This is a genomic window from Burkholderia sp. b14 (genome assembly GCF_900156195.1).
GTDB lineage: Bacteria > Pseudomonadota > Gammaproteobacteria > Burkholderiales > Burkholderiaceae > Mycetohabitans.
Genome location: NZ_FTPJ01000001.1, coordinates 1 through 57,671, shown reverse-complemented (window position 1 = coordinate 57,671; position 57,671 = coordinate 1). Strand labels below are relative to the sequence as shown.

At 55.4% G+C, this 57,671-nt stretch carries 47 protein-coding genes and 13 pseudogenes (1 of these 60 running past the window's edge); 37 read left to right on the top strand and 23 right to left on the bottom strand.

Going from position 1 to position 57,671, the window contains the following annotated elements:
* Together B0B13_RS00315 and B0B13_RS00310 are read left to right on the top strand one after the other, a co-directional pair.
* Window positions 1-684, top strand: partial view of an ATP-binding protein gene (locus tag B0B13_RS00315; RefSeq protein WP_076793728.1) — the 3' portion only. 1,392 nt of this gene lie to the left of the window's left edge; the window shows 684 of its 2,076 coding nt (coding positions 1,393-2,076); its start codon lies off the left edge, out of view; its stop codon occupies window positions 682-684.
* A 391-nt stretch (window positions 685-1,075) separates the two neighbouring features.
* Window positions 1,076-1,363 (top strand): annotated as a pseudogene (locus B0B13_RS00310) (IS21 family transposase); the annotation flags it as partial.
* A gap of 31 nt (window positions 1,364-1,394) precedes the next feature.
* Here the strand turns inward: B0B13_RS00310 and B0B13_RS19640 are convergent.
* A pseudogene (locus B0B13_RS19640) lies at window positions 1,395-1,735 on the bottom strand (plasmid pRiA4b ORF-3 family protein).
* Window positions 1,736-1,852: 117 nt separating this feature from the next.
* On the opposite strand from B0B13_RS19640, the pseudogene B0B13_RS19875 reads away from it, so the two are divergent.
* The 5 genes and pseudogenes from B0B13_RS19875 to B0B13_RS17380 form a co-directional block, all read left to right on the top strand.
* Window positions 1,853-2,125, top strand: a pseudogene (locus B0B13_RS19875) (transposase); the annotation flags it as partial.
* Between the two features lie 29 nt (window positions 2,126-2,154).
* Window positions 2,155-2,361, top strand: a complete 207-nt coding sequence (locus tag B0B13_RS19870; protein WP_370643239.1) for a hypothetical protein — start codon at window positions 2,155-2,157, stop codon at window positions 2,359-2,361.
* A gap of 30 nt (window positions 2,362-2,391) precedes the next feature.
* Entirely contained in the window at window positions 2,392-3,408 is a 1,017-nt protein-coding gene (locus B0B13_RS00290) for an IS110 family RNA-guided transposase (protein ID WP_076793931.1), read from the top strand.
* A 245-nt stretch (window positions 3,409-3,653) separates the two neighbouring features.
* Window positions 3,654-3,956, top strand: a pseudogene (locus B0B13_RS00285) (integrase core domain-containing protein); the annotation flags it as partial.
* A 536-nt stretch (window positions 3,957-4,492) separates the two neighbouring features.
* A complete protein-coding gene (locus B0B13_RS17380) occupies window positions 4,493-4,903 on the top strand; it encodes a hypothetical protein (protein ID WP_139337244.1) in 411 nt (136 codons plus the stop codon).
* Window positions 4,904-5,134: 231 nt separating this feature from the next.
* Here B0B13_RS17380 and B0B13_RS00280 read toward each other — a convergent pair.
* The 4 genes and pseudogenes from B0B13_RS00280 to B0B13_RS00265 form a co-directional block, all read right to left on the bottom strand.
* A pseudogene (locus tag B0B13_RS00280) lies at window positions 5,135-5,383 on the bottom strand (integrase core domain-containing protein); the annotation flags it as partial.
* 349 nt (window positions 5,384-5,732) lie between these two features.
* On the bottom strand, window positions 5,733-6,893 hold the full coding sequence (locus B0B13_RS00275) for a S53 family peptidase (protein ID WP_076793727.1): 1,161 nt from the start codon (window positions 6,891-6,893) through the stop codon (window positions 5,733-5,735).
* Window positions 6,894-7,186: 293 nt separating this feature from the next.
* The gene (locus tag B0B13_RS00270) at window positions 7,187-7,837 is read right to left on the bottom strand and encodes a hypothetical protein (RefSeq protein ID WP_076793725.1); all 651 of its coding nucleotides are present in this window, start codon (window positions 7,835-7,837) and stop codon (window positions 7,187-7,189) included.
* A gap of 3 nt (window positions 7,838-7,840) precedes the next feature.
* Window positions 7,841-8,323, bottom strand: coding sequence for a glycoside hydrolase family 108 protein (locus B0B13_RS00265; protein ID WP_076793724.1), 483 nt, complete (start codon window positions 8,321-8,323; stop codon window positions 7,841-7,843).
* Window positions 8,324-9,020: 697 nt separating this feature from the next.
* On the opposite strand from B0B13_RS00265, the pseudogene B0B13_RS00260 reads away from it, so the two are divergent.
* Window positions 9,021-9,699, top strand: a pseudogene (locus tag B0B13_RS00260) (IS5 family transposase); the annotation flags it as partial.
* Window positions 9,700-9,911: 212 nt separating this feature from the next.
* On the opposite strand, the gene B0B13_RS00255 reads toward B0B13_RS00260, so the two are convergent.
* Window positions 9,912-11,138, bottom strand: a complete 1,227-nt coding sequence (locus B0B13_RS00255) for a tyrosine-type recombinase/integrase (RefSeq protein WP_076793722.1) — start codon at window positions 11,136-11,138, stop codon at window positions 9,912-9,914.
* A 151-nt stretch (window positions 11,139-11,289) separates the two neighbouring features.
* Between B0B13_RS00255 and B0B13_RS00250 the strand changes: the two genes are divergently transcribed.
* Window positions 11,290-12,279 carry a DNA-binding protein gene (locus B0B13_RS00250; RefSeq protein ID WP_083703560.1) on the top strand — a complete coding sequence of 330 codons (990 nt, stop codon included), beginning with the start codon at window positions 11,290-11,292 and terminating at the stop codon, window positions 12,277-12,279.
* Between the two features lie 150 nt (window positions 12,280-12,429).
* Here B0B13_RS00250 and B0B13_RS19865 read toward each other — a convergent pair whose 3' ends face one another.
* Window positions 12,430-12,615, bottom strand: a complete 186-nt coding sequence (locus B0B13_RS19865) for an HVO_A0114 family putative DNA-binding protein (RefSeq protein ID WP_479684741.1) — start codon at window positions 12,613-12,615, stop codon at window positions 12,430-12,432.
* A gap of 429 nt (window positions 12,616-13,044) precedes the next feature.
* On the opposite strand from B0B13_RS19865, the gene B0B13_RS00240 reads away from it, so the two are divergent.
* The 3 genes from B0B13_RS00240 to B0B13_RS00225 all read left to right on the top strand — a co-directional run bounded on the left by B0B13_RS00240 (window position 13,045) and on the right by B0B13_RS00225 (window position 14,247).
* Window positions 13,045-13,287: an antitoxin gene (locus B0B13_RS00240; protein ID WP_076793720.1), complete on the top strand. Its 243-nt coding sequence runs from the start codon at window positions 13,045-13,047 to the stop codon at window positions 13,285-13,287.
* A complete protein-coding gene (locus B0B13_RS00235) occupies window positions 13,284-13,676 on the top strand; it encodes a type II toxin-antitoxin system VapC family toxin (protein WP_076793718.1) in 393 nt (130 codons plus the stop codon). The genes B0B13_RS00240 and B0B13_RS00235 overlap by 4 nt, the downstream gene beginning before the upstream one ends.
* Before the next feature lie 388 nt (window positions 13,677-14,064).
* Complete coding sequence (locus B0B13_RS00225) at window positions 14,065-14,247, top strand: hypothetical protein (protein ID WP_170872313.1); 183 nt, start codon at window positions 14,065-14,067, stop codon at window positions 14,245-14,247.
* 74 nt (window positions 14,248-14,321) lie between these two features.
* On the opposite strand, the gene istB (B0B13_RS00220) is transcribed toward B0B13_RS00225, so the two are convergent.
* The gene (istB, locus tag B0B13_RS00220; RefSeq protein WP_373566413.1) at window positions 14,322-15,011 is read right to left on the bottom strand and encodes an IS21-like element helper ATPase IstB; all 690 of its coding nucleotides are present in this window, start codon (window positions 15,009-15,011) and stop codon (window positions 14,322-14,324) included.
* Between the two features lie 65 nt (window positions 15,012-15,076).
* A complete protein-coding gene (istA, locus tag B0B13_RS00215; protein ID WP_076793714.1) occupies window positions 15,077-16,615 on the bottom strand; it encodes an IS21 family transposase in 1,539 nt (512 codons plus the stop codon).
* A 122-nt stretch (window positions 16,616-16,737) separates the two neighbouring features.
* Here istA (B0B13_RS00215) and istA (B0B13_RS00210) point away from each other — a divergent pair.
* The 3 genes and pseudogenes from istA (B0B13_RS00210) to B0B13_RS00200 all read left to right on the top strand — a co-directional run bounded on the left by istA (B0B13_RS00210) (window position 16,738) and on the right by B0B13_RS00200 (window position 19,058).
* A pseudogene (gene istA / locus B0B13_RS00210) lies at window positions 16,738-18,019 on the top strand (IS21 family transposase).
* Window positions 18,020-18,029: 10 nt separating this feature from the next.
* Window positions 18,030-18,830, top strand: a complete 801-nt coding sequence (istB, locus tag B0B13_RS00205; protein ID WP_076793713.1) for an IS21-like element helper ATPase IstB — start codon at window positions 18,030-18,032, stop codon at window positions 18,828-18,830.
* Window positions 18,831-19,058, top strand: coding sequence for a hypothetical protein (locus B0B13_RS00200; RefSeq protein WP_076793712.1), 228 nt, complete (start codon window positions 18,831-18,833; stop codon window positions 19,056-19,058).
* A 26-nt stretch (window positions 19,059-19,084) separates the two neighbouring features.
* Here B0B13_RS00200 and B0B13_RS00195 read toward each other — a convergent pair whose 3' ends face one another.
* From B0B13_RS00195 to B0B13_RS00165, 6 genes are all read right to left on the bottom strand, one after another.
* Window positions 19,085-20,407, bottom strand: a complete 1,323-nt coding sequence (locus tag B0B13_RS00195; protein WP_076793710.1) for an IS5 family transposase — start codon at window positions 20,405-20,407, stop codon at window positions 19,085-19,087.
* Between the two features lie 409 nt (window positions 20,408-20,816).
* Window positions 20,817-21,622, bottom strand: a protein-coding gene (locus tag B0B13_RS00190; RefSeq protein ID WP_139337242.1) for an IS5 family transposase whose coding sequence is annotated in 2 segments (ribosomal slippage) — window positions 20,817-21,292 and window positions 21,292-21,622 — 807 coding nt in all. Because the reading frame shifts where the segments join, the coding sequence is not laid out codon by codon here.
* 140 nt (window positions 21,623-21,762) lie between these two features.
* On the bottom strand, window positions 21,763-24,615 hold the full coding sequence (locus B0B13_RS00180) for an RHS repeat domain-containing protein (protein WP_076793709.1): 2,853 nt from the start codon (window positions 24,613-24,615) through the stop codon (window positions 21,763-21,765).
* Entirely contained in the window at window positions 24,608-29,212 is a 4,605-nt protein-coding gene (locus B0B13_RS00175) for a SpvB/TcaC N-terminal domain-containing protein (protein WP_076793707.1), read from the bottom strand. Before B0B13_RS00175 ends, B0B13_RS00180 begins: the two co-directional genes overlap by 8 nt.
* Window positions 29,205-29,450 (bottom strand): hypothetical protein, encoded by a 246-nt coding sequence (locus B0B13_RS00170; RefSeq protein WP_076793706.1) that lies wholly within the window; start codon window positions 29,448-29,450, stop codon window positions 29,205-29,207. The genes B0B13_RS00175 and B0B13_RS00170 overlap by 8 nt, the downstream gene beginning before the upstream one ends.
* Window positions 29,451-29,610: 160 nt before the next feature.
* A complete protein-coding gene (locus B0B13_RS00165; RefSeq protein WP_076793704.1) occupies window positions 29,611-36,438 on the bottom strand; it encodes a Tc toxin subunit A-related protein in 6,828 nt (2,275 codons plus the stop codon).
* Between the two features lie 1,303 nt (window positions 36,439-37,741).
* Between B0B13_RS00165 and B0B13_RS00160 the strand changes: the two genes are divergently transcribed.
* Window positions 37,742-38,188, top strand: coding sequence for a hypothetical protein (locus B0B13_RS00160; RefSeq protein WP_212667328.1), 447 nt, complete (start codon window positions 37,742-37,744; stop codon window positions 38,186-38,188).
* A 170-nt stretch (window positions 38,189-38,358) separates the two neighbouring features.
* Here the strand turns inward: B0B13_RS00160 and B0B13_RS18580 are convergent, their stop codons facing one another.
* A complete protein-coding gene (locus tag B0B13_RS18580) occupies window positions 38,359-38,580 on the bottom strand; it encodes a hypothetical protein (RefSeq protein ID WP_139337241.1) in 222 nt (73 codons plus the stop codon).
* Between the two features lie 141 nt (window positions 38,581-38,721).
* Here B0B13_RS18580 and istA (B0B13_RS00155) point away from each other — a divergent pair, with 141 nt between their 5' ends.
* The 6 genes from istA (B0B13_RS00155) (at window position 38,722) to B0B13_RS18125 (ending at window position 43,191) form a co-directional block, all read left to right on the top strand.
* Window positions 38,722-39,747 (top strand): IS21 family transposase, encoded by a 1,026-nt coding sequence (istA, locus tag B0B13_RS00155; RefSeq protein ID WP_353615402.1) that lies wholly within the window; start codon window positions 38,722-38,724, stop codon window positions 39,745-39,747.
* The gene (gene istB / locus B0B13_RS00150; protein WP_076793701.1) at window positions 39,744-40,517 is read left to right on the top strand and encodes an IS21-like element helper ATPase IstB; all 774 of its coding nucleotides are present in this window, start codon (window positions 39,744-39,746) and stop codon (window positions 40,515-40,517) included. Before istA (B0B13_RS00155) ends, istB (B0B13_RS00150) begins: the two co-directional genes overlap by 4 nt.
* 171 nt (window positions 40,518-40,688) lie before the next feature.
* Window positions 40,689-42,299: an ISL3 family transposase gene (locus tag B0B13_RS00145; RefSeq protein ID WP_083703557.1), complete on the top strand. Its 1,611-nt coding sequence runs from the start codon at window positions 40,689-40,691 to the stop codon at window positions 42,297-42,299.
* A 75-nt stretch (window positions 42,300-42,374) separates the two neighbouring features.
* Entirely contained in the window at window positions 42,375-42,626 is a 252-nt protein-coding gene (locus B0B13_RS00140; protein WP_076793700.1) for an AbrB/MazE/SpoVT family DNA-binding domain-containing protein, read from the top strand.
* Window positions 42,620-42,970 carry a type II toxin-antitoxin system ChpB family toxin gene (locus B0B13_RS00135; RefSeq protein ID WP_076793698.1) on the top strand — a complete coding sequence of 117 codons (351 nt, stop codon included), beginning with the start codon at window positions 42,620-42,622 and terminating at the stop codon, window positions 42,968-42,970. Before B0B13_RS00140 ends, B0B13_RS00135 begins: the two co-directional genes overlap by 7 nt.
* 71 nt (window positions 42,971-43,041) lie before the next feature.
* A complete protein-coding gene (locus B0B13_RS18125; protein ID WP_170872316.1) occupies window positions 43,042-43,191 on the top strand; it encodes a hypothetical protein in 150 nt (49 codons plus the stop codon).
* A 149-nt stretch (window positions 43,192-43,340) separates the two neighbouring features.
* On the opposite strand, the gene B0B13_RS16845 is transcribed toward B0B13_RS18125, so the two are convergent.
* From B0B13_RS16845 to B0B13_RS00115, 3 genes are all read right to left on the bottom strand, one after another.
* On the bottom strand, window positions 43,341-43,706 hold the full coding sequence (locus B0B13_RS16845) for a hypothetical protein (RefSeq protein WP_286137185.1): 366 nt from the start codon (window positions 43,704-43,706) through the stop codon (window positions 43,341-43,343).
* Between the two features lie 197 nt (window positions 43,707-43,903).
* Complete coding sequence (locus B0B13_RS00120; protein WP_076788131.1) at window positions 43,904-44,248, bottom strand: HVO_A0114 family putative DNA-binding protein; 345 nt, start codon at window positions 44,246-44,248, stop codon at window positions 43,904-43,906.
* Window positions 44,245-44,466 (bottom strand): toxin-antitoxin system TumE family protein, encoded by a 222-nt coding sequence (locus B0B13_RS00115; protein WP_076793695.1) that lies wholly within the window; start codon window positions 44,464-44,466, stop codon window positions 44,245-44,247. The genes B0B13_RS00120 and B0B13_RS00115 overlap by 4 nt, the downstream gene beginning before the upstream one ends.
* A 379-nt stretch (window positions 44,467-44,845) precedes the next feature.
* On the opposite strand from B0B13_RS00115, the gene B0B13_RS00110 reads away from it, so the two are divergent.
* The 4 genes from B0B13_RS00110 (at window position 44,846) to B0B13_RS00095 (ending at window position 46,081) form a co-directional block, all read left to right on the top strand.
* Entirely contained in the window at window positions 44,846-45,190 is a 345-nt protein-coding gene (locus B0B13_RS00110) for a nucleotidyltransferase domain-containing protein (protein WP_076793928.1), read from the top strand.
* 28 nt (window positions 45,191-45,218) lie between these two features.
* Window positions 45,219-45,389 carry a HEPN domain-containing protein gene (locus B0B13_RS18770; protein ID WP_237574056.1) on the top strand — a complete coding sequence of 57 codons (171 nt, stop codon included), beginning with the start codon at window positions 45,219-45,221 and terminating at the stop codon, window positions 45,387-45,389.
* A gap of 74 nt (window positions 45,390-45,463) precedes the next feature.
* Window positions 45,464-45,583, top strand: coding sequence for a type II toxin-antitoxin system RelE family toxin (locus B0B13_RS17365; protein WP_076793927.1), 120 nt, complete (start codon window positions 45,464-45,466; stop codon window positions 45,581-45,583).
* A 45-nt stretch (window positions 45,584-45,628) separates the two neighbouring features.
* On the top strand, window positions 45,629-46,081 hold the full coding sequence (locus B0B13_RS00095) for a hypothetical protein (protein ID WP_083703556.1): 453 nt from the start codon (window positions 45,629-45,631) through the stop codon (window positions 46,079-46,081).
* Between the two features lie 509 nt (window positions 46,082-46,590).
* On the opposite strand, the gene B0B13_RS00085 is transcribed toward B0B13_RS00095, so the two are convergent.
* Window positions 46,591-46,884 (bottom strand): H-NS histone family protein, encoded by a 294-nt coding sequence (locus tag B0B13_RS00085; RefSeq protein ID WP_076793925.1) that lies wholly within the window; start codon window positions 46,882-46,884, stop codon window positions 46,591-46,593.
* Between the two features lie 598 nt (window positions 46,885-47,482).
* On the opposite strand from B0B13_RS00085, the pseudogene B0B13_RS16835 reads away from it, so the two are divergent.
* The 5 genes and pseudogenes from B0B13_RS16835 to B0B13_RS00050 all read left to right on the top strand — a co-directional run.
* A pseudogene (locus B0B13_RS16835) lies at window positions 47,483-48,429 on the top strand (IS481 family transposase); the annotation flags it as partial.
* Between the two features lie 290 nt (window positions 48,430-48,719).
* Window positions 48,720-49,364, top strand: a complete 645-nt coding sequence (locus tag B0B13_RS00065; protein WP_212667327.1) for a DUF3800 domain-containing protein — start codon at window positions 48,720-48,722, stop codon at window positions 49,362-49,364.
* Window positions 49,365-49,651: 287 nt separating this feature from the next.
* A pseudogene (locus B0B13_RS18765) lies at window positions 49,652-50,078 on the top strand (transposase family protein); the annotation flags it as partial.
* A gap of 305 nt (window positions 50,079-50,383) precedes the next feature.
* Window positions 50,384-50,659, top strand: coding sequence for a type II toxin-antitoxin system RelE/ParE family toxin (locus B0B13_RS00055; RefSeq protein ID WP_076793684.1), 276 nt, complete (start codon window positions 50,384-50,386; stop codon window positions 50,657-50,659).
* Between the two features lie 2 nt (window positions 50,660-50,661).
* Window positions 50,662-50,964, top strand: a complete 303-nt coding sequence (locus tag B0B13_RS00050) for an addiction module antidote protein (RefSeq protein WP_170872314.1) — start codon at window positions 50,662-50,664, stop codon at window positions 50,962-50,964.
* A 145-nt stretch (window positions 50,965-51,109) separates the two neighbouring features.
* On the opposite strand, the gene B0B13_RS00045 is transcribed toward B0B13_RS00050, so the two are convergent.
* Window positions 51,110-52,522: a 2-hydroxycarboxylate transporter family protein gene (locus B0B13_RS00045; protein WP_286137182.1), complete on the bottom strand. Its 1,413-nt coding sequence runs from the start codon at window positions 52,520-52,522 to the stop codon at window positions 51,110-51,112.
* 259 nt (window positions 52,523-52,781) lie between these two features.
* Between B0B13_RS00045 and B0B13_RS19635 the strand changes: the two are divergent.
* Window positions 52,782-52,883, top strand: a pseudogene (locus B0B13_RS19635) (integrase core domain-containing protein); the annotation flags it as partial.
* A 13-nt stretch (window positions 52,884-52,896) separates the two neighbouring features.
* Here B0B13_RS19635 and B0B13_RS00035 read toward each other — a convergent pair.
* Window positions 52,897-53,199 (bottom strand): annotated as a pseudogene (locus tag B0B13_RS00035) (integrase core domain-containing protein); the annotation flags it as partial.
* 245 nt (window positions 53,200-53,444) lie between these two features.
* A complete protein-coding gene (locus tag B0B13_RS00030) occupies window positions 53,445-53,900 on the bottom strand; it encodes a transposase (RefSeq protein ID WP_212667326.1) in 456 nt (151 codons plus the stop codon).
* A 100-nt stretch (window positions 53,901-54,000) separates the two neighbouring features.
* On the opposite strand from B0B13_RS00030, the gene B0B13_RS00025 reads away from it, so the two are divergent.
* From B0B13_RS00025 to B0B13_RS00005, 5 genes and pseudogenes are all read left to right on the top strand, one after another.
* Window positions 54,001-54,384, top strand: coding sequence for a transposase (locus B0B13_RS00025; RefSeq protein ID WP_237574165.1), 384 nt, complete (start codon window positions 54,001-54,003; stop codon window positions 54,382-54,384).
* Window positions 54,381-54,716, top strand: a complete 336-nt coding sequence (gene tnpB / locus B0B13_RS00020; RefSeq protein WP_076793675.1) for an IS66 family insertion sequence element accessory protein TnpB — start codon at window positions 54,381-54,383, stop codon at window positions 54,714-54,716. The genes B0B13_RS00025 and tnpB overlap by 4 nt, the downstream gene beginning before the upstream one ends.
* Before the next feature lie 63 nt (window positions 54,717-54,779).
* Window positions 54,780-55,370 (top strand): annotated as a pseudogene (locus tag B0B13_RS00015) (transposase domain-containing protein); the annotation flags it as partial.
* Window positions 55,371-55,913: 543 nt separating this feature from the next.
* Window positions 55,914-57,176, top strand: coding sequence for a group II intron reverse transcriptase/maturase (gene ltrA, locus B0B13_RS00010; RefSeq protein WP_076793674.1), 1,263 nt, complete (start codon window positions 55,914-55,916; stop codon window positions 57,174-57,176).
* Window positions 57,177-57,224: 48 nt separating this feature from the next.
* Window positions 57,225-57,671 (top strand): annotated as a pseudogene (locus B0B13_RS00005) (IS66 family transposase); the annotation flags it as partial.

Genomic DNA, 57,671 nt, shown 5'->3' with positions numbered 1-57,671 from the left:
CTGCTTGCGCAAGGCTTCGCTCGCAAGCTTGGCAATGCGACCGGCGTCAGCGCGCTCTTTTATGGTGACTCAGGTACCGGAAAATCGATGGCTGCTGAGGTAATTGCCAACGCATTAGGCGTTGACTTAATCCGAGTCGATTTGTCGACTGTAGTTGACAAATATATTGGTGAAACCGAAAAGCGCTTAGCGCGGATTTTTGATTTGGCGGCTCATGACGCAGGCGTGTTGTTTTTTGACGAGGCCGATGCGCTGTTTGGCAAACGCACAGAAACCAAGGACGCACATGACCGGTACGCCAATATTGAGGTGTCGTACTTGTTGCAGCGGCTCGAAAGCTATCCGAGTTTAGTCATTTTAGCGACTAATCATCGCGCACGCCTAGACGACGCGTTCACGCGGCGCTTAACGTTCATAGTGCGCTTTACGTTTCCGCAGTTGCTCGAGCGCGAGAAAATGTGGCGCGCGATTTGGCCCGATGCCGTACGCGTGGCCGACAATATCGATGCGCAGCAGCTGGCGGCGCGCGCCGAAATTACTGGCGGCAATATCCGCAATATCGCTTTACTGGCCGCGTGGCTCGCGGCGGACGCCGGCGCGTCGCAAATCGAATGGTCGCATATCGATCGTGCGTTGCAGCGCGAGCTCGCGAAGATTGGGCGGACGTGGACCCCTACAAAATGATGAGACGACGAGGACCGCGCCTTTCGGCTGTGCAAGACTGTCTTTTTATATCCCATACGAACAACCTAGATAACATTAACTAGCTTCGCTGGGCAATTTTATGGGCCTTGACCAAAACGTTTAAAGTACGAACTGCGTATTTCGGTGAACGTGATCAGCAATTTCGGTTGAACGTGATCAGTGGTTCCGATCGATGGTGATCGGTCGTTTCGCTCGAAGGTGATCGCTGATCACCGGTTCCCAAAACGAGCGATCACTTTGCCGAAACGGGTGATCACGTTCCCGCAATGAGTGATCAGCGAACCGAAACAGCTGATCACGCGAGTGAAACGAGATGACCGTTGCGGCTCGGCGGTGGTGTTGCGCATGTGATCAACGACGGGCGTTAGCCTTGTCTCTTTTTAGGGGACAGGTTGATGCCGGCACATTGAAGTGGGCGTGCGGCTTGTCGCACCGCCAGATCAGCCGGGCGATCAGCATCAGCGTCGGCGCCATCTCGGCATACGCCGCACACGCCAGCGCGGCGGGCCTGGACTGGGCTGCCGTCGAAGCGCTCGCCGACGACGAGCTCGAGATCAGGTTGGACTTGCTTGCGCAGACGGCGGTCTCGACCCGAAGGGTTGAACCGGACTACGCGGCGATGCATCGTGACCTGCGCCGTAAGGGCGTGACGTTGCAACGTAAGCGTCGTCTCAAGGCCGCATTGACGTTCAGAATTTGACTTCGAAGAGCCGTTGATTTGCGAGGTCGAGATCGAACGCATCGGGATCGAAGCTCCCGCCGCACCACTTGAGGAAGTGGTCATGTTCCTCATGCGAGGGATCGATGATTGCATCGAGGAAGTCGATGTATCCGGGGCTCCGCCGACGTCCTCCGGCGGGCATGCGTTGCGTCCGTCTAAGCACAAAGGCGAGCGAAGTTGCACATTGGCGGGCAACGCCTTTTCGACCTTGATGCGATGCTGCCAGTTGTCGCCGTAGTCGTAAATGTAGGTGAATGACTTTAGCGCGCCCAACGCTTTGACCAGCGTGACCCTGGCTTCGTCCAGCATCGGCGGATCGCTCGGGTAGTCGGGGTCCAGTTCGCCTGAGGCTACCCCAAAAAACTGGGCCATTCAAAAGTAGAAAAATCCGGCATGATGCAACCTTGACAAGTAGAAGGTCATGTCGTGAAGAAGAGCCGATACACTGAAGAACAGATTACATTTGCGTTGAAACAGGCAGAGCTGGGCACGCCGGCAGCGGAGGTGTGCCGCAAGATGGGCATCAGCGATGCGACGTTCTATAACTGGCGCCAGAAGTATGGGGGCCTGGGCCCGTCGGAGCTGCGTCGCCTGAAGCAACTCGAAGAAGAAAACGCCAAGCTCAAGCGGCTGGTGGCGGACCTGTCGTTGGACAAAGCCATGTTGCAGGATGTGCTATCAAAAAAGCTTTGAAGCCTTCTCGGCTGCGTGAACTCACTACGGATCTGATGCAACGCTTCGGCGCAAGCCAGCGCCAAGCCTGCAAAGTACTGAAGCTGTCGCGTTCAGTGTACAGCTATCAGTCAATCGCACGAGACTCGAGTGCGATTATGCTGCGCATCAAGGAAATCACGCAAACACGCGTGCACTATGGCTATCGTCGGGTGCATGTGATGCTGCGTCGGGAAGGCTGGCGCGACAATCACATGCTGTAATTGTCTCTGTGACTTACTTTGGAGGCGGACATGGAAACGTATGTGGGTCTCGATGTGTCCCAAAAGGTTACGGCAATCTGCGTTGTTGATCGCGATGGGAAGAGCGTATGGCACGGATGCGTCATCTCGAACCCTGAGGAGATCGCCCGAGCTATTCGCCTACATGCGCCGGAGGCGGTGCGAGTCGGCATGGAGACGGGGCCACTCGCCGTATGGCTATACCATAGCTTACGAGCCGATGATATCCCGGTTGATTGCATTCATGCTCGCCATGTCCACGCGGCTCTGGCGACCCAACTGAACAAGACGGATACTAACGACGCACGCGGCATCGCTCAGCTCACGCGCAGCGGATGGTACCGCGGTCTCGAGGTCAAGAGCATGGCTAGCCACGAAGTGCGACTTCTGCTGACCGCGCGGGGAAAACTTGTGAGCATGCGAACGGGTCTATATAACCAGGTTCGGGGCGTACTTAAGACGTTTGGCGTCATCCTGCCTGCAGGTAAAGGTGTGACATTTGAACGGCTTGTTGAGCAAAACATGCCCCCCTCATCTCTCGTACAAGGCGTACTTGATATCCTAATAGATAGCTTGCGCCATATTGGAACTCAAATTAATGCACTGGATCAGGCCATCCGTCGCGTGGCTCAAGCAAGTCCGGTCTGCCGACGCTTGATGACCGTGCCCGGCGTGGGCTCGCTGACTGCAGTGGCGTTTGCATCGGCCGTTGATAATCCTGAGCGCTTCTCAAGCGTGCGTGACATTGGGCCCTACCTGGGGCTGACGCCGACGAAATATCAATCCGGCAATGTCGATCGTAACGCAGGCATTTCGAAGGCAGGATGTCGGCTTACGCGCCATCTACTGTTCGAAGCGGCGTCCTCTCTCATCTCCCGATACCGGCAAAACTGCGATCTGAGACGATGGGCACTAACGCTTATTCCTCGCATTGGCGCTCGCAAGGCGATGGTCGCCACCGCGCGCAAATTAGCGACCGTACTGCTTTCTATGTGGAAGGGGCAAACAGACTTCAAGGCGATCAGATAGTGGATTTGATTTAACTATTTGCACTGCCAGAGCCGAATACTTCATTCAGGCTGATTACGTCGCCGCAGCGATTCCTTCACTCTCTTTGCGGTCCCACCGCGGCAATCACATCGGAACGCTGTAGCGACTTGCAAACGGCACGTTGTGGCGCACTGCGACCACGTAGACGACAACGAGACGGCCTCTAGGAAGCATTGCAACAGAGAGTAAGCTTATTGACAGGAATTAGACGACAGGAATTAGACGACAAGTGGGTGTATGAAAGGGGCGTTGAGATCGATTTCTCTCGCCCTGGCAAGCCAACCGATAACGCGAAGAACGAGTCGTTCAACGGGCGCTTGCGTGACGAATGCCTAAACGCGCATTGGTTCTTATCGCTCGAAGACGCCAAGCGCAAAATCGAGACTTGGCGCCAGTACTATAATGAGGTGCGTCCCCACTCTGCACTGCAGTGGATGACGCCTGCCGAATTCGCCCGTCAGTGCAGGACCCGGGCCGATTCGGCCTACCCCGAAGAGCCGGAAATTTCCACTTTAGAACGGCCCTGATTTGGGGGGAGCCTCAAAAAGCCATTCTCTCAAGTTTCAACTGGGCCGAAAATCGCCGGTCAGGTCATAACCGATGTCGACAGTTTCGGTATATTTTTTACGAAACCGTGCGCTGTGAAAATTTTTCGTATCCTCAACCTCTTAATTTTCCAGATAGGCTTCACTTAACAAAATGCAATCTAGAAACTTGACATTAAAATTTATTGGTGTAGATTGAAAGCAAGGACTTGTTTTTTGAGGGGGTCCGCTAGCATAGCTAAGCTTGTGTTGATGAAAATTGATCATATGTTAAAAATTCCTGGTCTATCGGTTCGGCGACACATCCGGTTGCCGGAAAAGTAGTAGTGAGACCCGGTAGCATCGGCACCATTGCGTAATGATAATAATAAGATAGCCGAATCTTTGACGGCTTGGTTGCATCGACAACATTTTTTCACAAGTTCATGATATTTTTTAAGGCTTCGTAATGGGCCTAACACGGACAAACTTAAGCCACATTATTTTTGATAAACCGTTAGCTTAGTTAGGAGCCGAATATGTTGATTGCTAGCCGAAAAATTGGTCAGTGGGGTGATCCTTTAACGCTGCCAAAATCTAGAAGTGAATGTGTAAAATGGGCGACTGCAGACTTACCATTTGGAAAAAAACTTAAAACGTGTGTTGGATGGAAAGTGCAATGGAGTCACCTAGAAGTCGAAGGTTTTTTAGACTTTTATGGCCCTGACGATTTGACAGAAGATGCCAAGCAGGCGGCCGCTGAATGCGCAGCCGCCGCTATTGCTACAGCTGTTGGTACCACTATTGCTACAGAGGGTGCTGGAGCAGCTGCGGCGGTGGCTGCCGCAGAGGAGGCCTTCATCGGGTGCATGAAGCAAAAAGTACAAGACGAAGCGGGGAAATTTTCAGTGAAATATAGAGCGGATACTCATTGGACTGATTGGTCGTAGTTGCTCATAAAATAACCCGTTGGTCTGGCCAAAAATTAAAATAGAAATAGAGCATCTATTTCTGCTCGATGAACCGATTATAGGCGCCAGCATCAATGAGTGATGCGCCCCAAAAGTTGGATGCCAATCTAACTTTTGGGGTATTTCCGTGGCGAAGTACAAAAGCAATTCGCTCTGTCAGTTATTAAGAAAGATAAAAACGGTTTGTACTGGAGTAGAAAGGTGTAGTGGTCAACTGATTCCGGACACTGCATTAAGTTTTTCTTCCGCAACCGCTGGAGCCAGTGCGTCATTGAACTGATGCGGCCGTATCCAGTTGTATCGGTGCATCAGGTAGTGACTGATATCCCGGTGTGCTTCCTGTACCGACATGTAACCCATTGGTGGCAGCCATTCTGTCTTAAAGCTGCGGAACAACCTCTCCATCGGCGAATTGTCCCAACAATTTCCGCGACGGCTCATGCTCTGCTTTATCCGATATCCGGGGAAAACGTACGTCGCTGCTTCTTCATTAGACACCTCTTCATGGCGAGCATTCTCGCCTAGATCAGTGTCCGGTTTCATTAGACCATTACAGATTGTAGTGAGCCGGTAGCGCCCAATACACAGCCCTTGGTCTCGCAACTCGTACATCACTGGGCGGCTGTTATAACTGCCACCGCTGGCCACGAACGCTGTGTTCACGTAAATTGTTGCTGCACACGGGCGACACTAGGCTCGGCATCGCCGATGCGCGTAATAGCCAGAGCGGCTCACCGCAGCATTCAACAGGAGTGACTGACTGATACAGTCGCCAAGCCCCCCGCCGGGCTTGGCGATCGACCGATGTTTAGCTTTGCAGAGCAGCCGCCAGCCCGGGCCCATTAATGGAGCCGAGGCCAGTCGCTTCCTCCCAACCAGGCTGTGCCGGCGCGCCATTACTTCCAAGCAAGATATCGCGGAACGCTGTCTCATGCGCCGTATAGAGCTTGTGCTGGAGAACGCTTTGGCTGATCGGTCCAGGCAAGGTTGAGAGGATTGCTGCGACATAGCCGGCAGTCAGTGGGGCTGACGCCGAAGTCCCTCCGACAATCTGCCATCGTCCATTGGCGACGATTGCATAGCCCGACGCGGGGTCGGCGTTGGCTGAACTGTCAGGGCTGCCACGCTGCTCGCTGTGGACAATGCCCACTTGGTAGTCTGGCAGCGGTTCACGCGGATCAAATCCACCACCCCCACCCTCACTGGCGGCATTGCCATCACCCCACGCTGATTCCTGCGCGATCGAGCCATCCGCTTGGAGCACCAAGCGGGTTCCGCCCACACCCCAAACGTTGGGATCGCAGCAGGGATCATCAGGTGTGCGCTCGTTGGTCCTATCATTAAGACTATTGTCGCCTGACGCGGCGAAGACATGGACATTTTGCACCGCTGCCTGCTTGCAGGCCTCCTTGCGAGCGGCAACAGCCTCCATCGTCTGGAGATTAGCGGGCGACCCCCAGGAAATCGAGATTACCTCGCACCCGGCCGCGACAAGCGCGTTGATCGCCTTGGGCATGTTGGTTATGTCATTGGGCTCGAACTGCATCATGAGGGTCGCGGCCGTCCCGGTCGCGTAAGCCCAGGCCGCGCCAGCAATTTCGATGTCCAGCATGTTTTCGACTGTCGCCTTCCACCAGTCGTCGTCCGGCACTTGTGCGTCGTCCAGCACTTGTGGTCCTATCGTATTCACAACTGGCTTAGGCAACCCATAGCCGGTAAAGGCTTTTTTCATGTCTGAAGACGAATAGTGTCCACCAAACGAAACAATCCCTAACTTCACCGGGCGTACTGGCTGGACTTTGGCAAACTGGTACGCTTGGCAAACCTGCGCCGGCGTCAGCCCCCCTGGTCGGATGTTGGCCAAATCGTCAAAGAACGGCTTCTTTCGCATTTCGAGATAGCTTCGCATATGACCTTTCTGTTCGAGATAGCTTTGCATATGGCTTTGCTGTTTGAGATAGCTGTGCATGTCACTTTCTCCCGATCTCTAATAGGTGAAGCCCAATGATTCCCCGATAAGCGGCTTTTCCGCCCTTAGTGATTGAAGCATTGGAGTTGGTGCGTCCCGACACGCGAGCACTGGGCCACGGAGGGCGTTCACGCCCATCAATTAAAATATGCCAGACACCCATGATTTTCTCCTTCAAAGAAAAACTTACAAAATAAATCAAGGAAATCTAAAAAATTCCTAAAAAATCAAAATTTGGCTGTTGTTATGACTTTTCTGAAAATGGACCTGCTGAGCATAAACATTAAGATCTCTTAAGATTTACTTTCGGCTAACGGCGGCGATTCTCCCTCAGCACGCGTCACCATAGGATTGAGCGCTTGAGTCGTAGCATAGGTATCGGGATCGGTCGCAAAGCTGGTGATGACTGCGGCTTGCTTTTTCGCCGTGGATGACGAGCCGAGAAAGAACTCCTTGGCGCCCAAGACCATTGATATGAGCACGCCCTCAATATTGCCAAGCACGCCAAAGGCGAGCGGTTCAACCGTTATACGGGTAAATAACAGCCAGAAGTGTGCGCCAATCACTAAAAACAGGGCGCCTGTATATAAATAAGCGAGGTTACTCGGGGTGTGGTCTTCTGCAGTCAAGGCCATCTGCCGAGCATTGGCGCGATCGGCGGCGTTCACCTTCGCCGTTTCGATGTTGGCGGTGATGTGCGCCTTCTCCAGCTCAGCGGCGATACGCTGCAATTCGACTTGGCTCTCAACGATCGACTCCTGAAACCGGTAGGCGAGTTCAGGGTTCGCTTGGATTGCAGCCAACGCCTGCTCGGGCGTGCTGGTACCGGTGACCGTTTGAGCAATCGTGACCACTTTCTGCGCCACCTGTTCGGCCCGGCTACCCCCAATCCACTGGGCGATTTGCGGCGCAAACTGCGCAAGAGCGAGAACAATCGGTAACATGATTTAAGCTCCGGCTACCCTCAAATTAGTGGCGATTCGCCGCGTCCAGCCGCGCCCAAAGCTGGGCCACGTTTGCAGCGCGGTTAAATAAGCTAGGCGGGCGGCTACAAAACGCAGGATAAATAGCTCCGGGTCGACCGCTTGCACCGCGGCAATCGTCTTAGGTCCAAGTTTGCCGTCGGCGAGCGCGTCGCTGGCTTGCTGCATCCAAACGACCACAGGGCCACCGTTGTAGTTGGCATCTAAGAGCTGAAACGCAACACGCGCATCATAACTATCGCAGTGCAGCGGATCCCAGTAAAGCGTCTTGGCAATGTGCTTGGCTGTCTCACGCGGCAAATCCTGCATGGGACCGGTATAGCCCCATGCGAGCGCCACCCGCTGGGTGATACCCCACATGGTTTCACCACCAGGATCTTGAGGGTGATCGGAATACCCCCCTTCATTGCCAATAAGCCGGTCAAAAGCATCATCAAAAGTGCTCATGCTGGGCCACCAAAGGAACGTTCATTCATCTGACACACGAAGCGGTTCACATGACGCAATACGAAAAGCGCGCCTGTCAATGCTTGAGACCTGTTTGCAGTCCTTGAAAACATACCTAGTTGCTCCCGCGTATCACACTACGCAACGCACAACCTGTTCAGCGCTGTGATGTTCAATATTAATTACTGAAGCAATACCAAACACCCATAGATAGATCAGCGATACGTAACCGCGTCGCACCGGCATGGAGCTTGGAGGTATCGGATGCACCTTTCAGAAAACGAAGCCTTAACTTCAATCTATAACACTCGGCTTCGATGTCAAGTGCTAGTGTGGATTGCTAAATGGATACAATATAAAAAAATTAGCATGTTGAAAAAATGAAAAATTTTCACTGCACAATGCTTTATGAAAATTATACCGATTGCAATGAATTTTCCTAAAGCGAGTAGCCGTGCTTTGCTATAGTTAAGGATTTGGCCCTGTGCGGCGTCAGCAGCAACTTAGAAGTGGCTCTTCCACATTTTGTGTGAACCTGCAGGTGACAATAGTGGTCAAGCGCGTATCGCATCACTTGGACTACCGGCGTGGATTTTTCCTTCCTTCGACACCTTCAGTGAAGCTCAGAGTCGAATCAAGATGGAGAAACGCAGACGCTATCCGAGCGACGTGACAGACGAAGAATAGCGCTTCGCTGCTGCGTTGGTCAGCTCGTGCGAGCGCTGCGTGGCGCATGCTGCCAACGAACTTTCCGCCATGGGAGGCGGTGTATCAGCAAATTCAATGCTGGCTGCGAGCGGGCTGCTTCGAAGCGATGGTTCAGGATTTGCGTTCGATACTGCATGTTGCGCAGAGTCGGCAAGCTCAGACCAGTGCGGTGGTTTTTGGACGGGCGTACGTTGCAGTCGAGCTGCGAGCGTGGCCCACGCGCAGGCTACGACGGCGACAAGCGCAAACGGGCAAGCAAGGTGCATATGGCCGCCGATACGCTCGGGCATTGGCTGGCGGTTCATGTCACGCCGGTCAATGAACAAGCGCGCGCGCAGGTTCAAGTGTTGGCACAAGAGGTGCAACTTGTCACTGGGCAGAGCGTGAAACTTGCCTTTACCGACCAAGGTTATATAGGAGAAGAGCCTGCACAAGCCGCGCAAGATGAAGGCATCGAATTGCAGGTTATCAAATGGTCAGAGGCAAAGAAGGGCTTTATCCTGCTGCCGCGCCGATGGGTCGTCGAGCGCAGTTTCGAATGGCTCAATCGCTTTCGAAGGCTCGCTCGCGACGACGAGCGTTTGCCCGAAACGCTCGTCGGCTTGCATTTCGTCGTCTTTGCCATGCTCATGCTCGTCCATGCCGCGCCTATCTTTCGAAGTGCATAACACGGCACCAGGGTATGAAGCGCCAAGCGCAGGCTCAGCTGTCGTAGGGGCCCACGTCATCGCGTCACTCGGTTGAGCCGGGCAATGGGCCGCAGGGCAGGCGCGCTGCATGATGCCAAGGCTCCTGCCATTTAAAGAGTGGGGGGCGACCGTGAACACATTGAGGCACGGCTGCACACTAGATTCGCACGGCAAGCGGAGCGGGCCGGCCATCAGCGCTGTGGTGTCTGAGCAGGGGGCTCGACCGGCTCCGTGTCGCTCCAGTTCATCCGATGGCCGCGCACCGTCTGGCGGTGCCGCATGTCCTCTTCCTCGTGCAGATACAAGCTCGTCGTGGTCAGCGACACGTGCCCGAGGTTATCGCGCACCGTGCGCAGATCGAGGCCGGCGTCGGCCTGATGCGAGCCGGCCGTATGCCGCAGCCAATGCGCCGACGCGCGCACCAGTTCGTCAGCCCGATCGGCAAAGGCTGGCCCGCGCGCGCGTAGCCACGACGCGGCGTCGCGAAAGATCCGCTTGATCGCGTCATGCAGGGCGGAGCGCGACAGGCCACGGCGCGCGCCTCGGAAGGGCACGACCAGCGGCGTGTCCTCGGCCCGGCGGGGCAGCGAGGGCAGGCCGCACGCTTGCCGGTAGCGGGCCAGCTCGACGATCAACTCTGGCGACGCCGGCACGCGCCGCGCGCGTTGCCCTTTACCCACGATGTCAAGCCACCACTGGTCCTGTCCGTCCGGGCCCAGACGCCGCGAGAAGTCGCCCATGGTGCCGTGGGCGACCTCGGAGAGGCGCAGGCCTTGCAGATAAAAGAGCGTGGTCAGCCAACGGCCGCGGGCGGCGTACGCGCGCTGCGCGGCCGTTTCTTGGGGCAGCTGCGCGACAAAGTGTTTGACCTCGTCCCACAGCGACACGGATAAGTAGCGCGTGATGCGCGGCGCCGAGCGCTTGGCGCGCTGACGCAGCAGCGCCATCGGGTTGCCGCGCAGATAGCCGGCGTCCACCAGCCACGTGAACAGGCCGTTGAGGATCACCCGCGCTTGCCGCTGGCTCGCTGCGGACAGCGGGCCATTAAAGGGCCGCCAGCGGGCATCGCTGCGAGCATATTTGCCCCCAGTGGCCGACACCCAGCGGCTCGCGGGCTGCGGGTCGGCCAGGAACGCGTTGAATTGTTGTAGGTCCTCGTGCGTGAGCGACGACAGCGGCTTGCCGAGCTGCACGACGGCCCACAGCATGAGCCGCTCGGCCTCCTTACGGTAGGCCTCGAACGTCGTTTGCGTGTCGGCGTAATTGGACAGCCAGGCGCGCACGGCGTCCAGGTCGTGACGCGCGGCAAGCTGCGCCGTCTCCGGGGCGCCGCGATTAGTGCCGTCGCGCCCGTCCAGATGCTCGGGCAACACGAGCGCCTCGACCGGTGTTACGGCGGTGAACAGGGTGACGGACACGGATGGGGCGCTCCCAGGGTGAGAGTTAAACGAAAAACGACTTTTGCCATACTACACGACATTATAGAAGTAATGTCGTGTAGTATGGCAAAGTTGTTAGTTATTTACCGTATTACGTAGTATTATTTAAGCAAACTTTTTGGAAACTGCGATGAGTGATGCCCTGCCCCTTGACGCGGCGCTGGCCACCGAGATCGCGCGCTTGAAAGCCGCGCATCCGAATACACGCGAGTTGTATCGCGAAGTGTGCGCGCTGTTGTTCTTTCGCTTTGGCATCACTCCCACCGCGAACCGCCTGTACCAGCTGGTGCGCAAGGGCAGCATGGGCACGCCCACCGAGGTCCTCGCCGAGTTCTGGCGCGAGCTGCGTGAAAAAAGTCGTGTCAAGCTCGACCACCCGGATTTGCCCACCGAGCTGCGCGACACCGCCGGCGCGCTCATCGCGACGCTGTGGGAGCGAGCCGCGGCCACCGCGCACGCGGCGCTGGAAGACATACGTACCGAGGTGCGTGTCGAGCGCGACGCGGCCGCCGCCGAAGTAGCCGCCGCCCGCGAGGCTGCGGCGCACGCCGAGCGCACGCTCGCGACGCACCACGCGGCGCTGCTCGCTGCGCAGGCACGCCTCCAAGAACTGGAGCCCGCGCTGGCGGCGGCTGAAGCAGCGCGCCAGACACTGCACACGGAAGTCGAGCGTTTGCAACGCGACGCCCAGGAGCGAGACGCCGCACTCGCCCAAGCGCGCGCCGATTTTGCCCGCGAACTCGATAAGCTGCGGGCCGACACGGCGCGCGCCGAAGCGCGGCTGCAAGCGACGGAAAAGCGCGCGCTCTTGGAGACCGAGCATGAGCGCCGCATCAGCGCGCGTCTAATCAAGGAACGGGATGCGGCGGTGCGACGCGCCGACGAAAGTGACGCGCAGCGCCGCGCTGAGCGGCAAGCGCTGCAGGCGCAATTGGGGGACGCACGCCAGCACATTGGCATGCTGGAAGGCAACTTAGCCGCGCTGCAGCGCGCGAACGCCGACGCTGAAAAAGCGCGGCGCGTACGGCAGCGCAGACCCACCCAGTCCGCATCAGGCCAGACCTCTGGCCCGATTAGGCGGCCGCGGCCGCCCACGCGTGCGCTGAAAAAGACTTCGTGACACAGTCACCGACATTCGGCGAAGCTTGAATGAGGGATTGGTCCTGTAGCGTAGGAGCTGGACTACCCAATTAAGACCAGGCCTCGATGCGAATCGCTATTTCAGGGGAAAGTGCTGCGTGTTCATTGAGCGCGTTATTTACGTTCGCCACTACAAGGCCACCTCAGCGGCAAGTGCGTCCCACGACGCTGTCAAGCGGCCGTTTTCCCGCACGACCAGACCAGCAACTTCTAGGGCTGCCACATCAGCATGCACGCGCTTGTAGTCACGCGATAAAGCGCAGGCCAAAGCTTTGACGCTATCGGCGCCTTCTCGGCAAACCCTTCGTTGCTCCACAACATCAACCGGGAAGGAGTCAGGCTAAAAGTGACCAAAATTGACGCCCATCGCGTTGATGGCGAAGGCGAAGCAGGCATATGCATCCGTCCGCGTACTGCTTGATAGACCCAGAATCCATCCCGCCCAGCCTCATAACTGACCACCACACGCACAGCTTTGGGCAGCAATCATTTCTGCTTGTACCGCTCAATCATCTCCAATAGGGCTTGCACTTGCATGGCCGCTTGCGTTCTCCCCTTACCGTGTGCAGCATGCCACGTATCGTCGTAGTTCGCTGACGGGTTTGGCGTGAGTGATGAGCACACTCGGCGCGGGATCCACGCTAGTCATTCCAAGCGAGCTGCTGGGCCTGACAACGGGTTCCCATTCTCGCCTTTTTGCGCTATAGTGATATATACTATTGTTATATAGCATGCGGAGCATATCATGGATACAGCTAAAGTGTTTTGGACCGGCCGCTCGCAGGCCATCCGCTTGCCCAAGAGCTTCCGATTTGACGCTAACGAGGTTCGAATCCGTCGCCACGGCACCCAGGTCATCCTAGAACCCGTACCGAACAGTTGGGACTGGCTCGCGCCGCTTATCGGTCCGCTCGATGCCGAGTTTGAAAGGGCTGCTACCGAACAGCCCATCGAGCAAACACGCGCGGGTTTAGATGTGTTCCAATGAAATACTTGCTCGATGCGAATGCAATCATCGCAATCCTGAAAGGCAAGCCAAACTTACTGGCGCGCCTACAAGCGCATTCCCCCAAGGACTTTGGCTTACCATCAATCGCCGCTCATGAACTATTCTACGGCGCTTATAAAAGCCAGCATATCGACGCCAATCTCGCACGTATTGAAGCGTTGCAATTAGAGACGCTGGCGTTCGATCGAGAGGATGCGCAGCATGCCGGCGAAATTCGCGCACAGCTTGCAGCCGCAGGCACTCCCATTGGCCCCTACGATGTGTTAATTGCCGGTCAGGCCCGCGCACGCAACCTCGTATTGATTACACATAACATGCGAGAATTCATGCGTATACCGAGTCTTCTGATGGAAGATTGGGAAAGCTGATGCATGCGCATACCTGATAGTACTCTCTGCTGATAGTAAAACGTACTGCGCGCAGGACCTGCGACCTTCAGCAGCCCAACGAGCGGATAGTGTTGCCTTAGCTCAAGCACGATGCGCGTTTTCACTGAGGCGCTGCCTGCTTCTTCGCTTGTGGGTATTCCGGCCCAACGTGACCGACGATTCCGAACGAACGTGACCGGGCATTCCGATTGATCGTGACCGGGCATTGCAGGCGAACGTGACCGATTTCGGGGCTTTCCGGAATCCGCGGTCACGATACCGGAACGATGTTGTACTGCGCCGTAACGGTTGTTACGCATACCTGCAACCCGATGGGTACGCTGCCAGATTTTTGTCTGGGACAAGCATGCCCGCACCGAGGATCGCTATGCGTAAGATCAAGGAAGTACTGCGTCTGAAGCTTGAGGCGAGGTTGTCTCATGAGCAAATCGCCGCGGCACTGGATCTGTCCAAAGGCGTCGTAACCAAATACGTCGGCTTGGCCGCCATGCGTATTTCAGCGATCATGGACGGTCGAATCAGGCTGATGGTGGACGGCGTTTCAGCGTGATCATGGACAGTTTGGGTGAGCGCGAGTGAAGGCGTTCATGGTATCGCACTCGTCTACGATGATGTTGAAGGCGTTCATGGTTGTTCGTTTTCGGGGCCGCGCAACGATGGGCCCTTGAGTGCAATGCGGTGAGAGCCGTGTACGATGCGATCCAAGATGGCGTCGGCAACGGTAGGATCGTCGAGCCAGGCATGCCATTGGTTGACGGCCATCTGGCTGGTAATCAGGGTAGCGCGGGCGCCGACGCGATCGTCCAGCAACTCGAGCAGATCTGTGCGTTCGGCCGGCCCCATGGGCGCGCCAGCAAAGTCATCCAGCACCAGCAAGTCGTAGCGCGCCAATTGCGCCAACCGACGTACGAAGCTACCCTCGCCGTGAGCAACACGCAGTTCCGTCATCAGTCGCGTGGTTCGGGTATAGAACACCGTGAAGCCGCCGCGCGCGGCCTGCTGCGCCAGGGCGCAAGCCAACCAGGTTTTGCCGGTTCCAGTGGCGCCGGTCATGAGGACGGTGCGGGCATGGCGGATCCAGTCACCGCCTACCAGCGTCGTGATCATGTGCCGGTCCAGGTGACGCGAGTCGCGCCAGAGGATGTCTTCGATGCACGCGTTGCTCACCTTGAGCTTGGCGGCCTTCAGGATGCGAGCCAACCGCTTGCTATCGCGCCAGTCGATCTCGCGCTGCACGAGCACAGAGAAGCGATCGTCGAAGCGCAGTTCGGCTGCGGCGCTGCTGGTGGCCTGATCGCCCAACGCAGCGATCATGCCGTCCAGGCGCAGCGTCTTCAATTGATCCAAAGTGTGAGCTGATATCACGTCGTTCCTCGTGGTTAGTGGTAGTACTCTGGTCCCCGCACGTTCTCGTGCAGGGGCACAGACGTTTGTATCGGCTTGCCCGGCAGCGGTTGCCGGTCCATGCCGTTGTCCAGAATGGATTTGACGGTGCGGTAGGTGGGTGAGTTAATGGCCATGGCGCGTGTACAGGCGGCTTCCAGCCGCTGCGCGCCGAAGCGCCGGCCCAAGTGCTGCAAGCCAAGGCATGCGCGGTAACCTTGTTCGGGGTGGGGACGATTCTCCATCTGCCAATGCACCACGGCGGCACACGACGAGCCGATACTTTTGCCCCAGGCCATGAGCTTGGTCGGAGTCCACTCCCGGTGAGCGCGGTGCGAAGCGGGCATGTGATCGGGATCGGTGGTGAACCCGCCCCTGGCGGCGCTCAACAAGTGGATGGCCACGCGCGTGGCGCCGTCAAACACTTCCACCGCCGTGGCGCCGATGCGCAGCTGCACGGTGGAGCGCACCAGCCGATGTGGAACGCTGTAATAGTGGCCGTCGAGCTCAACGTGGTAGTCCACGTTCACGCGCGCCCGCTTGAAACGCACGATGGCCATGCGGTTGGATGCCAGGGGCTGCAGAGCCGGTTGGTCTAAACGCTCGAAGGCCTCACGCCTGTTGCCAGGCAGCTTCTTGAAGGGACGGCAGTTCAGCTCGTGCAGCAGCTCAGCGATCGCCGTGTTCAGTTCGGCCAAGCTAAAGAAGCGGCGATTGCGCAGGCGCGCCAGGATCCAGCGCTCAACCACGAGTACCGCGTTCTCGACCTTCGGTTTGTCCCTCGGGTGAGCAGGCCGAGCTGGTAGTACAGCCACATGGTAATGGTCGCAGAACTCCTCCACCAGCCGCCCCATGCCGGGCTCGTAGCGGTCGGGCTGAGCGATCAGGGCGCGCGGCTGGTCTGGCACGATCAGCCTGGGCGTGCCGCCGAAGAACTCCAGCGCGGCAATGAGCGAACGGATCCAGTCCGCCGCCGTTTGTCGCTCAGTGGCACAAGCATAGGTGTAGTTCGATGCCCCCAATAGCGCAACGAAGACCTGTGCAGCGCGGATCTGGCCAGTGACCGCGTCGATGATGGGCACGCTCCGGCCAGCGTAGTCGGCAAACAGCTTGTCGCCGGCGATGTGGGTCTGACGCATTGAGCGCTTCAGGCACGCCGCCCACTTGCGGTACTTGACGCAGAAACTTGTGTACTTGTACGCCTGCGCGTTGGCCCGGGCGTATTCCTCCCAGAGTAGTTGCAAGGTGACGCCCGGGCGCTTGAGCTCTTGATGGAGGTAGGCGAAGTCAGGCTCCAAGTGCCGCGCCGAGCGGGGCACCGCCGGCTGGTACAGCCTCGCTTCGAGGCTCGCGTCATCCAGCCCCTGTACTTCGGCCCAATCGATGCCGGCAACGCGTGCCAGCACGACGATCTTGCCCACCGTCGATTTGGGCACGCCCAGGGCTCGGCCAATCTGGCCGTAAGTCAAGCCTGCCTCCAAGTGCAGGCGAAGAACGTTTCGTATCTGGCGCATCGTGATCCTGGGTGTCGGCATGAGCTGATCCGCAAAAAAACGATCAGCGTATGCCTTGGTCAGATCACTCGCGCTCCCCCTTGCTCGTCCACGATCAGCGTGAAACGCCGCCTACGATGCTTTGAAACGGCGTCCACGTTGCCCTGAAACACCGTCTACCTTCGTCTGAAATGACCGTCTACGATGGCCTGAAATACGCAGCCACAGCCGGGCTGGACTGGGTCGCTGTTCAGTCGCTCGACGACGTGACGTTGGAGCGGCGCCTGTTGGCCTGTCCCCAGAGGCTGCGCCACCATGTGCAGCCCGACTTCGGACGCATCCATCACGAGCTGCGACGTAAGGGTGTGACGTTGATGCTGCTGTGGGAAGAGTACCGGGCAGAATACGCCGAGCGCCAGACCTACGGCTATTCGCAATTTTGTGAGAACTACCGGCACTTCGCCAAACGGCTCAAGCGCTCCATGCGGCAAATTCACCGCGCAGGCGAGAAGCTGTTCATCGACTTCGCCGGCCCCACGCTCGCCCTGACCGATGGCTCTCGCGCCCATATCTACGTCGCCTCGATGGGCGCGTCCAGCTACACATTCGCCTGCGCCACCGAACGCGAGACCATGCTTGACTGGCTCGACTCAACGGCACGCGCCCTGGCGTTTTATGGTGGCGTGCCCATGCTGATCGTCCCCGACAATCCACGCGCCCTGATTGCCGAGACCAACCGCTACGAGCCGCGCGCCAACGACACCGTGCTGGACTTCGCACGTCACTACGGCACGTCGTTTCTGCCTGCACGTGCGTACCACCCGCAGGATAAGGCGAAGGTAGAGTCGGCTGTGCAGGTCGTCGAGCGCTGGATCATCGCGCGGCTGCGACACCAACGCTTTGCCAGCGTGCACGAGGTGAACCGGGCGATTGCGCCGCTGCTGCAGCGGCTGAACATGCGCCCCTTCCAGAAGCTGCCTGGCAGCCGCGCCACGGCCTTTACCCAACTGGACGCGCCGGCGCTCTCGCCCTTGCCGGCACAGCGCTATGAGCTGGCCACCTTCAAGAGCGTCAAGGCGCACATCGACTATCACGTCGAGATCGACCAACATCGTTACAGCGTACCGCATGCGTTGGTCGGGCAGTCGCTGGAGGCCCGCGTGACGCGCACCACCGTCGAGCTGCTGCATCACCCGGCTACTGGCCGAGCACAAGCATCCGGAGCATGGCTACCGCGCGTGTTTAGGCTTGCTCTCGCTGGCCAAGCGGTATGGCAGCACAAGGCTAGAAGCCGCCTGCATGCTGGCGCTGCAACTGAGCGCCTTCAAATACCGGCATGTGCGCGACATTCTAACAAGCAACCGCGATCGAAGCGCACCGGCTCCCGCGTGTGATTGGGTTAGCCCCGATCACATGCACGTGCGCGGCCCCGGCTACTACCAGTAAGGATAGCGACATGATGATGCATCACACCGTGGCACACCTGCGTAGTCTGAAGCTAGATGGCCTTGCTGGCGCGCTGGAGGAACAACTCACCCAGCCGGGGCTGGCGAACCTGAGCTTCGAAGAGAGGCTGACGATGCTGGTGGACCGCGAGGTCCATCACCGCAACGAGCGCAAGCTGACGCGCCTGTTGAAGAACGCGCGGCTCAAATATGGACAGGCGACGCTGGAAGATCTCGACAGCCGGGCTAGTCGGGGCATCGAGCGCTCGCAGATCATGAGCTTAGCCTTGGGCGAATGGGTCAGCGCCGGCCATTGCATCCTGATCACCGGGCCCACGGGTGTGGGCAAGTCCTGGTTGGCTTGCGCTCTGGCGCAGTACGCGTGTCGGCGCGGCCACTGCGCGTTGTACCAGCGCGTACCGCGCCTGCCGGAAGAACTACGTATCCGCCATGGCAGCGGAGCATTCGGCAAATGGCTGATTCAACTGGCCAAGACCGACGTCCTCATCCTGGACGATTGGGGCATGGGTGCCATCGACAGCATGACTCGTTCCGACTTGCTGGAAGTCATCGACGATCGTGCCGGCCGCAAAGCCACCATCATTACCAGTCAATTGCCGATCGAGCATTGGCATGCGTGGATCGGCGACGCCACGATGGCCGACGCCATGCTCGACCGATTCATGCAGCACCATCACCGCATCACGCTGACCGGCGATTCGCTGCGATCGAAAAAGGCACAAGCCATTCAAGGTAGCGAAGCGATCAACGTGGCGATAGACGCCAACGCTGCAACGGAAGTAGAACGATAAATGAGCAAAACAACAGCACAATGTCAGGAGCAGTATCGCAAGAGACGTCAGACGGCGGGACCCGACGGTAACGGAGAACGCCAATTGAGCACGTGGATCAACACGGGGACTTGCCTCGGCCTTGCCCGGCTTGCACGCCGTTACGCAGTAACGAAGCGGGAATTGATCGAAGGCCTCGTCAAGATCGAGGGCAACCGCGTGATCGCGACCCTCAATAGCCTGTCCTGAACAATTCGCTTTGCTCTGCGGCGAATTCATGCTGCTGACACCATGTGAGCCTCGCGATTGAGCAGAGCAAGCCAGATCAGGGCGCAAAAAAGCCGCAGCTTGCGCAGGATCATGCGCAGGTTGTGGCCGGCGCCGCACAGCACCGCATGAATCGCATCGCCCAGCGTACCCTTGAGCCAATTTCGATCGAGCTTGCCGTCTGACTTCATGTGTCCGATGGCCGGCTCGATTGCACTGCGACGCCGAATCATTGCTCGCAGGCGGCGCGTGATGCCGCGTCGCAAGCCAGGATGATAGAGCTTCACGCCATCGACCGCGACGCCCTTGTAGCCGCGGTCCACGACAGCCATCTGCGGCTGAACGTCGCTTAGGATCGCCGCCTGTTCCAACGCTTCGGCTAGCGTGTGTCCATCGTAGGGATTGCCGGGCATCGAACGAGCTCCGATTACCAGACCCTCCTTGTGCGTCGTCGTGATCGACACCTTCACGCCGAATTCGTACGGCTTGCGTGGTTTGCCTTTCGCCAAGCACTCGACTTCCGGCGCATGCAGCGCATACAGCTTGTTTTTGTCCTTGTGCTTTTGCGTGAGAATTCGCTTCGTGCGGCCAATCAGCGCTTCCAACGCCGCGCGACTTTGCTCAGCGACGCCGTCCAGCTGCCTCTGGACATCACGCATCACGCGTCCTACTCGAGAACGCAAAGTGCGCAGCGCTTTGTTCATCCGCTTGTACTGCTTCGCATGCGCATAGCGGCCTACCTGGCTTGCCAGACGCGGCGCCTCGCGATTGTAATTTTGCCGCAGCTTCAGCCTGTGCCGGGCGGCCGCTTTTACCAGATGTTCCCGGCAACGCTCGAGCAGACGCGAGTCGGTAGGATGCGCAATCGCCTTTTCCATCACCGTCGTATCGACGATCAAGCGCTTCAGGCTCGAAGTCTTGATGACGTTCGCGCGTTTGGCCGCTTCGATCGTCTCGGCCAACAGTTCTTCAACGCCGGCTTCGCCTAGCCGCTTGCGCCAGCGCGTCAGGCTCGACGGATCAATCGGCGGCTTCGTCTGCAAGTACGTCTGGCCGGTGAACACCTGCCAATATGGGTTCTCCAGCCATCGCCAGACCACGTCCTCATCCGACAAGTCGAACGCATGCTGCAAGTACAGCAGCCCCGCGATCAAACGCGGCGACGTTGCCGGCCGGCCGCGCTGCGACACGAAGCTCGCGCTCATCGCCGTGCTCAATCGGTCCCAATCAATCAGATCGGCCAGACGAACCAATGGATGCTTTAAGTTGATCTGCTCGCGCAGCGGCTGGCGGAACAAATCTCCCTCTGGCGCCGGCGTCTTCGGACCCATTCAACCCTCGTCGAAATTTGCAGGAAATTCACGCCAATATGCCTGCCTCTTGCAATTCCCACAATACCTTTTCAGCTTCCCAGCCTTGTTGCATAAGCCTGGACGGATTGTTCAGGTCCGACTCAATAGACACGCCAGAATGGCACGAGTACTTCGCTGCCTGAGCCGTTAACCCGTAATGCACCGAAAATCGTGATCAATGGACGAAAAAATCGACTCATCGTGACCGCGCCAACTACAATCTAAACCGCGTAACACCCACACGTGCGCAACGGTCACGTTGCGCCGGAATCGGCGGTCACGTTCACCGGAATACGCAGCGTGGACTAAGGCGTCGAGTTTTTTTAGGTAAGCGTTCTCTATGCGAAGGTGGTTCAACTCGCACTGGGCGGCAGGCGACTAAGAGTCGCTAACACAAGTCGTCCACGAAACGTGAACAGATAACGGCAGCGGCCAAGCGGAGCAAGGCGATATGAATGTCCAGACGCCGCTCAAAGCGGATGCGCAGCTTACCAAAACCGGCAAACCAGGCGTGCGTGCGCTCAACTACCCAGCGATGCCGTCCGAGCCGCTCGCGCTTTTCTACGCCTCGACGGGCGATGCGTGCAGTGATTGCGCGTTGCTTCAGATAGCGTCGGCAGCGGGCAAAGTCGTAGCCCTTGTCCGCATGCAGTTTGCTCGGACGTTTGCGCGGCGAACCGCTCAAGCCCGGCACGGCTGGGAGGGTATCGAGGGTGCGCTCGAACACCATCGAATCATGTCGGTTGGCACCCGTGACTGTGATCGCCAAGGGAACGCCCCGGGCATCTACGACCAGATGCCGTTTGCTCCCGAGTTTGCCCCGGTTCGTCGGGTTGGGGCCGGTTTCCTGGCCCCCCGGGGGCTGGCAACGCTGGCCGCATCCAGGCTCGCTCGCTCCCAATCAATCTGGTCATGTTCACGCAACCGGCAAAGCATCGCCAGATGCAGCCTGCTCCACACGCCTGCGGCCTGCCAGTCGCGCAATCGGCGCCAGCATGTCATGCCGCTGCCAAAGCCGAGCTCCTGCGGCAAGTCTTCCCATGGAACGCCTGTATGCAGGACATACAGAATACCGTTCAATGCCGCCCGGTCGTCAACAGTGCGCCGACGCCCGCCTTTCGGTGAGGGCGTGAATGCTGGAATCAACGGCTCCAGCACCGCCCACAATTCATTGCTGATTTTGCGTCTTGCCATGACCTTAGAATACGCGCCTTACGGCCTGACGTCCAGGTTGCGTTAGCGACTCTAAGATAACAGGCCAGCCGCTTATATTCATCCATTGATTGCAGCCCCCTCCTGTGCTCCCTGAAGGGGGCGGCGTTCATACCATCTATCTAATTGGCTTTCCTGAATTCTAATTTATTATTACTTGTATATTTTTTAAGTGCATACCTTATTTCAGAATAGGTAATATTTTCAGCATACCCAGTCATCTCTCCATTGCATGATTTATCCATCGCCCTCACTTTTTCAAGTTTCCAAGGCTGATTTTTATAAAATTCATCTTCAACATCCTCACCAGAAAAATTGCTTTTTGTAAATATAACCTTTTCTGCCGCGCCACCTTCGATAAACCAATCCAATCCAAGTTTGCTAGTCGCCCTAAAAAACGCTTTCATTACCATCCCCTCCAATAATTTTTTATCATTGGCTTCAATGCCTACCATAAGTTCGTCATAATTTTCAGCATTTGAAAATTTTTTTGCAAGCCCATATAAATGTCTAACATGTTTATAGTTTAGAACAAATTCACCATTTTCTTTCTTCATGGGAATATCTTCACTATTTTTGATCGCAAAATAAAATAAATCTGTTGATTTTTTTGCGATGTCAATTTTTTCGTAATTTTTCTGCAGGTGTTCAAGCCAAGAGTATGCTTTTTCAATTTGCGCGCACTCGAAGAAATCTTTTGTTTCTTTATTATATCCTGGATAATTTTCCGCTTTTTTTGCTATATCATCTCGATTGAGTTTAAATTTGTTTATATCGCCCCGTATGGCGCTCAATGAAGCATAGTAACCCTTCAGTCCCATATTTTCATTCATCCATAAATTTGAATTATATTCATCAATTGTTACGTATTTATTTTTATCGTCTTCTGTATTAAAGTGTCTCATTCTGTACTGGCCAAATCCATATAGAGCTATTATGGAGGGGGAAAGCCCATCGTTGTCATTTAATTTAATTGGATTATTCATGACCATCCGAAACAAATTCAAGCCGTCGATTGCTCCTGCCGGATCGGGATTAAGCCACCGTCCGATCCATGGTGCGTAATACCGGAAGCCATAATAGTACAGCCCAGTCGCATCGCGCTCTTTTCCTGAATAGCGAATGATTTTGTATTTTGCTTTAAGCTCGCTTTTCGCCGCCCACACCGCCGTGCCGCCATACGGATAATATTCTTCATACGTCAGCAATTGCGCTTTTTGGTCAAGCTCCATCACACTAGAGCCTAAATGATTATCGAGGCTATAGCGAATTTGATTGTTTTCTATTTTATCTGGTTGGCCTTTATTCCAATGCAGCACGCGTACCTGAGCACGACCTGCCTGAGCGATGACGATATGCAATTCCTCGGCAACATCCTTTTTGACGTTAAAGTGTCGGCGCAATTGCAGCCCCGGCAAATAAATCACTTCGTCAGTATGTCGGGATTGGTCTTCTTGCTTAGCTAACGTAGACGTGGTTTTCCTAATCCGCTGTCCATTGCCGTCATATTGGTACCACTCTTCATCGTTTGGCTTTCCACCCGTGCGCTCAAGCATGACCACGTGACGCAATTGATTGCGTCCATTCCACTGCAGATCTTTCAGTACCTTAGTGCCTAACGCATCCGGATTGCCATTGCTATCATATTTCAGATTGCTGATAGTATTGCCCGCTTGTAGACCTGAACCCGTGACCGCTGAGAGTCGGTTACTACCCTGCGCAATCTTCATCGTTTGCTTAAAATGACTGCCCCGCTCACCGCTGATACCAATTAAATTACCACCTCGATCATACGTATAAGTTCGAGTGTAATTAGTTCGTGTGCCCAGCGGAGGGGGATGGATTAGCGGCGGCAATTGGCTGGACTGCTGCGCGTCAGTTTGCTCTCGTCCCGTCGCACGCACCAGCTGGTACAATGCATCATATGCGTATGTGGCTTTGGCCTCAATTTTTTGGTTGCAAAAAAATTCTGGGGCATTGGCCTGGTCATCGATGCTTAAAATATTGCCGACTGGATCATATTCGTACACCAACTGCTGCCGAGTCTTACCGTTTTTGTCTTGCGCCACACTCTTGTTGAGGTGATGCGTTTTCGGATCATACGTGTAGGTTGTCGTCACGCCATTGCCCGCCTCCTCGCGCTCGATTTGACCTTGCGCGCTATACTGAATCGACGCGAGCAGCGTTTTAAAGCTTATTGCCTGTTTTTGTTTCAACTTAACTGATGCGAGTCGGCCTGCCACATCATAAGTTGTCTGCTGCACATTGCCCATCGCGTCAGTCTGTGTCAGTGGCTGGCCCAGTGCGTTATAGGTCCAAATTGTTGTGTAGGCGTCTATCTCCAGGTCAGGGGGGATTGCCGCCCCCCAGTCAGCCTCACCTTGTGTCGCCTTGAGCAAGCGGCGAAGCTGCGCTTGCGGCTGGCCGGTCACGGTCATGCCGGGTGTCGTCAATAGCCCGGCCGTGTCATACTGATGACTCACCACACCGCATAGATTGGCCCACTGCGCGACGGCTTTTTTCTCTGGGTCGTGATTATCAGCATCACCATAAGTTAATTGAGTCAGCACAATTGAGTCATGACCGGTGAGCTGTTCGCTGGCTTGCGTGAGCCGCCCGAGGCCGTCGTATTTGGTGCGAGTCACCGTGCCACGCGCATCTTGTTGCGCGATTGGCTGCCCTTCACTGTTTAACACGCTCCAGTGCTCGCCCGCATCAACGCTACGGGTCCACAACGTGTGGCCCAGCAAATCGTGGCCGTAGTTAAAATTGGCAACCGACGGATCGGATTGCGCGAACAAGCGCGGGTCTGTCTGGCGTTGCACCAAACCCGCTGGCGAATAAGTCGTTGCGGTGATGCGTTCATCCAGAGGGCTGTCCAGCTTCTCACGATTGTATTGCACGGTGCGCACCATCAAACCGCGGTTGTCCGTGACTGTAATCGTCGGCGTTCCACTATGAAGTGTCTCAGGCATCGCGTAGCTCCTCTTCTGGCGCTGGCAAAACGCCGGTATCGTTTTCATCCTCGGCAATCGTGAACCACGGAAAATAATGGTTTCGCCGCTCATAGCCTTTCGCTGTCACGACCCACACCTCGCGCCCCAGCGCGTCATAGCAATGCGTATCGGCATAACCACCGGCGCGCAGCGCGCGGTCCGCCACATAGTGCCAATCGTTTATAAAATACGGCTGGTACACACGCATCGGCTGACCTTTGTTGTTGTATTCGATCCGGCCCGTCACGCTCCAGCGGGGGTTGGCTGGCGCACAAACGGGAGTTCTGGGATTTGTCCCAACGGCCAGTTCACCGTCGGCTGTCCGCTGCCAAGCATCGCCTGCTGGCACGCGCGTCGCAGTTTGCAGCGCGCGCCCAAAGCCGTCCGTGTAAGCGACAGCGATATGGATTTGCTGCTTGACCTTCGGCTGCGACTTAATGGGCGAGTACGTATCCGCTGTTAATGTCGCGCCATGAGTGGCCCAACGTGGCAAAGCCTTTAATGCACGGCGCAGGTCCTCGGGCAGTCCGTCGACAGCGTCATCCGACTCCGCCCATTGCCAGCCTCGGGCACGCACCGCGCCGGATACGGTGATAAAGCGCAGCGCTATGAGCATTTGCCAAAGGTTCGTCTCTTTAATCTTCTGCCCGTTGATCGACAACTCACACGCGTTGCCCATCCAGCTTAATGCATCGTACAGGCTGATCGCGGCCAGTAATTGCGCTGGCTCACCTGCACCTTTGGACTGCTGTGCTTCTTTTTTTAACGCAGTAGCGATGGCCTCAGACACCGTCCAGCCCGCCGACACGGGTGCTTTCGAGACCGATTCAAATCCGACCTTAGTGGGCTGCGAGCCATCCGGCTCGCCAAGTTCTTCACCATAGAAGGTGCTGCCGATCACCCGGCCCAGCGCATCAAACTGCGCTTCATGAACATTGTTATTGATATCAATAATGCTTTTCGGAACCAGAAAACGATAGTCGTATTCAGCTTGTACCTCGTTTTGCAGCGCATCTTTCGTCTGAATCAGGCAGCAGTTATACCAATCGTAGGTGTACGTGGTAACGCCAGTGAGCTTCGTGCTTTGCTGCGTAACCGGACGATAGAATTGAGCGGGTGGCGTATAGGTCGTCAAGCTGTGTTGGCTGACCCATAATGGTGCTGTCCGCGCTTCATCTTGGCCGGGCACGGACAGCACGTATTGGCCCTTGCAATACCCGCCTTGCCCTTGCAACAGCGTTTCGATTGTTTCGCCGAACTGGCTGTTCGCATAGGCTCTGACGCAGTCCTGGTCCAGGACTGCGGTTTCATAATATGCAACCAGTTTGACGATGTCAGGCAGCCCCGGCGTGTAGTGCACCACATTTTGGCCAATTAGCACGCGCGGCTGATCAGCGCCCAGCAAGGTACCGAGGTTCTCGCGATACAGCCCGCCCGGCGGCACCTGCGCTGAAGAAAACGCCAGCGCATTTTGACGTGCTTGATGTGGCAACCCTATCCGCCACGTATCCGGCTTGTCCTGATGCAGATAGGCACTACGGTGCTCTTGCAGACGCAACACCTGTTGCTGCGGATCAAAAATGCTGTTTAAGCTGATCGATGGCAGCGCTGTGTCAGCATAAGGATTGTTGTTCGAGTCAATAGACTGTAATCGGCGTGGATACTGAATCGTGACGCTGCAGGTCGGATACCCGTACGCATCGTACTGCAGTTGCACGCTTTGGCTGACCACCGGATCCGTCGCGATGCGCTCGTACGTATAAGTCGTGTGCTCCAGCGCCAACGGCAACGCAACCGGCGCAGCCGAAGATTGCCCGCTCGTCGGTGCTGACTGCTGTTCTCTGACTTGATAACGCGATATGCTGACGCTGTAAGGTGTGATCGCGTGGCCAGCTTGACCCAGACCGTAGACTTCTTGACGCAACAGGTGGCCCTTCAGCGCCCGGTACAACCACCATGTTGACTCAGCAGACGGGGCCGGACCCACATCTTGGCAACCGTCAAAGCGGGTCAGCCACGGTGTGCGCATCGGAAAAGCCGCGGTGTCCTCATAAGGCACTCCATACAGCCTCTTTTCATCGTCTTGCTGCCCGGTGTAATACCAGCTTCGAGTCTGCAATGGTGGCGGCTGCACGTCATCGTTGCCGTGCGCGGCTGACGCGGGCGCGCTATCAACACTCTCCACATAGCCGAACCCGCGAAATTCCCGCTCTTGACCATCATAGACCCCTTTACGATAGCGATGGCATTGCGTCAATTGATTGCCGGTGATCGCATCCGTATGGATGATGCGCGAGACAACCTGCACCGGAAACGGCAAGCCGGGCACCGCATTTTCTTGCTCCCGCTTTTCATCGAGCCATTCCTGCGCCGAGCTGCGATATTCAAAGGTGGTTTGGGCACCTCGGTTATTGTCCACCGCATTGAGCAAATAAGGCTTGGCTGGCGCGAAGTCGTAGCGCCAGTGCTGCGGTGCGAGATCGGGTCCTGAGTATAATTGGCTCAGAATCACGCTAATGGTGCCTTGGCCCGTCACATCGGCGAAGCTGAGCTGACTCAGATCATCGTAGTGCACGCCATTCGGCCATTTAAGCTCGATTGGCTCAGCAAACCGATTGCCGGACTCGTTAAAGAATAGGCGCAGACAGTTCGGTTGTGCATACACAAGATCGGCCGCGCCTGAGCCATCTACATCCACCAGGAAGACCCGGCGCGGATCAAACATCTGTTCTGCATCAAACAGTTGGGAGCTGCGTAAAGTCAACGGCGCACCGAACCGACCATTGCCTAGATTGGGCCAACATGTGAGCTGATCATGGCGCACGCTAACCAGATGCCCCTGGCCTGAGCCGAGCACGTCGCTGAACGCAACGAGTTCGGTCGCATCGCGCCCGCGAATCGGTAGCGAAACAGCGTGATCCTGTGGCGTCGTACAGGCGGTGCTAAATCCAGTGCGTTGGTTGATATACAGACGCACGCTTTTGGGCCCGATCATCGCCAAATCCGGCAGACCTGCACCATGCAAATCGGCCAGTGTCGCCTGCGGATGCAGGTATTCAATTGGCCATTGCGTGAGTGGTATAAAAGCTGACCAGTTGCGATCTGCACCCAACGTGTAATAGCCAAACGGCCCGCCCGGGGATGTCACTAGCCATTCGAGCCGGCCATCGCCATTGATATCGATCAGCGTCGCATGCTGCCCTTGTAGCGCAGGCACCTGCGGCAAAGACTGCCAAGCATCATAAGTGACGGCATCGGGCTGCTTTGGCTTTTGAGCATCCCGCACCGGCGGACGATAGCGCCAGTCGGTGCCAACCCGATACAGGATGCCGGGCAGTCCTTCACCGTACAGGTCCACGAGCTGATAGGGGGACTGATCCGGTCCCTCTGGCACCGGCCATGCCTGCCACGCAGGCGCAGCAGGCAGAGGAGCAAAGGCCGTGTAGCCCAATTCCAGCGGCGGCAGTTCTTGTAAAGCAGATGTTTGCGGCTCATAGGCCAAGCGCTGCGCGGCCTGCAAACAACTCATGATGGGCGTTTCATCATATTCGAGCAACAATCGGCTCACCAGCGTGTTCGGCTCGTCCAGTTCCGACTCAAAATGATGAAACATCAATATCTGGCGGCATAAATAATGCGTTCGCACTTCAAACCCATAGCGGTAGTGCGAAAAAGGATCTGGCCGAAGTGGCCAGGGTTGACTTTTATCGTCAAACAACGGTGGAATACGTGCGTCTATGCCACGCTGGCCATAATCGAATGCTAGCGTAAAGAGCCAGTTGATACTGTCTTTTGGCTGGTCTTCTTCGTTGCGATATAAATCGGCCCACGTGTATAAGCCATCATAGGCAGTCTGGTTGCCATAATGCACCTGCGTTAAGTACCGGTTCGATTCGGTATCGCGTCCGTCATTATCCACGATCCCGGCCGATTGAGCGCTTTGATACACGTAACAAATATGTTCACCGGTGGGCGACAGCGACTCTTCAATTAGCCACTCGGCAATCCGCTCATCGGGTTCAGTGGCGTCAGCGATGCGCGCTTGAGCATTTTTACCCAAGCAGTGCAACTGGCCATCGGCGCCGTGGATCAGCCAGAAATCGTCAGCACCTTGACATTGCCATCGTTCGATTCGGTTAAAGGCCCCTTCGATACGCGGATAATAACGTGTGACGTTAAAGGTCGCATTAAGTACTTTGCCTCGGAATGTAGAACGCGGCGTGGTCTGAACAACGCCAGAGGCATCCCGCTCCGGCTCCAGCACTTCGCCGTCCGGCCCAATGAACATGTCGGTGTCATCGTATTGGGGCACGCCTCGGCTGGTGCGGCGGCGGATCGCGCTCAACCCCGCGTCCCAGCCAACACCAAACGGTCCATTGCCATTGCCGCTGCTGTACGCGAGGGTCAATGCAGGTGCGTAGCCACGGCCAGCAGAAATCGGCAAGGGCAGCGTCAACGAAGCGGTGCCGCTGGGGTCACCTAGATTCAGGGACTCACCCAAGCCTTGAATGGCTCCGCCTCCTTTGGGCAGGGACGGCGGGGTGAGCGTCAGCTCGCCAGAAGAAAGTCTATGCATTATTCGCCCCCTTAACTCTTTGATGTACTTTTAAGTTTTTTTTCACGTTGTTGGCAAAGCGCGAGGGCCCGGGCGGCAGCGAAGCGCTGTCCCGCAGGGGCAAACTGAACTGCAGTGAGCCAGTGTACATATCCGTTTTCGCCACCTCTCGCAAGCCGGTGATCGCGCCACCGCCTTTAGGCAGTGCAACGCTTTGAACTTGCAATGGCAATGCCGAAGCCGATTGTGCTGAATTCATTTGTACCTCGTTCTTAGGGACTCTTATCCAACGCAATGCCAAGCATGACCCCGAACACCGTGTAGGCCCGCGGCACGCAAACGCGCACGATTCAGAGATGGCTGGCCTGACACGCTCGCGGCTGCACCGCTCCCCACCGAGCCAGCCAATCGATTTAGCCTTAATAATTTGGTGATGACTTATTCGTTGTTGGTTTTTCTTTTTCTAAGTCTGCTAGTTTTTTAGAAAAATCCGCTCCGCCTTCCAATGCCGTGTAATGCACATGGACGATGATATCGTCCAGCCGAGTGAGCAGTTGCTGCTGTTCATCGGATGTATGGTTCGGAAAGGCCAGCTCCCACCTAGAAACCGCGCCAGTGCCCTCAAATGGTAAATACCGTTCATCACCGAAATTGAGCTCAAAGACGCCACTATCATTAAGGCCCGACGAGAGCGCGATCTGCTGGTTGGCACGCAGATTAACCACAATATTTTGCCCGCCACCTTCCCATTTTCGCAATTTTTTTACCGATTCAGCATCCGGTTTAAGCAGCGTCCAGCTACCCGTTTGCGTCAACACGGCTTTTACGTTCTGATAAGGCCCCAGCACAGTGGGCAATGTAATAGAAATCCATTTGATTTGTCTCAAATAATGACTCGGATAATCTTTATCAAACAGGTCTTGGGCCAGCTCGAACGTCAACTTACCAGTCCCTTGACCGGGTGTTCCGTTTCCATTAATTTCATTTATCTTTTTTCTCCACTTGCTATCATTATCGTCAGCCAATAATTTCTTAAGTGACACAGTCTTCGTAATTTCCAAGCGCCGCTCGTTATGCAGCAGATACGCAGATTCCATTTGATGCAAATTCAGTTTCAGCGTCTCGCCAGCGAGCAGGCCACGGTAACTGCTATTCCATGCGTCGGTGCGAATAAAATGCGTGTCAAAATTCCCGCGCTCATACTGCCAGCATTTTTCAACGCTTAAGCACAGCGACAGCACCGTATCGTATGCCTGGTAGTACAAGGTCGATAGCTGGTCGGCCAGCCATTGATACAGTGATGCCTGGGTAAAGCGTGTACTCAAGAAATCGTACATTTTTTGCATATGCGCATGCTCTTTTTGCGCATACTGCAGCGCTTTTTTTGACGCGTCGATTTGTTTGTTCTGGGTATCAATTTGTGCACAGATTGCAGTGACTTCCGCCTTGGCTTGGTCTGTCTGGAATTTCCACTCTTCCTGGCGACGACGATACTGTTCGCTCGCGTCCAGCCGTATAACTTCAGCTTCTTTAACGATTGCGGCAATCTGCATGGCGCCAGCAGCGGCTTCAACTAATGCCCCCCAACGCTGCCCGCCTACGGAAAAGCCAAAAACATTGGGCATCATATTAAGCCCACCGCCCACCGTCTGCAACGGTCCTGCAGCCGAATGCAGGCTGGCAACCTCAACGTGCAGATCTATCGCCCGTTGCTCACCCTGGGAGATATTTTCTTGTGCAAGCTTCGAATAATGTGCAGCGCGTTCGCTGGCAACCTCTTTACTTTTTTCGAGCGCTGCTTTGCCTGCTTGAGCGATTTCAATGGCCTGTTCTTGCACCTTCAGTGTCGTGAGCGCGTAATCGGACAACTGCAGCAGTTGGGTTTGCTGTTGCTCCTCTTGCGCGGCGCGTTCCTTGCGTTCTAGCGCTGATAGTAGTGTGTTGCCAAAGTAAATGAGCATCTCCACCGCAGCGACCGCCTGTGGCAACAGGACACGAAAACGGTACGGGGGAATCACTTGCGCTACGTTCAACGCACCTGCCTCCCCCGACGCGCTGCGCGCCCGTTGTACCAGTAACTCCCTTGGATTCATCGGCGCCGGATACAGCGGCAACGACAATGGCTTGCCATCGATTGTCAAGCTATGACGCAAATTATAAAAGCGACCGTCCAATTTTTCCCAATAATCAAGTAGTTGACTATTGAGCGGCAGCTTGAATGGCGTATCCAGCGCACGCAGTGTCGGATTCGGCTTGCCGGACGCAAGCATCATCTTGTCTAATATTTCCTTTGTAATACCCTGTGCATCGGTCCCACTCTCAAATTTCCGCAAGGCTTTATTTTGATCGCATTGTATTCCTTCTAACGTCACAGGCGTCCAACTATTGGCCAAGTGAATGTCTGGGCGGGGGCCCATCAGATTACGCGCTTGGTAATAGTACAACTTGGCTTCATTCAAGCTATCGGTGCTGACCTGTCGATATAGGTAATCGCCATAATCGATCAAATTCTGCACATATTTAAGAAAAACTGCTTTGCGGTAATGCACCGGCTCCGCATACGCGACCGCATCCGGGTCCGTAGGCCCCTCAAGCAGTTTCCCCGCATGGCCATCCTCTACGAGGGGGCGCACGCGCCAGTAATCGGGCGTGCCATTTACATTTTTTCCCGCAGGGTCAAAGATGCGCTTCAGCCAGCGTTGTGCTTCCGCGTATTGTTGTTCGGCATTGAGCCGATACGCGACAAGGAACGGTAAATGGAAAAAAAGCTCCCACAGATATAAGCCGTTCGCACCATGAAAATCTAGCGGCTGCGACCTGGTCTCACCTTTTATTGGCGGTTCGACTTTTAATTCTTGCGTGGAGCGATCCAGCACGGTATCAATCGATATGCTAGCGCGCTCGATTAATTGCTTGCCAAATGATGAAGTAAGCCGTGCCGGCGGAAAAACTTGCTCAGTACCATTTGAACTATTTTCTAGTCCAAAATCCATATATTGAACATGTTTTTCTTCGTCGCAAACAATAGATGGTTTTTTTAAATCTATTCCTAGATTTTTATCTTTAATTTTTTCAAAAATATTTATATTGAGATCCATATATATATAATGAATCCCTTCTGGTTGACCACGTAAGCCAGAACCATCCAGTTTTAATTCAAAGGTAAATTTTCCGACTCTTCTTGCAATACATGTAAATTCATCTTCCTGTCCCAACTCGCAATTTTTCAAACCAAGCTCTTCATTTTTGACAGAGATTTTTCCTCGCGCATTCGCAAAAATAAAATATGGTAGCTGAATAACTACTTTTAACTGCCAATCCCCATTTTCTGCCACCTCAAAAACGCTTTGTTTTGGACTAAATGTATTTTGAAAAAGTCCAAGAGATGCTGTCGGAGAAAAGTTGAGTGCGCTTGAATATTTTATATTATTGAGTCGATTTAAGTTTGACGATAAAATCCAAGGAATGTTTTCTTTGGCCTCAGTGATAATTTTGGAAAGCATGCAATCTAATATAATGTGACTATTTTTGTTCCACTCAATATATAAATAATCTTTGTTCTCTGAGTTTCCAGAGAAAGCGGCCAGGTGCACACTTTCTCTATTTAATCCAATTTTTTCTAGCAATGTATGCGGAGCACTCCATCTTCCATCATATTTTTTATAAATTAGCATCACACTAATTTTTTCTTTGTTTGATCGTTCTGCTGGTTTTGCCACTTTTTGGGGTTCCGCCCCCTCTGCTTGGCTTTCTTTAACTTTAATTTCCTGTCTTGGAGTGTACTCTACCCAGACTACATACAGCCGTCTCCCCATCACCACTGGTTGCACACACATAATCTCACTTGGTACCGATTTACTATCGCTTGTATCCGACTTACTATTGCCTGAAACCGGCATGTCAATTTTTTTCCATTCACTCCATGCGGTCGGACTAACTTGATTCAAACTGTTACGCTTACGAATATCCATTGAGCGCCAATAATATTCTTTTGGCGAAATGTTTTTCTCACCAATAAAATAATAAGTACAGTCCGTCGGGTCGGGGCCATCAGCGTAGCCACTGATCACCTTCAGATTGCTCACCTCTTCAAATTTATTCAAATATTTAGCCACCGCCTGTTGGACTGTATCGTCGTTCAGCTTATTTTGGCTAATCTCGGTTTCGAGCTCCTTAAACAACGTCGTTTTCCCAAGCCGAAGCGTCGGATCAATGTAATTCTCTGGATAATCCTGAAGCTGTTGATTGGCCGCCCACAGCGCGTAGCGATTTTCGTTCTTCGTCCACGACTCAATGTCGTACGCTTCCAGTGGCGTATCATGCCCTGGCTCCAGATGCAGCATCACACTATTGATGTATTGCTGGAGGCTAGCAATCGCTTGGGCCACTTCGCTGGTCATCACCTCGCTCGACACTTGGGTGTCAATCAACAGGTACTCGTATAAATCATCCACTGTTTTAACGTGGTCGGGCGCCACGCCGCCTCTTAAATAGTACGCCACCAATGCGTCGCGCAAAGTTTCGCTATGCTGTGACGCTACCTGTTTTTTAGCATCTGCGTCTTGCTGGATCGCTGACATCACCAGTTCGCCGACCGCTTGGTAGTTGGAATAACTTGAATGATGCGTGAGCTGCGCTGCTTTGGCTAAACCGTCCACTGATATACTGGTTTGGATGACCAATGCCTGCAAACGCCTTACCCGGTCGATATCGGCTAATGTGCTCGGCAATTTATCAGTCGCAGCTCGAACATCCGTCTCCGTCCAAGTGAGCAATTCAGCAAGCTTTTTGATTGCTCCTGTCTTTAATTTATCACTTTCTTCGATACTATTAAATAATTTTACATAATTTAAGTAACCGTATATATTAGCTTCATCCTGAGACGTTGAGGCGATCCAGTCTGTATAGCGGCCAAACCTGTATAGTGTGATAAGTTTGAGGGTATTATCTAGACATCCGAACCAGAGTGGATTGTCTATAAAATTTTTTAATGCCATCTCACTTAATTTAAATCGATGCACGACTGCTGCATGTCGCGCCAAATCATAAAGGTTTCTTACATAGTCAGGAAGTGTAGAAACATCCCCATTTTTTTCAGATAACCCTTTAAATAATGCATGTGTTTTATGCGAAAAAGCAACTTCATCTTGTCCAATCCATTTTAATAAGAGCGAAACAAAAGGCGGCTCTATTTTGAGTATCCTAGACAAACCATCGATAACAGCTCTCGCTTGCCGAACACAGGCACTTTTATCGTCCGCTGCCCGGATCTTTTCTAGCTGGCGTCCAATATCATTGATAAATGCTAAGTGTGATGGACTGGCCGACAAATCACTAGGCGGTGCATCTAATAATGCGCTAATTTCTTGCACAGACAACTGATGTGCCTTCAACCACTGTGCCGCTTGAGCCAACGCCATCATCCAATACAGCACATCTGCTTGATTATTACTTTTCTCATTCCATGCAGCGATGGTTGGTGTACCCGCAAATTGATAAATTGCGTTCTCTCCGCCCAACCGCTCCAATAACGCGACGCCGTCAAGCGGGGTCAGGCCCAACAACTGCGGAAGCTTGGCCATACGATACAACGCTGAAACAATTGGCAACGAGCAAATCGAATTTTTTTGTGATGTTTTAACACATTCGACAAGCTTTTTGAAAGTCACTAGATCAACTCCGAGCCCCGCACAAAGTTGTTTGACTATCGTTGTCTGTACAGCATCCTTTGTATCGAGGTCTATTTCTATTGCACAATCGATTGCAAATGGTGTCTCAAATAATGGTGGATGGTTAAAGATTCGATCCAAAAATGGAATATCTGATCCGACTGCATACTGAGTGATCTGATAGACTAATGCCGAAAAAACTTCTGGTGTGACCTGATATGTATTTTGAAAATACCGAAACACTCCAAGCGCGCGGAGCGTATTGGAGGTCAATTCTAAACTATTATTTTTCTCAGCCCGCATGATAGACACGATCAACCAATCGAGCTGGTCATACGGCAGCTTCAAAGCATGCTGCAGGCGGATGAGTTGATTGAGCCGAACTAACGTCTCTTCACTGATTTGTTCGCTGCTATCCGGCTTCCCCTGGTCAGCAACTGAGAACGTTCGACTCGCTCCATTTCCTGTTAGGATGATTGAGTCCGCTGCTGCTTGGGTTAGTTCCGCATCTGCTTTATGGATAAACAAAGCCCCATAGTTTTTTGAGGTTGCAGCGCAGCCTTTACCATCATATACGCCTTTCAGGCATAAAATTTCTTCGACTTCCGATGCCGTTACACTAGTTCGAATAGTGAACTCCGACACATTTTTCAAATTATTAGTATCTGCTCCGCTACCGTAAATTTGGGATAGAGAGTGTGCGGATCTATCAATTAAAAATGCTTGTAGACTAGGGTTCAATCCACAATTTTGTTGCAATGCGCGCACCGCGTCACCTGACACTGTATTTGCATTAATAAAATAAGGATAGGCTGCATCCATTTGCTGGGTAACTTCTGACAGCGATACCTTTTTCTGCTTTAGCCCCAACTCGATTCGCTGATACGCGTGATGATATGGTAGCGTTAAAGGGTAACAGCTGTCTGATAGTTTTTGATATATTTCATTGTCTCCTGTAGCTCCTCCGCTTTTTTTCTGTCTATCTTTTATAGATGTATCCTGTTCCTCTTCTTCCGATTTTTTTATTGCTTCTCGAAGCACACGATTGACAATCGATAGTGCGGGGGCAGATAGGCGAAAGGCAGTGTCATTCAATTTTATGTTTTTTAAATCGGAACGGCGTTCGTTTATCTTATATTTACTTGCATTTTTATTTGATTCATCCAACTTCAGTGAAAATTTATAAAGGTCAGTCAGATAGGCCACCGGAGAATCATGCGCATTAATCTCACCACTTTGGCAAAATCCTGACCAATTTTCGTTAAATAACCGAAGATACGTCGGGCTTTCACTCTTTGTTTTATGCGAGCCTGTGATTCCGGCGTGGTTAATCGGATCGTCATTATGCAAACGTTGTTGTCGAAATTTTTTGGCGATTTCGGTGGCATATCCCATCGCTAAATCGTACAATTGCCCTGCCTCATCACTATTTTCGCTGTGATCGTTAATAAATTTCGATTTGGTAACGTTAACAATATCAAACACAGAAATATAACCATCTTTTATATTAAAATTTTTAAACTTTTCTTTAATTTTGCTGATAGTTTGAACAGGTTCGGCAGGGGTAACGTCTTGCATGATATCTTGTCCTTTCAATAGCAATAAAGTTCCGGCTGGGGTAACGTGAGTTGCTTGGCATCAAAGCGCTGTAGCGCGCAGTGGCATGCTGGGACTACATAGCCGCTTGCGTACGCTGTCGAGCAATACTCCTTCATGGATCAGGCAGCGTACAAAAAGGGAGTTGATTATGTCTCAATCGGTGCGCGCAGCGGAGCGATGCGATGCCCATTTGTGCTTCTCCGGTAGAGTGTTAAAACCGTGTTTTTTCACATCAACACGGGAAACGTGCACCCTTATTGACACGCATGCGTCACAGCATTACACGCGTCGCCTTGCCTAGCCAGCTAGAGTGAAAAAGAGATAATGCTAAGAGAGGAAACCGGGCAACTTCAATGCCTGTACAATCGGTTCAGCTAACCAGGAGGAAAAAAGGGGAGCTGCACACCGGGTCTTGTGGTTTTGGTACACATCATTCGCCATTTTTTGACGCTCCCAATGGTAGATAGATTGTGAATCCAACTTATTGCCTTGATTTATAGCGAATGCCCCACGAGTCGCTTTGCTACACCATACCTCATAGCCGCTGCAAGCCACAACTTCAGTGTACGAATACATTGCCCAAAACTTAAACACTTGTTGTCATTTCATAGTAAGAAATTGGCTGACAGTGATGTGATAAAGCAGCTTATTCGCTTAGCCAGGGGCTCATCAAGGCGGCTTGAACGATCCATGCTAGCCACGCGAGATGCCTACTCTACTTCGGTAAGCTCCTATGCTGGCTCAGGCGTGGCCTGCAGTGCTCTGACGCCGACGCTTAAGCGTCTAGTGCTTTTTACCCGTTTGCCAATATGCGAAGTGCACGCATGTACAAAACCGGCGACCGTGTTCGATTGACCGTAAGCATCCGGCGAAGGCATTCCAGGGCGTAAATGGCCGTCTGTCTGACGTCAACTAAAAAAGCCGCCGTGTTGCCTCATGGAATGATGTTACTCTCGGGTAATTGTCGCCAGACAGCCGTCAATCAAGCTGCGGTGGGCACCCAGCCTGACCAGTTCCGGCGACGCCGGCACGACCTGCGCGTGTTGCCCTTTACACAAAATGTCAAGTCACCACTGGTCCTGCCCATCCGGGGACAGGTGCCGACAGAAGTTGCCCATGGTGCCGCTGGCGACCTCGGAGAGGCACAGGCCTTGCCAAGCAGCGAGCCGCGGCCACCGCGCACGCGGCGCTGCTCGCTGCGCAGGCACGCCTGCAGGAACTGGAGCCCGCGCTGGCGGCGGCTGAGGCAGCACGCCAGACGCTGCACACGGAAGTCGAGCGTTTGCAACGCGACGCCCAGGAGCGAGACGCCGCGCTCGCCCAAGCGCGCGCCGATTTTGCCCGCGAACTCGATAAGCTGCGGGCCGACACGGCGCGCGCCGAAGCGCGGCTGCAAGCGACCGAAAAGCGCGCGCTCTTGGAGACCGAGCATGAGCGCCGCACCAGCGCGCGTCTAATCAAGGAGCGGGATGCGGCAGTGCGACGCGCCGACGAAAGTGACGCGCAGCGCCGCGCTGAGCGGCAAGCGCTGCAGGCGCAATTGGGGGACGCACGCCAACACATTGGCATGCTGGAAGGCAATTTAGCCGCGCTGCAGCGCGCGAACGCCGACGCTGAAAAAGCGCGGCGCGTACGGCAGCGCAGACCCACCCAGTCCGCATCAGGCCGGACCTCGGGCTCGATTAGGCGGCCACGCCCGCTCACGCGTGCGCTGAAAAAGACTTCGTGACACAGTCACCGACATTCCTTTTTATACAAAGGCTCATGTGGCCGCAGGCCGGTTAGCAAGCATAGATTAGCCCATAGCCGATCTCGGGCAAGCCTAGAATCATCATCGCTCCGGAGAGCATTGGGCGGCAGAAGGCCAAGATAACAGGATGCCATCGCCTGAACGCCATGTCACGGATCGGCGTAATCTAGCCGGGGATGATCGGCATAATCAGGCCAGTTGGAATGGCCCCGAAACGCAATTTTGAAAGGTTTCAAGGATGCGGTTTTTTGCCTGATCCTGCAATGGCAATTTTGCATGGAGCGCATCAGAACTGGGTATTCCAGCGGGCTCACGGCCGATAACCAATCGGCGGGCGCAATCTCGCCGACGCTCCCATCGGGTATCTTCATTGTAGATATGCGGTGCTTGCCAATCACGTGGCGTGTATCTACAATGGATAAACGTTGTTGCGCGCAAAGTAAAAATGAGCCACTTCGCGCAAAGTAAATGTGAACCACCTTTCAGTACAGTCAGTCTTTTTCGCGCGAAGGCTGGCGATGCTTCAGAAGGAACAGTGGATGCAAATCCATGTGCTCAAAGCCCAAGGGTTGTCGTTGCGAGAGATCGCGCGGCGCCTGGGCGTGTCTCGCAACACCGTGACGCGTTACTTGGCGTCGCAGGACGTGCCTCGCTACAAGCAGCGTGAACCACGGCCGAGCAAGCTTGGTCAGTTTCAGGCGTACATTCTTGAGAGGATGCAAGCGGCCTCGCCCGAGACGATCGCCGCTCCAGCGTTGCTGCGTGAACTGCGCGCGCTGGGCTATGAAGGGCAGCTGCGCAGTATTCAAGCTTTTATGAAGGCGCACAAACCTGTGCGGGCACCTGATCCGCTCGTGCGCTTCGAGACCGAGCCGGGGCGGCAGATGCAATGCGACTTTGTCGTATTTCGTCGCGGCGCTGATCCGCTGTACGCGTTCACCGCCACGCTCGGTTTTAGCCGTTGGCGCTGGGCACGCTTTGCCACCAACGAGAAGGCCGAAACGCTGATTGCTTGCCATCACGCTTTATTCGAAACGCTCGGCGGAGTGCCTCGCGAGATCCTGTACGACAACGCCAAGACGATCGTACTAGAGCGTGATGCGTACGGTAAGGGTGAACATCGATGGCATCCAGGCCTACTCGATCTGGCTAAGCGCTACGGCTTCATGCCCAGACTCTGCCAGCCCTATCGCGCACGCACGAAGGGCAAGGTCGAGCGCTTCCATCGGTATCTGCGCGGCAACTTCTATGTGCCGCTGTCCAGTTGGCTCAAGCAGTCGGGTATGGTACTGGACGTCGATACGGCCAACGCCGAGGTAGGCAAATGGCTGCGAGACGTTGCAAACCAACGGGTGCACCCGGTCACGGGAGCGCCACCCGCAACGCTTCTCGAAGAGCGCGAACGAGACACGCTGCGCAGCTTGCCCGCGTTTGCAACACAGCTATGGGTAACCACGCCGGTCGGCAGGCCTTCGGCCATATCGCTGCAACATCCCTTGTCGATCTACCAGCAATTACTGACCGAGGTGCGTGCATGAATCTGCAGCAAGAACGTATCGACGATCACTGCCAGAGTTTAAAGCTTGAAGGGCTCATGCAGCACTATGTCGCGCTGGCCAACGATGCCGCGGCCAAGCAGTGGAGCTTTCTCGACTTCCTTGAGCACGTGCTGGCACATGAACGCGAGATACGGCAGGTTCGATCGCGACAGACACTGGTACGCATGGCGGCATTTCCGGCGATCAAGACGCTGGACGATTACGACTACAGTTTCGCTGTGGGCGCTCCGCGCAAGGCCATTGACGAGTTAGCCACGCTGCGCTTTATCGAACGTGGTGAGAACGCCGTGTTGCTTGGTCCGTCCGGTGTCGGCAAAACGCACCTGGCGATTGCAATCGGATACGCCGCAACACAAGCGGGTATCAAGACCAAGTTCATCACGGCGGCCGATCTCATGCTGCAACCCGAAGCGGCACGGCGCCAGGAACGCTACGACGCCGTACTTCGACACAACGTCCTCGGCCCAAGACTGCTCATTGTCGATGAAATCGGATACTTGCCCCTCTCGGAAGACCAAGCCAGTCACTTCTTCCAGATCGTGGCAAAGCGATACGAGCGCGGTTCAATGATCCTCACCAGTAACCTTGCGTTCGCCCAATGGGACGAGACATTCGGACGCAATGCCACGCTAACTGCGGCCATGCTTGACCGCATCCTGCATCACGCCCATATCATTCAGATCAAAGGAGACAGCTACCGACTTAAACAACAACGAAAGGCCGGCCACGTCCTGGCATCAAAGAAGTAACGATTGGCTCACTTTTACTTTGCGCGATCACGCGCGAAGTGGCTCAAATTTCAGGCTCTTCCACACTTTGTGTGAACCTGCAGGTGACAATGACGATCAAGCCAGTATTGCATCACTCGGATAATCGGCGTGAATTTTTCTTTCCTTCAACGCCTGTTGCCCGCTTCCGGCATGCGCATTGTCGGGTGGGAAATGATCGGCCATCGGCTCATTATTGCACTGAAACATCAAGGGCTCGTTGCGCACTGCACGGCGTGTGGAGCGAGCAGTTCCCGGATACACGGAGGGTACCGACGACGCGTTGAAGACCTGCCGTGTAGCGGCCATCGCGTCACACTGGAAATCCAGGTGCGGCGCTTTCGTTGCGATAACACAATGTGCCGCCGGCGAACATTCGCCCAATGCCCGGCGCAATTCGGCGCACGTCAGCAGCGTCGCACAGCCCGAGCACAGACGGTGCTGTGGCATGTGGGCTTGGCGCTCAGTGGCGCCGCAGGCGCGCGCCTGGTGCAGCGGCTGGGCATCTCGATCAGCGGAGAAACGATACTCCGTTTGCTCAAACGCAACGGCCAAAAGCACGTCGCGACGACATCACCCCCTACCATTATTGGCGTCGATGACTGGGCATTCAAGCGCGGTCATCGCTATGGCACCCTACTGGTCGATCTCGAGCAACGGCGCCCATTGGATCGGTTGCCCAATCGTGATGCGAACTCGGTGGCGAACTGGCTAACAGGAAACCGCGCAATCCGCATCGTATCGCGCGATCGCGCTGGAGTTTACGCCGAAGGCATCACCCGTGGCGCGCCGCAAGCCATACAAGTGGCCGACCGATGGCATCTGTTGAAGAATCTTGGCGATGCTATTGAGCGCGCGCTAAGTCGCTGCCAGCGGCCTATCCGCGAAGTTGCACGCTCGCTCAATCACGAGCACGCTGCTGCCACATTGCCAGCGATCGAATCGAATGTGCCCGGCGTGGCAACAACATCGCGCGCAAAGGAGGAACAAGCACAGCGACGCGAAGCACGGCTCGCACGCTATGAATCGGTCATGCGCCACCATCAAAGTGGGATGGCAATACGCGCGATTGCGCGCATCACGGCATTGGATCGGCGTACGGTACGGCATTGGATCAACTCCGGTGAGTTCCCTGAGCGGGCGCAACGGCTGCCAGCCGCCAGCAAGTTGGATCCCTATCGAGCGTATCTTGCCCAGCGCTGGCGTGAAGGTTGTCAAAACGCGGCGAGGTTGTATCGGGAAATCGTGGGCCAAGGGTTCAACGGCGGTTGTGGCATCGTACGCCAAGCCCTTCAGCCTTGGCGACAAGCCGGTGCAATCATGCAGCAGCTGCGTACTGCTGTGTCACGAGCGGTGCCTTCCACTCGCCGCGTAGGCTGCTGGTTAATGGGTCGGGGCACGGCCGCGCTCACCAACGACGATCAGCGGCACGTCCAGCGCTTGGTTCAACGACTCGCTGAGCAGAATCCCCAGATAGCAACAATCCGGCGGCTGTCACTCCAGTTCACTGACATAGTCAAGCGCCGCGCACATCAAGCTTTGGCAAGCTGGCTGCGTCAAGCGCAGGCTAGCGGTGTACCAGAAATGCAGCGGTTTGCAGCAGGCATTGGCCACGACTACGATGCCGTACACGCTGCACTACTCACGCCCTACAGCAACGGCATCGTTGAAGGCCATGTCAATCGGCTCAAGTTTCTCAAGCGCCAAATGTATGGCCGCGCCGGCTTCCAACTGCTTCGTACTCGCGTGCTGAATCGGTGCTGACTTGTGACGTGAAACTTCACACAAAGTGGGGAAGAGCCAAATTTCAGATGCGCTTGACAACGTTAGGAGATGGCAATGGAACTCAAGATTCACAAATGGGGCAATAGCGCGGCAGTTCGTCTGCCGAGTGTGCTGCTTGAGCAGATCAACGCCTCAGTCGGCAGTTCACTAAACGCCGACGTGCGCCCGGATGGCGTGATGCTGACCCCGGCCCGCCGTAAGTATTCGCTGGACAACCTTGTTGCCCGGTGCGACCCGAAGGCGCCTCTTTCGGGCGACATGGCGGCATGGGACGAGATCAAACCGGTGGGGCGTGAGGCGTGGTGAGGCAGGTACAGTTCGAGCGGGGCGATATCGTGCGCGTGAGCCTGAATCCGACTGTCGGACGAGAGCAGCAAGGCGATTTTCGTCCGGCGCTCGTTCTCTCTCCGGCGGCGTTCAACGCCTTGGGCGTGGCGCTCGTTGCCCCAATCACCCAGGGCGGCGAATTTGCTCGCTTTGCTGGGTTCGCCGTACCGCTTTCTGGTTCTGGAACCGAGACGCAAGGTGTTGCGCTCGTCAACATGGCGCGTATGCTCGACTTGGAGGCGCGCGGCGCGCGTAAGGTCGAACGCGCGCCGGTTGAAGTGGTTGAGGACGCGCTGGCTCGGCTTCAGACGATTATCGAGTGAGGAAAACGCGATAAGCAACAAGGTCTGAAACCTGATGTACGCGCTGGGCAACACGAAGCGGTTGATCGGCGATGCGAACCATCCGCAAGCGCGCCAGTCTGCAAAGCGCTTGCGTCATCGATAAGAACGGCTGGCGTGTCTGGATCGAGCATCATAAGACAGGCGAGCGGTTGTACGATAGCGAGCGTGAAAAGGCGCATCGCCAGGCGGCTCAGTGGTAATGGAAAACAGGGAACACGATTGTGGCTATGAACGACGACACGCCACGAATCGAAGGAATTCCGTCGAAAGACGGTGCCTATTGGTACTATAAGCGCGGCAAGCTGCTGCCCAGCTTGGTATGACGTCGCGCTGCCTCGTTCGCGACCCGCTACGATTCGCACCGACGAAGATACGCTTGCCCTCGTGCGACAACTGGCGCAGTACTATCCCGATCGGCACGGCCAATTGCGTTACCCACTCCACCAGCGCGTCGGCGTTGACCCGCGAAAGCCTGTTCGCGCACGTCATGCAGCAGCCGATCAATGGTGGCGGCGCTGATCTGACTCAGCCGTTGGCGAACTTGCTTTGATAGCGTCAGGTGAGCATGCCGTGCCATCGCATCGGTCAGCGTTGCAATGAGCACCTTCAGTCGTTTGCCGCAGATCCGATCGGCCGCCTCCCATAGCGTGATCAGCGCGGCCCGCATCTGATCGTCGTAGCGTCGCTGGGGGCCGGGCTTCGTCCTCGGCGGCACAGGCTCGCGGCACAGCACACGGATGAATAGGCGCCGACAATCATCCCGGTCGACTGGCCAAGATGATTGTCGGTAAACCAGCCAGCCATTCTGCTTGACGCTATCCAGACTACCCAATTAAGACCAGGCCTCGATGCGAGTCGCTATTTCAGGGGAAAGTGCGGCGTGTTCATTGAGCGCGTTATTTACGTTCGCCACTACAAGGCCACCTCAGCGGCAAGTGCGTCCCACGGCGCTGTCAAGCGGCCGTTTTCCCGCACGACCAGACCGGCAACTTCTAGCGCTGCCACATCAGCATGCACGCGCTTGTAGTCACGCGATAAAGCGCAGGCCAAAGCTTTGACGCTATCGGCGCCTTCTCGGTGCAAATAGCGTAGCAGCTCCAGCCGTTTGGGCGTCAGCGCCGCCACCATTTCCTGCCACGAGAGAAACGTGACGTGACTTTCCTTAAAATGCTCACCTCTGGCCGCGCGCTCAAAGGCATTCACGAACCGCTGTCCCATATCACGCGCGCCGCTTACATGGACTGTCAGTTTGCTCATTTTCCGCTCCTTTCGCGTTCAACATCCCCCAAAAATTCCCTCACCATCTGTTCTGCCGTCGAAAAAACGTAGGGCACTTCGCGATCACGATAGTGGCGATGGTCGCCCTTGCCACGTTCATTATCGTAGCCAATGATTCTTACGCCGCCCTGACCATAGAACAGGCTGTATTTCAAACCATGAGGTCTTTCCGCATCACATCCGGGCAATCGCCAGATAGTTGAGTGAGTTGAGTTACTGCTCTAGTATGGTACGCAAAGCGTATCGTATTCTGAGGCTATGTCGGAATCTACACAACAGGAATTTTTGCGAGCCGCCAAGGAGCAGCTTGGCGTAACCTGGGACGGACTTGCAACTGCCAGCGGTATTAGCCCGCGTGCGATGAAGACGTACCGGATGCCGAATACGTCGAAGGATTACCGCCCCCTTCCTAATCTCGCACGCGCAGCGATTCTGCGACTGCTCCAGGACCGCAGAAAACGGCACACAAAACAAGCTTGACAATGGTACTCATTGCGTACAAAACTAGACCGCGCAGCGGCGCGACGGGCGACATATGAACTCAAGACCAAATTTTACGGGGGAGGAATGCTGCCGATGAACTCGAATCACATCGACCCCGATACCGAACGAGCGATTCGGTACTTCCTTAACCTAATTGCCGACCGTTACGACATAACTGGCGCGATTCTCTACGGAAGCCGGGCGCGGCGTACCCATCGGGCCGACAGCGACGCCGATGTGGCTGTCCTGCTGAAAGGAGAACATCAGCGATTTCTTACCACCAAGCTTGAAATGGCCGACATCGCATTTGACGTGCTGCTGCAAACGGGCATTCTCATTTCGCCGCTGCCGATCTGGCTTGATGAATGGGAGCATCCAGAGACCTATTCAAACCCTTCGTTGCTCCACAACATCAACCGGGAAGGAGTCAGGCTATGAGTGACCAAAATTGACGCCCGTTGCGTTGATGGCGAAGGCAAAGCGGGCATATGCATCCGCCCGCGTACTGCTTGGCTTAGGCGACGTGGATGGCGCGGTGAATCGCGCCTACTATGCGATGTTCGATGCGGCCCGCGCTGCCCTTTGGCGTTTGGTGCACCCCTCGAGCCGGATGTGGGTCGTACTCACAGTGGACTGATTGGGGCCTTTGGCAACTATCTTGTTGAGTCTTCGTTGTCGCCATGCTGGGCCAGTTTATGCCAGAGAACCCGAATGAAAGGTGAGTTCTGGAACTATCGCGTGAGCAGTTATCGAGTCATCGCCAAGATTCAGGATGGCGAGCTGCTCATTTTAGTGGTGCGGATTGGGAACCGCCGAGCGGTCTATAAGTGATGACAGCCGTGACGGCGGGTAGCGCAAAGAGGGGGGAGAGGCGCGATGAAAGAGGATGATCGGAATTTATTCCAAGCAACGCATTCCCCATCGGCTGTGGCCCCGCGCATGACGTTCGTCGATCTTCCCAACAGCATACGAACTGATTTCCCGGACGGCAGTTATCTCGTCGAGGGACCTGAAGGGGATAAATATCTTGTCTCCGAATCAGGTGATATCAGTGCCACCCTTGTCGAAATTCGGCGAGTGCAGATCGATGATCTCTCGCAGGTCTTAAGGCATGAAATCGTGCGTGTCCATGAGACAGTCTCGCATACCTTGCACTTCGCTGGAGGGGGCGTTTTTTCTTTTCTGCATCACCGCGACGGACGTGGCATGTCGATTCAAGCAAACCGCATTTTGTGCCGGACATTACCCGGTGGCGTAATCATCGTATGTGGTACGACAGCGGACGATAACGGGCATGAAGCGAAATCTTTCCCGCAAGCGCAAGGATAGCCAATTTCACTTGAGAGTGAGGGCAATAGACGAGCGTTTTGCCAATATGTTTTGCGAAGCATCAGGCAAAGGCTGGTTGCACTGCCTCAAGCTCAGCTTCTTGCGTGGCGCTGCTGAGAGCGTCAAAGCCAATGCCTATCTTGCAGCGCGACACGCAATGCCCATTGTACCGCCCGCGCGAGACGGATTGCGGTATGACGGGAAAGTCCTTGGGCAATAGCATAATCGCATCCGTCGGCCTCGACCACGAGGCACCATTTTGCCAAGCGCCTGCGATCGGCAAGCCGCCATGGCGTGGCATGCGGCATCACTGGATGCCGCATGCAGCGACAGTAGCTCAGCGCAGCGCTCGCCTGGCGAGACCAAGCAAACGCCATCAATCCGATGCATCGCGATATGGATTAGCCCAAACCGGTACCGCATGATGCGTCTAGACCGGTGATAGTGCGACAAAAAAAACGCAGGTTACGGCGGCACATTTGCCCTCTTCGTCAACCTACCGCTGCACCTTATTTTTGAATCAAAAAGCGCTCACGATTCTTCTTAATCCATGACGGGGCTCGACCTCTACCGCTCCAAGTCTCACCGGTTTTGGGATTGTGGTATTTCGGCTCGCGCGGCTTTGCGAGTGCCGGGCCGCGAGCTTGACGCCTACGTCCGAATAAGTCTTCAACTGTAATTCCCAACTCGGCGATCTTCTCGCGCATCTGGGCAAGCACTGATTGCAATTCCTGTTGCCGTAAGGCTTCTGCCTCCGCTTCAAGCTTTTCAATTTGAGCGCGCAGCTCTTGGTATGTCGCCATGTTAATTTCCTCGGTTAGGTTGAAAAAATATCCTGCACGGACGCGGATTAGGTCGACCAATCGCAAGTCCATGCCGATGCGTCAGATTGACCAAGCGCTTGGCAGCATGGTCTCAATCTAAAAAGACCCTTTGTCTGGTAGACCAAGGCTGCTATACCGGACTCTGCTCATAAGCTTGCAGCGTATATTCTCCGCCCATTGCGTCATCATCAACGCGAGTGGCCTATGTATAGCCGAACCTAATTGCAGTTTAGACACTTGACCGTAAGCGTCGTCACATTCGATGACCAACCACCGCTTGGCCTTTGCCTTCTCAGCCTGTACGCGCGCATAAAAGATGCCAACTTGTCCTTTGCGACGAACGGCCATTTTACAAGAAGCGTTTATTTTACCTTAAAACGCCAACTGACAATCCAGTCACTCAAAAATAGACGATGTATGGTTTTCACCAGCGGCGTTGCGCAGAAAGGCAAGAAAATCTATTCGCGTGATTGACCGTTAGCTGTGAGGCTTCAATAGGTTGTATCGATAGTTCATTTGGGCTGAGTCTGGGCAACTGGAGGTCGCCAAACACCCGGCCTTCCAGCAGTTCAGTTGGATGAACACCTTTCAGAATGCCCGCTCACCTCTGCTCGTCGACTCGAGAGGGTTTAGCAGATCACCGAATATGGCTGAAACGTGGCCCAAACTGCAGCCCATCACGGCGTGGCGGCACCGACTCTACGCAAGTGGCTTGGTCGCTATCTCACCGGCCGGTGCAGCTGCGCTGACAGAGGCATCTTCGCGGCCGGCCCGCTCGCCACATGCAATCGCGCCGGCGACGGCTTGGCGGGTCCTGGCGTTGCGCTAGCAGCTTGCTACAGCGTCAGATCGTTCGACAGGCGAGCGCGTTCGCTTTAACCGGCAGAGCCGTGTGTTCAGGCGCGCTGGGCTGCCTCGTTTGAGCGACCTACCATCGCGGGAGCCGATTCAGCGATACGAGCATGTGGCGCCGCGCGATCGGCTGTACATCGATACTAGGAAGCTGAGTTGCATCGCATGCCCCGGCCATCGTGTCACCGACAATCGGCGAGATACGGTGGACGGCGCGGGCTGGGAGTATCTGTTTGTCGCCGGAGATGACCACGTTTGGATTGTTTCACGGCGACGCGCCCAGACGCGAAGCAGGCCCGCGCCGTGCAGTTTCTGCGCGATGCCGTAGCGTGGTACGCCGGCTTGGGTGTGCGCATCTGCAGGCTGTTTACCGATAATGGTTTAGCGTTCCGTTCACGTGAATTCGCTCGGGTCTGTTAGGAACTGGGCATCCGGCACAAATTGACGCGGGTCTATCGCCCACAGACCAACGGCAAGGCTGAACGCTTCCTCCGGTCAGCCTTGCGCAAGTGGGCTGATGCCTGAGCCTACCCAAGCTGTGCACATCGCCGCGAAGCCTTAACCAGCTGGCAGCATCACTACACCTAGCATCGCGCGCACAGCGCCATCGGAGGCATTGCACCGATGGCAAGACTTTCTGCATCGAGAAATTACCTTTTGACGCTTCACACGCCAAGACCGTCCGGTCGTTCTTCGCGCTGGGAGCAGCGTCTTCGAAGGTATGACGGGCATCGGATCAATTGGTAACGCGGCGCGTGTTGAACCCGGCCTCAACAAACTGCCACGGCGCGCTTGAAAAACAGTGCGTTTGTTATCATAATGTATTTATAGCGGCGCTGCGGTTTAAATAGGCCCGAAGTTCCTGCGACAAATCGGCGTCAGTGATCGTAAGCGTACTTCGAGTACGTCAGGTCCGGGTACCGCACTTCTTTCGATAGCCTCCCTTGGGAGGCTATTTTTATATGCGCGCAACGATCTATCTAGACGAAAGTGGGTGTCTGGGCTGGAAACTGGATGCGCCCTATCAACGCGGCGGCTCCAGTCGCTTCTTCACACTCGCGGCCGCCATCATACCGGACGGCTGCGAACGGTTACTCGAGCGCGTCGTGCGCGGGGTGTACAAGCAGCGAGGTCGCCCCGCGCGTAACGAGCTCAAATCCGTTCACCTGTCCGCGCGCGAGCGCATTAATTTCGCCGGCGAATTGGCGAAGATTTACCATAAGTGCCCAGACGTACAATTCGTCTCAGATACAGTGCGCAAGGACGCTGTCAATGCCGCTTTCCGGCGTAGCCCGAACAGTCTTTATAATTACATGACGAAGCTGTTACTGCTGGAAGTCATGAGTGGGTACGACTCCGTATCCTTTATTCCCAATGTGCGGTCACTGAAAATCGAGCTCAAGCATTCTCTCCACGAGTATTTGTGCACCGAACTCGCGGGCAGTGGCGCCAACACAAGGTTAGAGACAACGCCGTGGGAAAGCAAGGACAGTTTTTGCTTACAGTTCGTCGATTGGCTAGCGGGTATCGTTTGGGCACACCATTGCAACGGCGAAGTTTACAAAGCGGCCTCGCCAAGCATCCGCCAGCGCCGGCTGTTCTTTTAAGGAAGTACGTCCTTTTTGGAGTGTTGATTGGGTAAGCTGGAACAGACTCGTACATGGCTGACAGACAACTGAAATCTACTGCTGTACACCCGCCTGTAATTATCAACGGTGATTTCCGCAAAATCTTCTGTCGTGGGTTTCCCGCAATGATGGTGGACGAACCGGTCCTATCGAAGCAGCATAGAAATTTCGGGCCCCATTTTGGCGCACTATTCATCCTCGTCGCACAGCCAACCGGTATCGTGCCATAGGAGCAGCTGCGCTTGCCTTCATTGTTCTGACCGGCCGGCGCAGCCGCGCTGACAGAGGCATCTTCGCGGCCGGCCCGCTCGTCACGTGCTATCGCGCCGGCGACGGCTTGGCGGGTCCTGGCGTTGCGCTAGCAGCGCTTGCTACAGCGTCAGATCGTTCGACAGGCGAGCGCGTTTGCTTTACCGACAGCCGCGTGCTCAGGCGCGCCAGGCTGCCTCGTTCGAGTGACCGACCAACGCGCGAGCCGATTCAGCGATACGGGCATGCTGCGCCGGGCGATCTGCTGCACATCGATACCAAGAAGCTGAGTTGCATCACATGCCTCGGCCATTGTGTCACCGGCAATTGGCGAGATGCAATGGCCGGCGCGGGCTAGGAGTATCTGTTTGTCGCCGTAGATGACCACGTTCGGATCGTTTCACGGCGACGCATCCTGACGCTTCACACGCCAAGTCTGTCCAATCGTTCTTCGCGTCGGAAGCATGATCTTCGAAAAGGTGACGGGCATCGGCCAGCGGCGAGCAGCGCGCCGCGCTGCAAATCGTTGCTCTGCGATATGCGCATATAGCCAACCAGCATAGGCGGATAGCTATCCGAAATAGGCGCATAGCGATGGTGTTGCCCGCACATTTTGAAGGTGCTGCACGGGCGGTTCACGAGGTGAAACAAAGCCTGTCACCAAACCGTTGTTTGCCGACTCATCCGCCAATGCTTCGCAGCGTTGATCTTATGTAATCAAACGATTACAATCACATCATAACCTACAGGTGAAAGTGCTCGACGAGTTCTGCAGTTGGCTTAAGAGCCTGAAGGACGGACTGACTAGACAGCGCCTGAACAAGCGACTACGGAAGGCCCAGCTTGGTAACTTGGGCGACGTGAAGCCAGTGGGTGAGATGCACGAGCAATTCGGTCCTGGCTGGCGCATGTACTATGTCCAGCGCGGTGAGACGCTCATCGTGATGCTGGACGGTGGCAACAAGTCGGCTCAGCAAGCTGACATTCACCGGGCGATTGCGTTGGCGAATTCTTTGGAGGATTGACCATGACCCAGCGAATCAAAGTTTCCCAACTTCCCGAGTTTGATGCGGCCGAGTACCTGAACAGCGAAGAGGATGTCGCGTCGTACCTAACAAGTGTCCTTGAAGAGAATGACCCAGCGCTGCTGGCCGCAGCCCTTGGCGATATCGCCCGTGCTCGAGGAATGGCGCAGGTGGCCAAGGACGCTGGCATCGCACGCGAAGCCCTGTACAAAGCGCTTCGACCCGGCAGCGAACCGCGCTTCGAGACGATCAGCCGCGTTTGCGCTGCCTTGGGCGTGCGCCTGGTGGCACAGCCGCTGCGTTGACGGAAATTTTGGGGTTTCCGGCCTCCTTGCATCTGCAACGTTGTGCGCGAGCGATTGCTATTTGTTTAGGGCTAGGAGCCATGTCCAGAGCGGTGAGTTAGCGCGTCTCACATACCCCAAAACATCATGCTATGAGGCAAGGTTGCTATTCGCATTGTTCCATCAGCCCCAACGCCAAGATCACGGTCATCGCGCCACCCATTCGTGTGGCAAGCTGCGCAAAGGGCATCAGCGGCAGACGGTTTGCCGCCGTGAGAATAGCCAAATCGCCCGTGCTTCCCATGCCGCTATGGCACGCGTTGATCATTGCACTTTCGGTTGCCGGTAGTTTGATCCAGCGTCCGACAAAGAAACCGGTGATCATCAGCGTAAGCACGGTCACCACAGTGGTGACAAAATGCGCTAAAGTCAGCGCAGCGAGCAACGCTTCCCACGGCATCAACGTGATGCCGATGCCAAACATGAGTGGATAGGTGACCGCGCGGGCAAAGAAACAATAGACCCAGTGCGCGCCATATTCAAGCTGGGCAGGCACGGCACCACTTAACTTGACGGCCACAGCCAGAGCCAACATGCCCAGTATCGCAGGCAGATGGGTGAAATGTTGCAGGACCAGACCTACCAAATACAAACTAATTGCCATGATGCCTGCCGCGGCAACTTGCTCAACGGTGACGGGCTCGCGACTTATTATCGAATGGGCCTGAGCGGACGAAGCCAGGTCATCGGAATGACGTCGGCATCGTCGACTGATTTTTTCAAACGTTGCCGCACACATAATGGCACTCAAGTTGCCCAGCACGACAGCGGGTACCACCCGCGCAAGCAGCTGATCTTGTGGCAGCTGCAGCAGCGCGGCATAACCTAACGTGAGCGGCAGCGCACCTTCGCCAATGCCCCCGGCCATGATTGGCACTACGATATAGAAAAACGCATCAGATGCGTCTAAGCCAAAGATCATGCCGGTGATAGTACCGACCACGGCGGCGGCGACTGAACCCGCCATGACTGGAAGCGCAAATCGGCTGATGCCCTTGGTCAACAGCGCCCGGTTCATGCCCAACAAACTGCCCACAATGACCAGGGCAGAGAACAAGTAAATGATGTTGGTGGTCTGCCAAAAGTGATGAATCGGGCTAATCAATTCCGCCGGCAGCAGGTGATGATGTACTAGCCACGAGGGCAGTAACAATGCCACAATGACAGGGCCACCGATATGACGTAGTCCTGGCAGTTTGGCACCGAGCTCGGCACATGTAAATCCCGCGACTGCAAGTACTGCAATCATTACAGGTAAATCGCTGGATACACGTTCTAGTGCAACAAGTGCGGCAGTACAAGCCAGTAGCAACCCGTATACTGGCACGGGGATAATGCCAATGCGACAGTGCATCCATTGCTGCCAGTGGGGTGATGCACGCCATGCGCATAGGCGAGAGACAAACACCGTGCTGAACAAGCGGAAAGCTTTGAGTCGTTTTAAACTAGATTTAGCCATGACGCACCTTATGGGTTCCCCTTTAGGTGAAGGGCGGTTAGGCTCGGTAAAGTGCGTCACCACTTTTGTCGGGCCGCTTCAATGCACTTATTGCATAGGTAAATTAAACGACTATTGAGTAAAACCCATTTATAAAGGGTCGAATAAATAGATAAGGTAAACTTTACCTAAACTTAAGCGCTTTAGGTAACTATAACTTGCTTGCCTGCAGAGAACAAGGCCACTTAAGATGCGTTAGATTAACTAGTTGCTTAAATAACTAGCCCTGCAAATTCAATTCGACTACCGAAGGGGTATTTGACGCCAGCGCTGGTTCCCTTGGGTGAAGCGGAACAAGCGTCTGATTGAGGCGCGGTGTATCGAGTACAACACTGAGCGGCCTCACAGCTCGCTTGGCTATCTGACGCCGGTGCAGTTCTGAGGCTACCCCCAAATCAGGGCCGTTCTAAAGTGGAAATTTCCGGCTCTTCGGGGCAGGCCGAATCGGCCCGAGTCCTGCACTGACGGGCGAATTCGGCAGGCGTCATCCACTGCAGTGCAGAGTGGGGACGCACCTCATTATAGTACTGGCGCCAAGTCTCGATTTTGCGCTTGGCGTCTTCGAGCGATAAGAACCAATGCGCGTTTAGGCATTCGTCACGCAAGCGCCCGTTGAACGACTCGTTCTTCGCGTTATCGGTTGGCTTGCCAGGGCGAGAGAAATCGATCTCAACGCCCCTTTCATACACCCACTTGTCGTCTAATTCCTGTCGTCTAATTCCTGTCAATAAGCTTACTCTCTGTTGCAATGCTTCCTAGAGGCCGTCTCGTTGTCGTCTACGTGGTCGCAGTGCGCCACAACGTGCCGTTTGCAAGTCGCTACAGCGTTCCGATGTGATTGCCGCGGTGGGACCGCAAAGAGAGTGAAGGAATCGCTGCGGCGACGTAATCAGCCTGAATGAAGTATTCGGCTCTGGCAGTGCAAATAGTTAAATCAAATCCACTATCTGATCGCCTTGAAGTCTGTTTGCCCCTTCCACATAGAAAGCAGTACGGTCGCTAATTTGCGCGCGGTGGCGACCATCGCCTTGCGAGCGCCAATGCGAGGAATAAGCGTTAGTGCCCATCGTCTCAGATCGCAGTTTTGCCGGTATCGGGAGATGAGAGAGGACGCCGCTTCGAACAGTAGATGGCGCGTAAGCCGACATCCTGCCTTCGAAATGCCTGCGTTACGATCGACATTGCCGGATTGATATTTCGTCGGCGTCAGCCCCAGGTAGGGCCCAATGTCACGCACGCTTGAGAAGCGCTCAGGATTATCAACGGCCGATGCAAACGCCACTGCAGTCAGCGAGCCCACGCCGGGCACGGTCATCAAGCGTCGGCAGACCGGACTTGCTTGAGCCACGCGACGGATGGCCTGATCCAGTGCATTAATTTGAGTTCCAATATGGCGCAAGCTATCTATTAGGTAAGCACCCGGCGATGTCACCTTGAACCCGCCGTGTCATGAAGCGACGATCGTGTTCACCTCATTTTTTAATGGACACGTACACACTATGAACGAGAATGAAGTGGGTTCGGAAGCGGTGCAGCCGACACGGCGACGCCGCCACAGCAAGGAGTTCAAGGAGACAGTGGTCCGTGCGGCGATGCAGCCAAACGTGTCGATCGCCGCAGTCGCGCTGCATTACCAGTTGAATGCGAACCTGTTGCGTCGGTGGGTGGCCGCGCAGCAGCAGGACGTGGCGCGCGAAGCGCGCCAGTCGATGAGTGTGCCCGCGGCGAAGTTTGTGCCGCTGCAATGGCAGAGGCCGGGCGTGGCGCCTGCCTCGACGGTGATTCAGATCGAAGTGCGCCGAGGGGCGGCGAGCGTGACGGTACGCTGGCCGCTTTGTGCTGCAGCCGATTGCGCGGCGTGGTTGCAAAGGTGGCTGCGATGATGCGCATTGACGAGATCTGGCTGGCAACCGAGCCGATCGATATGCGCGCGGGCATCGATACGATCCTGGCGCGTGTCGTGAAGGTGTTTGGCGCGGCGCGGCCGCACCACGCCTATTTGTTTGCCAACCGTGACTCGACGCGCATGAAGGTGCTCGTGTATGACGGGTTCGGTATCTGGCTGGCGGCACGGCGCCTGAACAAGGGGCGGTTCATCTGGACGAATGGGAACCAGGCGATTGCCACTGCGCTGAATCTGGCACAGTTGCGAGCGCTGGTAACCGGGCTGCCCTGGCACACGCTCGCACACGATCACGCGATCAGCGTCGTGTAATATCCCCAAAGCCGTAAACTGTCTTGCTTGCCGCAGCGCGGTGGGTTCTGGCAGACTGGCCGCATGAACCTATCGGCTAACCTCAACGCTTTAAGCCCTGACGAACTGCGTACGCTAGCTGCGCAATTGATGGTTCAGGTGAGCGAGAAGGAGCGGGAGCTGCGCTACCGCCAGAGGCGCATTGAGCAACTTACCCATGAGATTGCCGTGCTCAAGCGCTTGCAATTTGGCAAGCGCAGCGAGCAATTGAACGTTGAGCAGATGAGTCTGCTCAATGAGGCCATCGACGCGGATCTGGCTGTGCTCGAAATCGAGCTCGAGCAATTGCACACAGATACGCCTGCGCACAAGCAGCAGCAAAAGCCCAAGCGTGCGCCGTTGCCGCCACACTTGCCACGCACCGAGATCCATCACGAACCTGACGAGCTCACCTGCTCCTGCGGCTGTCAGCGCGTGCGTATCGGCCAGGACATCAGCGAGAAGCTGGACTATAAGCCGGGGGTGTTCACGGTTGAACGGCATATCCGCGGCAAATGGGTCTGCAAGGCGTGCGAGACGCTGATTCAGGCACCTGTGCCGCCCCATGTGATCGACAAGGGCATGCCGACCACAGGCTTGCTCGCGCAAGTGCTCGTTGCCAAGTACGCTGATCACTGTGTGTCCTGGAACACATCTTGAAGTACGAAGGATGTGGAACTGCATGAGAGATGAGGGATGGCCCCTCGGGGCCGGCGATCAGGAGTCGGTCTCAAACCGTCACAAGCTGCTGTCGTAAAGAGCGATGGTGGTGAGCGTTGTGGGAAAGGCGGAGCGTTGATTCCGTCAGGTGAGGTCCATGGAGACGAGCGAGAGCAAACCGTCGATGAACTGCCGAAAGCGTATCGTTGATGTCAGAACCGGAGTTGGTGGTCGCTCCGGGATGAGTGCGGGCGGAGACCTGAAGCCCGGCCCGCGCGGCATCCGGCTCGAAGGCGGCGTGAACATGGATCAGGCTCTCATGCGGAACAGGAGAACCTGTCGCCCCGGTGTGAAGGGAGACGCTCGAGCAGGCGACCCCTGCAAGAGCCAGAGTACCGATACGGGGCACAGGGGCAGAATGGCTCGTAGTAGGGTTGAAGGCGCTGTAATGGTGCTGGACCGAAGGGGCCATGGTGTCCAGCCTTCGGCTGCAGCCAACCGGATAACGGGAGGAGCTGCATGACGCAGGCAAAGCCGTTTGCTATTCAGAAGCGAGAAGTGTGGGAAGCCTTCAAGAAAGTGAAGGCCAACCACGGAGCGGCTGGAGTGGACGGGCAATCGATCGAAGAGTTTGAAGCGAAGCTGTCTGCCAATCTTTACAAACTCTGGAATCGGATGTCGTCCGGCAGCTACATGCCTTCGCCCGTTCGTCGGGTGGAAATACCGAAGGCGGGAGGTGGTACGCGACCATTGGGCATTCCCACGGTTGTGGACCGCATCGCGCAGGAAGTAGTCCGGCGATATCTGGAGCCGATACTGGAACCGGTGTTCCACGCGGACTCGTATGGATATCGTCCCGGCCGATCGGCGATTGATGCAATCAGGACGGCGCGTGAGCGGTGCTGGCGCTCGCACTGGGTGCTCGATATCGACATCAAAGGGTTCTTCGACAATATCGATCACGAGTTATTACTCAAGGCGGTCCGTCGGCATGCCGACTGCGCCTGGGCGATCCTCTATATCGAGCGTTGGCTGAAGGCACCCGCGATGCTTGACGATGGCGAGCTTGTTGTGAGGGACAAGGGTACGCCGCAAGGTGGGGTCATCTCACCACTTTTGGCTAACTTGTTCCTACACTATGCGTTTGATGTCTGGCTTGGGCGGGAGATGCCTGGGGTGTCGTTTGAGAGGTATGCAGACGACATTATCTGTCATTGCCGCACCGAACGACAGGCGCGAGCGCTATGGGCACGTCTGGATGCGCGACTGCGCTCGTGCGGTCTTGTTCTCCATCCGCAGAAAACGAAGGTGGTTTACTGCAAGGACACAAACCGCAAGGGCGAGTACTCATGCGTCAGCTTCGACTTCCTTGGCTATACATTCCGACCTCGGTTGGCAAAGTGGCGAGCAGGGCTCTACGGAGTTTCGTTTCTGCCAGGTGCAAGCTCGCGTGCGCTCAAAGAGGTTCGCAAAGCGGTACGTAACTGGGGCCTCCAAAGGCGCAGCGACAAGGGGCTGTTTGATCTTGCCCGGATGTTCAATCCGTACATTCGAGGATGGATCGGCTACTTCAGCTGTTTCTACAAGTCGGCGCTGTATCCGACATTGCGTCGCATCGATGCACACCTGCTACGGTGGGCGGCTCGCAAGTTCAAGCGCTTTCGCCAACGTCCGCGTGGCGCTCGTGCGTGGCTTGCGAAGATCATCCGGGCTCAGCCCGGGTTATTCGCTCATTGGCCGCTTCTGTATGGTCGGCTGGATGCTGGGAGCCGTATGAGTTGAGAGGCTCACGTACGGTTCTGGGAGCGCGTGGGGGTGAGATTCCCCCGCGCGACTCGCTTGCCGTTATACCGTCAAGAACGCATCTTCGGGCGCGCCGGCCTTGCCATCGCTCAATCAACGCTGGGTCAGTGGGTTGGCGTTTGTGGTGTGAGGTTGCAGCCGCTGGTCGAGGCGCTTCGCGAAGAGCTTGTGCAACACGGTGTGCTGCACGTCGATGAAACGCCGGTGCAAATGCTCGTTCCCGGTAAAGGCAAGACGCAGCGCGCATACGTCTGGGCATACGCCACGACGCAGTTCGCCCACGTGCGCGCTGTCGTCTATGAATTCGCCGATAGTCGCGCAGGCGAACATGCTCGCCAGTTCCTCGGTGACTGGCGCGGCAAACTGGTATGTGACGATCACAGCGGCTACAAAGCCGGGTTCGAGCTGGGCATCACTGAGATCGGATGCATGGCTCATGCAAGACGCAAGTTCTTTGAGTTGCACGCCAACCAC

Coding starts and splice junctions, on each gene's coding strand:
- B0B13_RS19870 (WP_370643239.1), top strand. CDS start 2,155: ATGCAACGCTTCGGCGCAAGCCAGCGCCAAGCCTGCAAAGTACTGAAG.
- B0B13_RS00290 (WP_076793931.1), top strand. CDS start 2,392: ATGGAAACGTATGTGGGTCTCGATGTGTCCCAAAAGGTTACGGCAATC.
- B0B13_RS17380 (WP_139337244.1), top strand. CDS start 4,493: ATGTTGATTGCTAGCCGAAAAATTGGTCAGTGGGGTGATCCTTTAACG.
- B0B13_RS00275 (WP_076793727.1), bottom strand. CDS start 6,893: ATGCACAGCTATCTCAAACAGCAAAGCCATATGCAAAGCTATCTCGAA.
- B0B13_RS00270 (WP_076793725.1), bottom strand. CDS start 7,837: ATGTTACCGATTGTTCTCGCTCTTGCGCAGTTTGCGCCGCAAATCGCC.
- B0B13_RS00265 (WP_076793724.1), bottom strand. CDS start 8,323: ATGAGCACTTTTGATGATGCTTTTGACCGGCTTATTGGCAATGAAGGG.
- B0B13_RS00250 (WP_083703560.1), top strand. CDS start 11,290: ATGAGTGATGCCCTGCCCCTTGACGCGGCGCTGGCCACCGAGATCGCG.
- B0B13_RS00240 (WP_076793720.1), top strand. CDS start 13,045: ATGGATACAGCTAAAGTGTTTTGGACCGGCCGCTCGCAGGCCATCCGC.
- B0B13_RS00235 (WP_076793718.1), top strand. CDS start 13,284: ATGAAATACTTGCTCGATGCGAATGCAATCATCGCAATCCTGAAAGGC.
- B0B13_RS00225 (WP_170872313.1), top strand. CDS start 14,065: ATGCGTAAGATCAAGGAAGTACTGCGTCTGAAGCTTGAGGCGAGGTTG.
- istB (WP_373566413.1), bottom strand. CDS start 15,011: ATGATCGCTGCGTTGGGCGATCAGGCCACCAGCAGCGCCGCAGCCGAA.
- istA (WP_076793714.1), bottom strand. CDS start 16,615: ATGCCGACACCCAGGATCACGATGCGCCAGATACGAAACGTTCTTCGC.
- istB (WP_076793713.1), top strand. CDS start 18,030: ATGATGATGCATCACACCGTGGCACACCTGCGTAGTCTGAAGCTAGAT.
- B0B13_RS00200 (WP_076793712.1), top strand. CDS start 18,831: ATGAGCAAAACAACAGCACAATGTCAGGAGCAGTATCGCAAGAGACGT.
- B0B13_RS00195 (WP_076793710.1), bottom strand. CDS start 20,407: ATGGGTCCGAAGACGCCGGCGCCAGAGGGAGATTTGTTCCGCCAGCCG.
- B0B13_RS00180 (WP_076793709.1), bottom strand. CDS start 24,615: ATGCCTGAGACACTTCATAGTGGAACGCCGACGATTACAGTCACGGAC.
- B0B13_RS00175 (WP_076793707.1), bottom strand. CDS start 29,212: ATGCATAGACTTTCTTCTGGCGAGCTGACGCTCACCCCGCCGTCCCTG.
- B0B13_RS00170 (WP_076793706.1), bottom strand. CDS start 29,450: ATGAATTCAGCACAATCGGCTTCGGCATTGCCATTGCAAGTTCAAAGC.
- B0B13_RS00165 (WP_076793704.1), bottom strand. CDS start 36,438: ATGCAAGACGTTACCCCTGCCGAACCTGTTCAAACTATCAGCAAAATT.
- B0B13_RS18580 (WP_139337241.1), bottom strand. CDS start 38,580: ATGAAGATACCCGATGGGAGCGTCGGCGAGATTGCGCCCGCCGATTGG.
- istB (WP_076793701.1), top strand. CDS start 39,744: ATGAATCTGCAGCAAGAACGTATCGACGATCACTGCCAGAGTTTAAAG.
- B0B13_RS00145 (WP_083703557.1), top strand. CDS start 40,689: ATGCGCATTGTCGGGTGGGAAATGATCGGCCATCGGCTCATTATTGCA.
- B0B13_RS00140 (WP_076793700.1), top strand. CDS start 42,375: ATGGAACTCAAGATTCACAAATGGGGCAATAGCGCGGCAGTTCGTCTG.
- B0B13_RS18125 (WP_170872316.1), top strand. CDS start 43,042: ATGCGAACCATCCGCAAGCGCGCCAGTCTGCAAAGCGCTTGCGTCATC.
- B0B13_RS00120 (WP_076788131.1), bottom strand. CDS start 44,248: ATGAGCAAACTGACAGTCCATGTAAGCGGCGCGCGTGATATGGGACAG.
- B0B13_RS00110 (WP_076793928.1), top strand. CDS start 44,846: ATGAACTCGAATCACATCGACCCCGATACCGAACGAGCGATTCGGTAC.
- B0B13_RS18770 (WP_237574056.1), top strand. CDS start 45,219: ATGGCGAAGGCAAAGCGGGCATATGCATCCGCCCGCGTACTGCTTGGC.
- B0B13_RS17365 (WP_076793927.1), top strand. CDS start 45,464: ATGAAAGGTGAGTTCTGGAACTATCGCGTGAGCAGTTATCGAGTCATC.
- B0B13_RS00095 (WP_083703556.1), top strand. CDS start 45,629: ATGAAAGAGGATGATCGGAATTTATTCCAAGCAACGCATTCCCCATCG.
- B0B13_RS00085 (WP_076793925.1), bottom strand. CDS start 46,884: ATGGCGACATACCAAGAGCTGCGCGCTCAAATTGAAAAGCTTGAAGCG.
- B0B13_RS00065 (WP_212667327.1), top strand. CDS start 48,720: ATGCGCGCAACGATCTATCTAGACGAAAGTGGGTGTCTGGGCTGGAAA.
- B0B13_RS00050 (WP_170872314.1), top strand. CDS start 50,662: ATGACCCAGCGAATCAAAGTTTCCCAACTTCCCGAGTTTGATGCGGCC.
- B0B13_RS00025 (WP_237574165.1), top strand. CDS start 54,001: ATGAACGAGAATGAAGTGGGTTCGGAAGCGGTGCAGCCGACACGGCGA.
- tnpB (WP_076793675.1), top strand. CDS start 54,381: ATGATGCGCATTGACGAGATCTGGCTGGCAACCGAGCCGATCGATATG.
- ltrA (WP_076793674.1), top strand. CDS start 55,914: ATGACGCAGGCAAAGCCGTTTGCTATTCAGAAGCGAGAAGTGTGGGAA.